The organism is Nocardia transvalensis NBRC 15921 (genome assembly GCF_000308875.1).
In the GTDB taxonomy this organism is placed as follows: domain Bacteria; phylum Actinomycetota; class Actinomycetes; order Mycobacteriales; family Mycobacteriaceae; genus Nocardia; species Nocardia transvalensis.
In genome coordinates this window covers 227,255-284,925 of the sequence record NZ_BAGL01000055.1, presented here as the reverse complement: position 1 = coordinate 284,925, position 57,671 = coordinate 227,255, and the positions used below count along the sequence as shown (strand labels likewise).

General features: G+C 70.3%; 51 protein-coding genes and 1 pseudogene (1 of these 52 cut by a window edge). 38 read left to right on the top strand and 14 right to left on the bottom strand.

The features are described 5' to 3' along the window. Positions 1–28: 28 nt before the first annotated feature. The gene (locus ON41_RS18095; protein WP_040748781.1) at positions 29–721 is read left to right on the top strand and encodes a DJ-1/PfpI family protein; all 693 of its coding nucleotides are present in this window, start codon (positions 29–31) and stop codon (positions 719–721) included. Positions 722–744: 23 nt separating this feature from the next. After that, on the top strand, positions 745–1,098 hold the full coding sequence (locus ON41_RS18090) for a hypothetical protein (protein WP_040748780.1): 354 nt from the start codon (positions 745–747) through the stop codon (positions 1,096–1,098). Here ON41_RS18090 and ON41_RS18085 read toward each other — a convergent pair. The 3 genes from ON41_RS18085 to ON41_RS18075 all read right to left on the bottom strand — a co-directional run bounded on the left by ON41_RS18085 (position 1,022) and on the right by ON41_RS18075 (position 3,851). Then, on the bottom strand, positions 1,022–2,440 hold the full coding sequence (locus ON41_RS18085; protein ID WP_040748779.1) for an MFS transporter: 1,419 nt from the start codon (positions 2,438–2,440) through the stop codon (positions 1,022–1,024). The two genes, ON41_RS18090 and ON41_RS18085, sit on opposite strands and share 77 nt — an antisense overlap. After that, positions 2,437–2,880: a MarR family transcriptional regulator gene (locus ON41_RS18080; RefSeq protein ID WP_040748778.1), complete on the bottom strand. Its 444-nt coding sequence runs from the start codon at positions 2,878–2,880 to the stop codon at positions 2,437–2,439. Before ON41_RS18080 ends, ON41_RS18085 begins: the two co-directional genes overlap by 4 nt. Before the next feature lie 83 nt (positions 2,881–2,963). After that, on the bottom strand, positions 2,964–3,851 hold the full coding sequence (locus ON41_RS18075; RefSeq protein ID WP_040748777.1) for an alpha/beta fold hydrolase: 888 nt from the start codon (positions 3,849–3,851) through the stop codon (positions 2,964–2,966). Positions 3,852–4,048: 197 nt separating this feature from the next. Here ON41_RS18075 and pyrR point away from each other — a divergent pair, with 197 nt between their 5' ends. The 14 genes and pseudogenes from pyrR (at position 4,049) to ON41_RS39145 (ending at position 20,255) form a co-directional block, all read left to right on the top strand. After that, positions 4,049–4,690 carry a bifunctional pyr operon transcriptional regulator/uracil phosphoribosyltransferase PyrR gene (gene pyrR / locus ON41_RS18070; protein WP_040748776.1) on the top strand — a complete coding sequence of 214 codons (642 nt, stop codon included), beginning with the start codon at positions 4,049–4,051 and terminating at the stop codon, positions 4,688–4,690. Beyond that, a complete protein-coding gene (locus tag ON41_RS18065) occupies positions 4,687–5,652 on the top strand; it encodes an aspartate carbamoyltransferase catalytic subunit (RefSeq protein ID WP_040748775.1) in 966 nt (321 codons plus the stop codon). Before pyrR ends, ON41_RS18065 begins: the two co-directional genes overlap by 4 nt. Positions 5,653–5,796: 144 nt before the next feature. Further along, positions 5,797–7,098 (top strand): dihydroorotase, encoded by a 1,302-nt coding sequence (locus ON41_RS18060; RefSeq protein ID WP_040748774.1) that lies wholly within the window; start codon positions 5,797–5,799, stop codon positions 7,096–7,098. Next, positions 7,098–7,607: a PH-like domain-containing protein gene (locus tag ON41_RS18055; protein WP_040748773.1), complete on the top strand. Its 510-nt coding sequence runs from the start codon at positions 7,098–7,100 to the stop codon at positions 7,605–7,607. Before ON41_RS18060 ends, ON41_RS18055 begins: the two co-directional genes overlap by 1 nt. A gap of 11 nt (positions 7,608–7,618) precedes the next feature. Further along, positions 7,619–8,716 carry a glutamine-hydrolyzing carbamoyl-phosphate synthase small subunit gene (carA, locus tag ON41_RS18050; RefSeq protein WP_040748892.1) on the top strand — a complete coding sequence of 366 codons (1,098 nt, stop codon included), beginning with the start codon at positions 7,619–7,621 and terminating at the stop codon, positions 8,714–8,716. Next, entirely contained in the window at positions 8,716–12,024 is a 3,309-nt protein-coding gene (gene carB, locus ON41_RS18045) for a carbamoyl-phosphate synthase large subunit (protein WP_040748772.1), read from the top strand. The genes carA and carB overlap by 1 nt, the downstream gene beginning before the upstream one ends. 67 nt (positions 12,025–12,091) lie before the next feature. Then, a complete protein-coding gene (locus tag ON41_RS18040) occupies positions 12,092–12,439 on the top strand; it encodes a hypothetical protein (RefSeq protein ID WP_157185518.1) in 348 nt (115 codons plus the stop codon). Continuing rightward, complete coding sequence (gene pyrF, locus ON41_RS18035; protein WP_040748770.1) at positions 12,436–13,260, top strand: orotidine-5'-phosphate decarboxylase; 825 nt, start codon at positions 12,436–12,438, stop codon at positions 13,258–13,260. Before ON41_RS18040 ends, pyrF begins: the two co-directional genes overlap by 4 nt. 533 nt (positions 13,261–13,793) lie before the next feature. Next, complete coding sequence (mihF, locus tag ON41_RS18030; RefSeq protein WP_040748769.1) at positions 13,794–14,111, top strand: integration host factor, actinobacterial type; 318 nt, start codon at positions 13,794–13,796, stop codon at positions 14,109–14,111. Positions 14,112–14,118: 7 nt separating this feature from the next. Continuing rightward, positions 14,119–14,700 carry a guanylate kinase gene (gene gmk / locus ON41_RS18025; RefSeq protein WP_040748768.1) on the top strand — a complete coding sequence of 194 codons (582 nt, stop codon included), beginning with the start codon at positions 14,119–14,121 and terminating at the stop codon, positions 14,698–14,700. 79 nt (positions 14,701–14,779) lie between these two features. Continuing rightward, a complete protein-coding gene (gene rpoZ / locus ON41_RS18020; protein WP_040708326.1) occupies positions 14,780–15,055 on the top strand; it encodes a DNA-directed RNA polymerase subunit omega in 276 nt (91 codons plus the stop codon). A 72-nt stretch (positions 15,056–15,127) separates the two neighbouring features. After that, positions 15,128–16,351, top strand: a pseudogene (gene coaBC / locus ON41_RS18015) (bifunctional phosphopantothenoylcysteine decarboxylase/phosphopantothenate--cysteine ligase CoaBC); the annotation flags it as partial. A gap of 270 nt (positions 16,352–16,621) precedes the next feature. After that, positions 16,622–17,836, top strand: coding sequence for a methionine adenosyltransferase (gene metK, locus ON41_RS18010; protein WP_040748766.1), 1,215 nt, complete (start codon positions 16,622–16,624; stop codon positions 17,834–17,836). A gap of 232 nt (positions 17,837–18,068) precedes the next feature. Continuing rightward, on the top strand, positions 18,069–20,255 hold the full coding sequence (locus ON41_RS39145; RefSeq protein ID WP_063709901.1) for a primosomal protein N': 2,187 nt from the start codon (positions 18,069–18,071) through the stop codon (positions 20,253–20,255). A gap of 20 nt (positions 20,256–20,275) precedes the next feature. Here the strand turns inward: ON41_RS39145 and ON41_RS39140 are convergent, their stop codons facing one another. Further along, complete coding sequence (locus ON41_RS39140) at positions 20,276–20,941, bottom strand: VC0807 family protein (RefSeq protein WP_051161779.1); 666 nt, start codon at positions 20,939–20,941, stop codon at positions 20,276–20,278. A 166-nt stretch (positions 20,942–21,107) separates the two neighbouring features. Between ON41_RS39140 and ON41_RS17990 the strand changes: the two genes are divergently transcribed. Together ON41_RS17990 and ON41_RS17985 are read left to right on the top strand one after the other, a co-directional pair. Continuing rightward, positions 21,108–22,340: a sensor histidine kinase gene (locus tag ON41_RS17990; RefSeq protein WP_051161778.1), complete on the top strand. Its 1,233-nt coding sequence runs from the start codon at positions 21,108–21,110 to the stop codon at positions 22,338–22,340. Continuing rightward, positions 22,337–23,017: a response regulator transcription factor gene (locus tag ON41_RS17985; protein WP_040748765.1), complete on the top strand. Its 681-nt coding sequence runs from the start codon at positions 22,337–22,339 to the stop codon at positions 23,015–23,017. Before ON41_RS17990 ends, ON41_RS17985 begins: the two co-directional genes overlap by 4 nt. 20 nt (positions 23,018–23,037) lie before the next feature. Here ON41_RS17985 and ON41_RS17980 read toward each other — a convergent pair whose 3' ends face one another. Then, positions 23,038–23,883 (bottom strand): NAD(P)H-binding protein, encoded by an 846-nt coding sequence (locus tag ON41_RS17980; protein WP_040748764.1) that lies wholly within the window; start codon positions 23,881–23,883, stop codon positions 23,038–23,040. Between the two features lie 77 nt (positions 23,884–23,960). Here ON41_RS17980 and ON41_RS17975 point away from each other — a divergent pair, with 77 nt between their 5' ends. After that, complete coding sequence (locus ON41_RS17975; protein ID WP_040748763.1) at positions 23,961–24,533, top strand: TetR/AcrR family transcriptional regulator; 573 nt, start codon at positions 23,961–23,963, stop codon at positions 24,531–24,533. A gap of 3 nt (positions 24,534–24,536) precedes the next feature. Here ON41_RS17975 and ON41_RS17970 read toward each other — a convergent pair whose 3' ends face one another. Further along, positions 24,537–25,223 carry a TetR/AcrR family transcriptional regulator gene (locus tag ON41_RS17970; protein WP_246829550.1) on the bottom strand — a complete coding sequence of 229 codons (687 nt, stop codon included), beginning with the start codon at positions 25,221–25,223 and terminating at the stop codon, positions 24,537–24,539. A gap of 70 nt (positions 25,224–25,293) precedes the next feature. On the opposite strand from ON41_RS17970, the gene ON41_RS17965 reads away from it, so the two are divergent. From ON41_RS17965 to ON41_RS17930, 8 genes are all read left to right on the top strand, one after another. After that, the gene (locus ON41_RS17965; RefSeq protein ID WP_040748887.1) at positions 25,294–26,724 is read left to right on the top strand and encodes a carotenoid oxygenase family protein; all 1,431 of its coding nucleotides are present in this window, start codon (positions 25,294–25,296) and stop codon (positions 26,722–26,724) included. A 120-nt stretch (positions 26,725–26,844) separates the two neighbouring features. Continuing rightward, entirely contained in the window at positions 26,845–27,510 is a 666-nt protein-coding gene (locus ON41_RS17960) for a PadR family transcriptional regulator (protein WP_051161776.1), read from the top strand. Positions 27,511–27,569: 59 nt separating this feature from the next. After that, on the top strand, positions 27,570–28,592 hold the full coding sequence (locus tag ON41_RS17955) for an esterase/lipase family protein (protein ID WP_083905432.1): 1,023 nt from the start codon (positions 27,570–27,572) through the stop codon (positions 28,590–28,592). A 78-nt stretch (positions 28,593–28,670) separates the two neighbouring features. Then, a complete protein-coding gene (gene def / locus ON41_RS17950) occupies positions 28,671–29,261 on the top strand; it encodes a peptide deformylase (protein ID WP_051161774.1) in 591 nt (196 codons plus the stop codon). Further along, the gene (gene fmt, locus ON41_RS17945) at positions 29,261–30,184 is read left to right on the top strand and encodes a methionyl-tRNA formyltransferase (protein WP_040748761.1); all 924 of its coding nucleotides are present in this window, start codon (positions 29,261–29,263) and stop codon (positions 30,182–30,184) included. Before def ends, fmt begins: the two co-directional genes overlap by 1 nt. Positions 30,185–30,462: 278 nt before the next feature. Continuing rightward, complete coding sequence (locus tag ON41_RS17940; RefSeq protein WP_083905431.1) at positions 30,463–31,773, top strand: RsmB/NOP family class I SAM-dependent RNA methyltransferase; 1,311 nt, start codon at positions 30,463–30,465, stop codon at positions 31,771–31,773. A gap of 300 nt (positions 31,774–32,073) precedes the next feature. After that, complete coding sequence (locus ON41_RS17935; RefSeq protein ID WP_040748760.1) at positions 32,074–35,982, top strand: Pls/PosA family non-ribosomal peptide synthetase; 3,909 nt, start codon at positions 32,074–32,076, stop codon at positions 35,980–35,982. Then, positions 35,982–37,328 carry a M1 family metallopeptidase gene (locus ON41_RS17930; RefSeq protein ID WP_083905430.1) on the top strand — a complete coding sequence of 449 codons (1,347 nt, stop codon included), beginning with the start codon at positions 35,982–35,984 and terminating at the stop codon, positions 37,326–37,328. The genes ON41_RS17935 and ON41_RS17930 overlap by 1 nt, the downstream gene beginning before the upstream one ends. Before the next feature lie 118 nt (positions 37,329–37,446). Here the strand turns inward: ON41_RS17930 and ON41_RS17925 are convergent, their stop codons facing one another. Genes ON41_RS17925 through ON41_RS17915 form a run of 3 tightly spaced genes read right to left on the bottom strand, consistent with a single transcriptional unit; the run spans position 37,447 to position 40,918 of the window. After that, on the bottom strand, positions 37,447–39,522 hold the full coding sequence (locus tag ON41_RS17925) for an NAD(+) synthase (protein ID WP_040748758.1): 2,076 nt from the start codon (positions 39,520–39,522) through the stop codon (positions 37,447–37,449). Continuing rightward, the gene (locus ON41_RS17920; protein ID WP_040748757.1) at positions 39,519–40,496 is read right to left on the bottom strand and encodes an RNA polymerase sigma factor SigF; all 978 of its coding nucleotides are present in this window, start codon (positions 40,494–40,496) and stop codon (positions 39,519–39,521) included. Before ON41_RS17920 ends, ON41_RS17925 begins: the two co-directional genes overlap by 4 nt. Continuing rightward, positions 40,496–40,918 carry an ATP-binding protein gene (locus ON41_RS17915; RefSeq protein ID WP_040748756.1) on the bottom strand — a complete coding sequence of 141 codons (423 nt, stop codon included), beginning with the start codon at positions 40,916–40,918 and terminating at the stop codon, positions 40,496–40,498. The genes ON41_RS17920 and ON41_RS17915 overlap by 1 nt, the downstream gene beginning before the upstream one ends. A gap of 120 nt (positions 40,919–41,038) precedes the next feature. Here ON41_RS17915 and rpe point away from each other — a divergent pair, with 120 nt between their 5' ends. Beyond that, on the top strand, positions 41,039–41,692 hold the full coding sequence (gene rpe, locus ON41_RS17910) for a ribulose-phosphate 3-epimerase (protein WP_040748882.1): 654 nt from the start codon (positions 41,039–41,041) through the stop codon (positions 41,690–41,692). 97 nt (positions 41,693–41,789) lie between these two features. On the opposite strand, the gene ON41_RS17905 is transcribed toward rpe, so the two are convergent. Continuing rightward, positions 41,790–42,260, bottom strand: coding sequence for a hypothetical protein (locus ON41_RS17905; RefSeq protein ID WP_040748755.1), 471 nt, complete (start codon positions 42,258–42,260; stop codon positions 41,790–41,792). Between the two features lie 437 nt (positions 42,261–42,697). On the opposite strand from ON41_RS17905, the gene ON41_RS17900 reads away from it, so the two are divergent. The 4 genes from ON41_RS17900 (at position 42,698) to ON41_RS17885 (ending at position 45,642) form a co-directional block, all read left to right on the top strand. Further along, positions 42,698–43,306 carry a riboflavin synthase gene (locus ON41_RS17900; RefSeq protein ID WP_040748754.1) on the top strand — a complete coding sequence of 203 codons (609 nt, stop codon included), beginning with the start codon at positions 42,698–42,700 and terminating at the stop codon, positions 43,304–43,306. 76 nt (positions 43,307–43,382) lie between these two features. Continuing rightward, the gene (locus tag ON41_RS17895; protein WP_040748753.1) at positions 43,383–44,633 is read left to right on the top strand and encodes a bifunctional 3,4-dihydroxy-2-butanone-4-phosphate synthase/GTP cyclohydrolase II; all 1,251 of its coding nucleotides are present in this window, start codon (positions 43,383–43,385) and stop codon (positions 44,631–44,633) included. A 23-nt stretch (positions 44,634–44,656) separates the two neighbouring features. Further along, a complete protein-coding gene (gene ribH, locus ON41_RS17890) occupies positions 44,657–45,136 on the top strand; it encodes a 6,7-dimethyl-8-ribityllumazine synthase (RefSeq protein WP_040748752.1) in 480 nt (159 codons plus the stop codon). Next, on the top strand, positions 45,136–45,642 hold the full coding sequence (locus ON41_RS17885) for a PH domain-containing protein (protein ID WP_083905429.1): 507 nt from the start codon (positions 45,136–45,138) through the stop codon (positions 45,640–45,642). The genes ribH and ON41_RS17885 overlap by 1 nt, the downstream gene beginning before the upstream one ends. Before the next feature lie 66 nt (positions 45,643–45,708). Here ON41_RS17885 and ggt read toward each other — a convergent pair whose 3' ends face one another. Beyond that, the gene (gene ggt, locus ON41_RS17880; RefSeq protein ID WP_040748751.1) at positions 45,709–47,643 is read right to left on the bottom strand and encodes a gamma-glutamyltransferase; all 1,935 of its coding nucleotides are present in this window, start codon (positions 47,641–47,643) and stop codon (positions 45,709–45,711) included. Positions 47,644–47,869: 226 nt separating this feature from the next. On the opposite strand from ggt, the gene ON41_RS17875 reads away from it, so the two are divergent. Beyond that, positions 47,870–49,348, top strand: coding sequence for an amino acid permease (locus ON41_RS17875; RefSeq protein ID WP_040748750.1), 1,479 nt, complete (start codon positions 47,870–47,872; stop codon positions 49,346–49,348). Positions 49,349–49,357: 9 nt separating this feature from the next. Here ON41_RS17875 and ON41_RS17870 read toward each other — a convergent pair whose 3' ends face one another. Further along, positions 49,358–50,161, bottom strand: a complete 804-nt coding sequence (locus ON41_RS17870; RefSeq protein WP_040748749.1) for an ABC transporter ATP-binding protein — start codon at positions 50,159–50,161, stop codon at positions 49,358–49,360. Positions 50,162–50,236: 75 nt separating this feature from the next. Between ON41_RS17870 and ON41_RS17865 the strand changes: the two genes are divergently transcribed. After that, a complete protein-coding gene (locus ON41_RS17865; RefSeq protein ID WP_040748748.1) occupies positions 50,237–50,923 on the top strand; it encodes an HAD family hydrolase in 687 nt (228 codons plus the stop codon). Between the two features lie 9 nt (positions 50,924–50,932). On the opposite strand, the gene ON41_RS17860 is transcribed toward ON41_RS17865, so the two are convergent. Beyond that, the gene (locus ON41_RS17860; protein ID WP_040748880.1) at positions 50,933–52,597 is read right to left on the bottom strand and encodes an FAD-binding dehydrogenase; all 1,665 of its coding nucleotides are present in this window, start codon (positions 52,595–52,597) and stop codon (positions 50,933–50,935) included. Between the two features lie 98 nt (positions 52,598–52,695). On the opposite strand from ON41_RS17860, the gene ON41_RS17855 reads away from it, so the two are divergent. From ON41_RS17855 to ON41_RS17845, 3 genes are all read left to right on the top strand, one after another. Next, positions 52,696–53,916: a winged helix-turn-helix domain-containing protein gene (locus tag ON41_RS17855; protein WP_040748747.1), complete on the top strand. Its 1,221-nt coding sequence runs from the start codon at positions 52,696–52,698 to the stop codon at positions 53,914–53,916. 124 nt (positions 53,917–54,040) lie between these two features. Continuing rightward, complete coding sequence (locus ON41_RS17850; RefSeq protein WP_040748879.1) at positions 54,041–55,936, top strand: CocE/NonD family hydrolase; 1,896 nt, start codon at positions 54,041–54,043, stop codon at positions 55,934–55,936. 118 nt (positions 55,937–56,054) lie between these two features. Continuing rightward, positions 56,055–56,501: a hypothetical protein gene (locus tag ON41_RS17845; protein ID WP_040748746.1), complete on the top strand. Its 447-nt coding sequence runs from the start codon at positions 56,055–56,057 to the stop codon at positions 56,499–56,501. Between the two features lie 7 nt (positions 56,502–56,508). Here ON41_RS17845 and ON41_RS17840 read toward each other — a convergent pair whose 3' ends face one another. Further along, the gene (locus tag ON41_RS17840; RefSeq protein ID WP_040748745.1) at positions 56,509–57,519 is read right to left on the bottom strand and encodes a bile acid:sodium symporter family protein; all 1,011 of its coding nucleotides are present in this window, start codon (positions 57,517–57,519) and stop codon (positions 56,509–56,511) included. A gap of 70 nt (positions 57,520–57,589) precedes the next feature. Here ON41_RS17840 and ON41_RS17835 point away from each other — a divergent pair, with 70 nt between their 5' ends. Then, positions 57,590–57,671: the 5' portion of a LysR family transcriptional regulator gene (locus ON41_RS17835; RefSeq protein ID WP_040748744.1), read on the top strand. Its footprint extends 776 nt past the window's final position; only the first 82 of its 858 coding nucleotides appear in the window; it begins with the start codon at positions 57,590–57,592; its stop codon lies off the right edge, out of view.

Here is a 57,671-nt window from a genome sequence, read left to right as displayed (position 1 = left end):
ATCGACCACGCCGTGGAGGAACGTCTCGATGCATGTTCAGATCGTCCTGTTCGATGGTTTCGACCCGCTCGACGCCATCGCTCCCTACGAGGTGCTGTACGCCGGTGGCACGGCCTCGGACGGAACGGTGAGTGTGGAGCTGGTCACCGCCGAGGGTCCGCGCGAAGTCGTCAGCGGCACAGGCGGTCTCGCGGTGCGCGCCACCGCCGCACTGGACCCCGGCCGCCCCGGCGTCGTTCTCGTGCCGGGCGCTTCCGGCCGGGTCGGGGATCCCGGCGACGTCCCCGATCGGGACGCCGGGACGAGCGGTGAATGGCAGCAGGACGAACCCATCCCGGTCCGCCTGGGCCGGACGCTGACCACCGCCCTGCCCGGCCTGCTCGCGACCGCGATGGCCGATTCCCGGGTGACGGTCGCGACCGTCTGCGGCGGTTCGCTGGTCCTGGCCATGGCCGGACTGCTGGAGGGCCGGCACGTCACCACCCACCACATGGGTATGGACCTGCTCGACGCCACGGGCGCACACGCCGTCGCCGCCCGCGTCGTCGACGACGGCGATCTCGTCACCGGCGCCGGTGTCACCTCCGGTCTCGACCTCGCGCTGTACCTGCTGGACCGAGAGGTCGGACCGCGCATCGCCCATGCGGTGGAGGACCTGTTCGCCCACGAGCGCCGCGGCACCGTCTGGCACGCCCGCGGCGCCGTCCCCGTCGCCTTCTGACCACCGACCGAAAGGATCCGCCCATGTCCGCCGAAGGAACCTGGGACCTGACCATCGCCACCCCGATCGGCAGGATCGCCGCCGTCGTGGACCTCCGCCGGGAAGGGGAAGCCTTGACCGGAATCGCCAGTGGCGCAGGGGAAGACGTCCCGCTGCGCGACCTCGCCATCGACGGCAACAACCTCACCTGGAACCAGTCCGTCACCAAGCCCATGCGCCTGAACCTGGCTTTCGCTGTCACCCTCGACGGCGACACCCTCACCGGCACATCGAAAGCGGGCCGCCTCCCGGCCTCCGAGGTCACCGGCCGCCGGCGGGCCGCCGATCGGGGGTATCCGAGCGGACGCGCCGCAGGGAGCGGTCGAGCAGCGACATGATCAGGAACAGGCCCGCCGCTACCACCATGAAGATCGCCAGGTGGTGTAGTCCGTCGGCCCCGGAACCGGGGGTGAGGAACGCCCCGCTTGCCGCCGCCGAGCCGATCGCGCCCAGGTACATGAAGGTGCGCAGCAACCCGGCCGAGGAGGCGATGCGGTCCGGGTCGGCCTGGTAGTAGACGGCGTTCTGGTTGGCGAGATTGTTCAGGCCCTGGGGAATGCCCATGACGAACGCGGCGGCCAGCAGCAGCCAGATCGCGACCGTGGCGTGCATCGTGAACAGCAGCGCTCCGACGACCAGCTGGCCGATGCCTCCGGCGATCAGCTTGCCGCGAATCTCCTTGCGGCGGCCCGTGATCGCCGACACCGCGATGGCGATCACCGGCATCGGCAGCAGGACGAGCCCGGCCGCGGCGGCGCTCAGGCCGCGATCCTCCTCCATCCACTGCGTGAACCCGTACAGGAAGCAGTACCCGACCAGCGCGGTCAGCAGCATTCGGAGGTACGTCGCCAGCAGCGCCGGATTACCGCCCAGCACACGCACATCCAGGAAGGGCTGGGCGACGCGCAGCTCCCGGAGGACCAGCGCCGTCGCGAGCGCGAGTCCGATCACCGGCAGATACCAGTGCGAGACTTGGGGATTCATCAGGAACAGCAGCAGCGACACCAGCATCCCGGAGAACAGGGCGATACCCGGCAGATCGATACCGGACAGCGTGCCGCCCGGCGCCGCGGCGGTCTTCGGCAGCCGCACCCAGCCGATGACGAGGCAGGTCAGCGCGAGCGGGATATTGACGGCGAAGGTGGCACGCCAGCCCCCGACGTGAATGAGCAGGCCGCCCAGCGTCGGCCCGACCACCGCGATGGTCTGCGCCGAGACGGCCAGCGCCGTCAGCACGCCCGACGGGCTGTCCTGCCCGGTGCGCTCGGATTCGCGGCGGATCAGATACATCGACGCGGGATAGCCTGCGCACGTGCCGAATCCGAGGATGACGCGGGCGACGACCAGCACCCAGAGCGCGGGCGCGACCATGCCCAGGATTCCGGCGATCAGCGTCAGCGCCGCGCCCGTGAGGAACAGCCGCCGGGGACCGTAGAGATCGACCAGCCGCCCCACGACGGGCTGCCCGATGGCGGTCGCGAGATACAGCGCCGAGACCAGCCAGGCCGTCTCGGCGGGCGGTGCGCCGAACGCGATCCCGATCGGCACGAGCGAGACCGCGATGATCGACGAATTGATCGGGTTCAGTACCGAGGACAGGATCATCGGCACCAGCAGGCGACGGTCGAATCCGTCGGATGCCGGGCGGTTGCGGGCGAACCGGGTGAGGACCGCCGTCACGCCTGACCCAGCCTGTCCAGCAGGGCCAGCGCGTCCAGGACGGTCTGCCGCTCGGCCTCGGTGTAGCGCTCCCGCAGCGCGGTGCTGAGCCATTCGTCCTTGGCCTTGGTGCGGCCCTCGAACAGGGCGCGGCCGTCCTCGCTCAGCGATACCAGCTGGCGGCGGCGGTCGTCGGGATCCGGGTGGCGTTCGATCAGCCCGCGCTCGTCCAGGCCGGCCAGCCAGGCGGCCGCGGCCTGCGGGCGCACGTGTTCGGCGGCGGCGATATCGCTGGCGGTCGTCGCACCCCGATGCAATCGACCGAGCACCGACAGCTGTGACGGCGTCAGCTCGTCGTCACCGGCGGCCTCCAGGAAGCGGCGGCGCAGGCGGCTGACCAGGACGCGCAGCTCACGCGCGGCGAGGGCCGACGAATCCGCGGCAGGGGTCGAATCGCTCATACCCCCACGGTAGATACACAACCCAGATTGTTCAATCCGAATTGCACAATCTGGCTTGTCTATCTGTTCACGGGTTCACGGGTTCACGGGGTCGCGGACAGGTGTGCCCGCACGAAGTCCACGACGGCATCGGAGAACTCGTCGTTGACGTCGCTGGCCGCGGTGTGTGCCGCGCCGCCGATCTCGACGTACTCGAGATGGGGGACCAGCCGCCGGAAGTCGGCCACGCCCTGCTCGCTGACCACGTCCGACAGCCGCCCGCGCACCAGCAGGATGGGCATCGTCAGCTTCTCGGCCGCCTCCTCGAGCTTCGCGCTGTGCAGTTCGATGTCCTCGCCGCGGCCGGACATCATCGCCGGATCCCAGTGCCAGTACCAGCGGCCGTCCTCGCGCTGGCGCAGATTGCGGCGCAGACCGTCGGTGGTCCGGGGGCGCGCGCGGTGCGGCAGATATTCGGCGACCGCGTCGGCGGCCTCGTCCAGGGTGGCGAAGCCGTCGGCGTGCCCGCCGAGGAAGTTCAGCACCCGCTCGACGCCCTTGTGCTCGGGGCGCGGCACCACGTCCACCAGCACCAGCCCGGCGATCAGCGCGCTGCCCGGGCGTGCGGTGGCGAGCAGGCTGGTCAGCCCACCCATGCTGGCGCCGACGAGAATCGCGGGCCGCCCCAGTTCGGCGAGGATGCCCAGCAGATCCGCGGTCATCGCCTCGCGGGTGTAGTCGCCGTCCGGCGCCCACTCGCTCTCGCCGTGCCCGCGCGCGTCCAGCAGGACGGCCCGCAGCCCGACCTTGGCCAGCGCGGCGCCCGAATCCTTCCAGGAGTGACGGGTCTGGCCGCCGCCGTGCAGGAAGACCGCCAGGGGGCCGTCGTCGGGTCCCCAGCTCTCCGCGGCGAGCCGGATTCCGCCGTGTCCGCGGAAGAAGAGCCGGCGCGGTTCGGTGAAGTCGGCATCGTTGCTCACGACACCGAGCATGACACAGGTTCCAATTCTGGTATACACCGTATGAACGATCGCCCTCTTGCCTGTCGCGTCATGCGTTCGCATTCGTGCAGGTGGCGGCGCTCACAGGGCACCCCCCGATGCCGGACGTTTGCGGTCGCGCTGCTAGGCTCCTTGCTCGAAAGACATCCTTTAACGGACCGTCCGGCGAGGCGGGGAAGGAGGTCGGCATGGCTGTGCCCGAAGACCGGGCAGCCAGGTCGAGCGCTGCCGAATATTCGCAGCGGCACGATCCGCAATGGATCCAGGCCGGGCGCGAGCTGCTGTCGGCCAAGGATGTCGGCAGGACCATCGCGCGCATGGCGCACCAGATCATCGAGAAGACGGCCGTCGATTCGGTCGATCCGGATGTCCCGCGGGTGGTGCTGATCGGAATCCCCACGCGCGGAACCACTCTCGCCGCGCGGCTCGCCGAACGCATCGAGGAGTTCGCGGGCGTGCGCCCGGCGCTGGGCTCGCTGGACATCACCCTCTACCGCGACGACCTGCGCAATCGGCCGCACCGGCCGCTGGAGCGCACCTCGGTGCCCGAGGGCGGTATCGAGGACGCGCTGGTGGTCCTGGTCGACGACGTCCTGTTCTCCGGGCGCAGCGTGCGCGCGGCGCTGGACGGCCTGCGCGATCTCGGCCGCCCCCGCGCGGTGCAGCTGGCGGTCCTCATCGACCGCGGTCATCGCGAACTGCCCATCCGCGCCGACTACGTCGGCAAGAACGTGCCCACTTCCCGCAGTGAGGACATCTCGGTGCTGCTGACCGAACACGACGGACACGACGGCGTGTACCTGCACCAGGGCGGGGGAGCCGAGGCGTGAGGCATCTGCTGTCGGTCACCGACCTGGACCGCGCGACGGCCACCGAACTGCTGGACGACGCCCAGCGCTTCGAGCAGGCGCTGCTCGGGCGCGAGGTGCGCAAGCTGCCGACCCTGCGCGGACGGACCGTGATGACGGTGTTCTTCGAGAACTCCACGCGCACCCGGGTGTCGTTCGAGGTCGCGGGGAAATGGATGAGCGCCGACGTGATCAACGTGAGCGCGTCGAGTTCCTCGGTGTCCAAGGGCGAATCGCTGCGCGACACCGCGCTGACCCTGCACGCCGCCGGCGCCGACGCGCTGATCGTCCGGCATCCGGCTTCCGGCGCCGCCCATCAGATCGCGCGCTGGTTCGGCGAGATGGACGCGGGCGCGGGCGGTTTCGCCGGGCCCGGCCCGGCCGTGATCAACGCCGGTGACGGCATGCACGAACACCCGACACAGGCGCTGCTCGACGCGCTGACGCTGCGTCAGCGGCTCGGTACGCTGGAGGGTAAGCGCGTGGTGATCGTGGGCGACATCCTGCACAGCCGGGTCGCTCGCTCGAATGCCTTCCTGCTGAACATCCTGGGCGCCGAGGTGGTGCTGGTCGCGCCCCGCACCCTGCTCCCGGTCGGTGTCGACGGGTGGCCGGTGCGGGTGTCGCACTCGCTGGACGCCGAACTGCCCGGCGCCGACGCGGTCATGATGCTGCGGGTGCAGGCCGAGCGGATGAACGGCGGATTCTTCCCGTCGGCCCGCGAGTACTCGATCGGCTACGGGCTCAACGAGCGGCGCATGGCGCTGCTCGACGAGCACGCCGTGGTGCTGCATCCGGGGCCGATGCTGCGCGGTATGGAGATCGCGCCGGCGGTCGCGGATTCGCCGAAGGCGGCCGTGCTGCAACAGGTGACAAACGGAGTGCATATGCGAATGGCGGTCCTGTTCCGCCTGCTGATCGGAACCGGGGAGGCAGTGGCATGAGCGGTCAGGCCCGTAGGCGGCAGCGGAGCGTAACCACGGAGGGCCCCGCTCGTGCCGGAGAGGACGCAGCATGAGCGGTCAGGCCCGTAGGCGGCAGCGGAGCGTAACCACGGAGGGCCCCGCTCGTGCCGGAGAGGACGCGGCGTGAGCGAGATCCTTATCAGAAACGTGCGTCTCTACGGCGTGGGCGATCCGGTCGACGTGCTGCTGGGCGACGGCGAGATCCGCGAGATCGGACAGGGGCTCGGCGCCGGCGACAGCACCGAGATCTTCGACGGCTCCGGGCAGCTCCTGCTGCCGGGCTTCGTCGACCTGCACACGCATCTGCGCGAACCCGGCCGCGAGGACACCGAGACCATCGAAACCGGTTCGGCCGCAGCGGCTCTCGGTGGATTCACCGCGGTCTTCGCGATGGCCAACACCGATCCGGTCGCCGATACCGCCGTGGTGACCGACCACGTGTGGCGGCGCGGGCAGGAGATCGGCCTGGTGGATGTCCACCCGGTCGGCGCGGTCACCGTCGGCCTGCGGGGTAAGCAGCTCGCCGAGATGGGGACCATGGCCGCCGGCGAGGCCGGGGTGCGGATGTTCTCCGACGACGGCCACTGCGTCGACGATCCGCTGATCATGCGCCGCGCGCTGGAGTACTCCCGGTCGCTCGGCGTCCTGATCGCCCAGCACGCCGAGGAGCCGCGGCTGACCGCGGGCGCGGTCGCGCACGAGGGCCCGAACGCCGCCCGGCTCGGCCTGGCCGGCTGGCCGCGCGCGGCCGAGGAGTCGATCGTGGCCCGCGACGCCCTGCTGGCCCGCGACGCCGGCGCCCGCGTGCACATCTGCCACGCCTCCACCACGGGCACCGTGGAACTGCTGAAATGGGCCAAGGGGCAAGGGATTTCGATCACCGCCGAGGTCACCCCGCACCACCTGCTGCTGGACGACACCCGCCTGGAGACCTACGACGCGGTGAATCGGGTGAACCCGCCGCTGCGCGAGGCGTCCGATGCCGAGGCGCTGCGCCGGGCGCTGGCCGACGGCGTGATCGACTGCGTGGCCACCGATCACGCGCCGCACGCCGAACAGGACAAGTGCTGCGAGTTCGCCGCGGCCCGCCCCGGCATGCTCGGTCTGGAGACCGCCCTGTCCGTCATCGCCGAGACGATGATCGGGCCGGGGCTGCTGGATTGGCGCGGCGTCGCCCGCGTGATGAGCGAGAACCCCGCGCGGATCGCGGGACTCGACGATCAGGGCCGGCCGCTCGCGGTCGGCGAACCGGCGAATCTGGTGCTGGTCGACCCGGACACCTCGTGGACGGTGCGGGCGAAGGAGCTCGCGAGCATCTCGAACAACACGCCGTACGAGGCGATGACCCTGCCCGCGCGGGTGACGGCGACGTTCCTGCGCGGGCGGATCACCGCCCGCGACGGCAAGGCTGTGGGGAGAACCTGATGGAGCGAACGCTGTGGGTGCTCGTGCTGCTCGCGCTGTTCGGGCTGCTGCTGTGGCTGATGTACCGGGCCTGGCAGAAGAAGGCGCGGCGGCAGGCGTCCGCGATCGGTGAGCTGCCGCCGGTGCCCGCCGACCTGGGCGCGCAGGTGCTGGAGCCGACCACGGGCATGTACCTCGGTAGCACCCTGGCCCCCAGCTGGATCCAGCGGATCACGGTGGGCGACCTGGGTTTCCGGTCCACGGCGGAGCTCACCCGGTTCGAGCGCGGCATCCTGCTCGAGCGCCACGGCGCGGAAGCGCTGTGGATTCCGCAGGAGACGATCTCGGCGGTGCGCGCCGAACGCGGGCATGCGGGCAAGGTGATGACGGAAGACGGCGTGCTGGTAATTCGCTGGACGCTGCCGACGGGAACCGAGGTCGATACCGGGTTCCGCGGCGACGACAAGACGGTGTATCCGGCCTGGACGCAGGATGCGACCGGCGCGAAGACGGGAGACGAGCAGACGTGAGTGACGCGGTGATGGTGCTGGAGGACGGCCGGGTGTTCCGCGGCGCGGCCTACGGCGCCGAGGGCGAGACGCTGGGTGAGGCGGTGTTCTGCACCGCGATGACGGGGTATCAGGAGACGCTGACCGATCCGAGTTACCACCGGCAGATCGTGGTGGCCACGGCCCCGCAGATCGGCAACACCGGCTGGAACGACGAGGACGACGAGTCGGGGCGGATCTGGGTGGCCGGATACGCGGTGCGCGACCCCGCGCGCCGGGCGTCGAACTGGCGCGCCACCACCACCCTGCCGGAGGAGCTGCGACGCCAGAACGTCGTCGGCATCTCGGGCATCGACACCCGCGCGCTGGTCCGCCACCTGCGCACCCGCGGCTCGATGAAGGCGGGCATCTTCTCCGGAAGCGCCGCCGCCGCGTCGGTCGACGACCTGCTGGCCCGGGTGACCGGGCAGCCGACGATGCTCGGCGCCGACCTGGCCGAGGAGGTGAGCACCGACGGCCTCTACACGATCGAGCCGACCGGCGAGCACCGGTTCACCGTGGTCGCGGTCGATCTCGGCATCAAGACCAACACCCCGCGGATGTTCGCCGAGCGCGGCATCCGGGTGCACGTGGTCCCGTCGAACGTCACGCTCGACCGGATCAAGGAGCTGAAGCCCGACGGGGTCTTCCTGTCCAACGGGCCCGGCGACCCCGCCACCCAGGACGGTGCGGTGGATCTCACCAAAGCCGTTCTGGGCGAGGGTATTCCGCTGTTCGGCATCTGCTTCGGCAACCAGATCCTCGGCCGCGCGCTGGGTCTGAAGACCTACAAGATGAAGTTCGGCCACCGGGGCATCAACGTGCCGGTCGTCGATCACGCCACCGGGCAGATCTCCATCACCGCGCAGAACCACGGCTTCGCCCTCGAGGGTGCGGCGGGGCAGCGGTTCGACACCCCGTTCGGCGCCGCCGAGGTCAGCCACACCTGCGCCAACGACGGCACGGTCGAGGGCGTGCGGCTGGTGGACGGCCGCGCCTTCTCCGTGCAGTACCACCCGGAGGCCGCCGCCGGGCCCCATGACGCCGCCTATCTCTTCGACCGTTTCGCCGGTCTCATGGAAGGAGCCTGATGCCTCGCCGCGAGGATCTCCGCCACATCCTGGTGATCGGCTCGGGCCCGATCGTGATCGGCCAGGCCTGCGAGTTCGACTACTCCGGTACGCAGGCGTGCCGGGTGCTGCGGTCCGAGGGACTGCGGGTGTCGCTGGTGAACTCCAACCCCGCGACCATCATGACCGATCCGGAGTTCGCCGACTCGACCTACGTCGAGCCCATCACCGCGGAGTTCGTCGAGAAGGTCATCGAGAAGGAGCGCCCCGACGCGATTCTCGCGACGCTGGGCGGCCAGACCGCGCTCAATACCGCGGTCGCGCTGCACGAGCGCGGCGTGCTGGAGAAGTTCGGCGTGGAGCTGATCGGCGCCGACTTCGAGGCCATCCAGCGCGGTGAGGACCGGCAGAAGTTCAAGGACATCGTCGCCAAGGTCGGCGGCGAATCCGCGCGCTCCAAGGTCTGCTACACCATGGACGAGGTCCGCGACACCGTGGCGGAGCTGGGCTTCCCGGTGGTCGTGCGGCCCTCGTTCACCATGGGCGGGCTGGGCTCGGGCATGGCCTACAACGACGCGGACCTCGACCGCATCGCCGGCGGCGGCCTCGCGGCCTCGCCGACGGCCAATGTGCTCATCGAGGAATCCATCCTGGGCTGGAAGGAATTCGAGCTCGAGCTGATGCGCGACGGCCGCGACAACGTCGTGGTGGTCTGCTCGATCGAGAACGTCGACCCGATGGGCGTGCATACCGGCGACTCGATGACCGTCGCCCCGGCCATGACCCTCACCGACCGCGAATACCAGAAGATGCGCGATCTGGGCATCGCCATCCTGCGCGAGGTCGGCGTCGACACCGGCGGCTGCAACATCCAGTTCGCGGTCGACCCGCGCGACGGCCGCCTGATCGTCATCGAGATGAATCCGCGCGTCTCGCGCTCCTCGGCGCTGGCGTCGAAGGCGACGGGCTTCCCGATCGCCAAGATCGCCGCCAAGCTCGCCATCGGCTACACCCTCGACGAGATCGTCAACGACATCACCAAGGAGACCCCGGCCTGCTTCGAGCCGACGCTCGACTACGTGGTGGTCAAGGCGCCGCGGTTCGCGTTCGAGAAGTTCCCGGGCGCCGACCCGACGCTGACCACCACGATGAAGTCGGTCGGCGAGGCGATGAGCCTGGGCCGCAACTTCGCCGAGGCGCTCGGCAAGGTGCTGCGCTCGCTGGAGACCAAGGCCACCGGCTTCTGGACGCAGCCGGACGGCGACTGGACCGATCCCGAGCCGATCCTCGAGGATCTGAAGACCCCGACCGAGGGCCGCATCTATCAGGTGGAGCGGGCCCTGCGGCTGGGTGCGAGCGTCGAGGACGTCGCGGCCGCCTCGGGTGTCGATCCGTGGTTCGTCGCCGAGATCGCGGGCCTGGTCGACCTGCGCATCGACGTGCTCGCCGCGCCGGTGCTCGACGAGCGGCTGCTGCGGCGGGCCAAGCACTACGGGCTGTCGGATCGCCAGATCGCCGCGCTGCGACCGGAACTCGCCGGTGAGGACGGCGTGCGCGAACTGCGCCACCGCCTCGGCATCCACCCGGTCTACAAGACCGTCGACACCTGCGCCGCCGAATTCGAGGCGAAGACGCCCTACCACTACTCCAGCTACGAGCTGGATCCCGGCGCGGAGTCGGAGGTGGCGCCGCAGCACGAGCGCGACAAGGTGATCATCCTCGGCTCGGGCCCCAACCGCATCGGCCAGGGCATCGAATTCGACTACTCGTGCGTGCACGCGGCCCAGACGCTGTCGGCCGCCGGGTACGAGACCGTGATGGTCAACTGCAACCCGGAGACCGTCTCCACCGACTACGACACCGCCGACCGTCTCTACTTCGAGCCGCTCACCTTCGAGGACGTGCTCGAGGTGTACCACGCCGAGCGCGAATCCGGCACGGTCGCGGGCGTGATCGTGCAGCTGGGCGGCCAGACCCCGCTGGGCCTGGCGCAGCGGCTGACCGAGGCTGGGGTGCCGGTGGTCGGGACCTCGGCCGCCGCCATCGACCTGGCCGAGGACCGCGGCGAATTCGGCGACGTGCTGGTCACCGCCGGGCTGCCCGCGCCGAAGTACGGCACCGCCACCACCTTCGAGCAGGCCAAGCGGATCGCCGCCGAGATCGGCTACCCGGTCCTGGTGCGGCCGTCCTACGTGCTCGGCGGGCGCGGCATGGAGATCGTCTACGACGAGCAGTCGCTGGAGGGCTACATCTCCCGCGCCACCGAACTGAGCCCCGCGCATCCGGTGCTGGTGGACCGGTTCCTGGAGGACGCCATCGAGATCGACGTCGACGCCCTGTGCGACGGTGACGAGGTCTACCTGGGCGGCGTCATGGAGCACATCGAGGAGGCCGGTATCCACTCCGGCGACTCGGCGTGCGCGCTGCCGCCGATCACCCTGGGCCGCAGCGATATCGAGGCCGTGCGCCGCTCCACCGCCGCATTGGCCAAGGGCATCGGCGTGCGCGGCCTGCTGAACGTGCAGTACGCGCTCAAGGACGACGTGCTCTACGTGCTCGAGGCCAACCCGCGCGCCAGCCGCACGGTGCCGTTCGTGTCGAAGGCCACCGCGGTGCCGCTGGCCAAGGCGGCGGCGCGAATCATGCTGGGCGCCACCATCTCCGAGCTGCGCAAGGAGGGCATGCTGCCCGCCGAGGGCGATGGCGGTCACGCGCCGCTGGACGCCCCGGTGGCGGTGAAGGAGGCGGTCCTGCCGTTCCACCGGTTCCGCCGGCCCGACGGCACCGGCATCGACTCGCTGCTGTCGCCGGAGATGAAATCCACCGGCGAGGTGATGGGCATCGACGCCGACTTCGGCACCGCCTTCGCCAAGAGTCAGACCGCGGCCTACGGGTCGCTGCCGGTGGCGGGTACCGTCTTCGTGTCGATCGCCAACCGCGACAAGCGGGCCATGGTGTTCCCGGTGAAACGGCTGCACGACCTGGGCTTCCGGATCCTGGCCACCGACGGCACCGCGGAGATGCTGCGCCGCAACGGAATTCCGTGCGAACGCGTGCGCAAGCACTCCGAGCCGGGTCCTTCGGAGGAGCCGACGATCGTCGGCCGGATCAAGGATGGTGAGATCGACATCGTGTTCAATACCCCTTACGGCAATTCCGGGCCGCGCGTGGACGGGTACGAGATCCGCAGCGCCGCCGTGGGGGCGAACATTCCGTGCATCACGACAGTGCAGGGTGCGGCCGCGGCCGTACAGGGTATCGAGGCAACGATCAACGGCGGTATCGGCGTGCGCTCCCTGCAGGAGCTGCACGCCGTACTTCGGGGCTGAAACGAAGGAGACAGCGGTGGCAACGTTCGGGTTTGGTGCGGGACCCCGGCCGGTAGGAGCGGGGCGAGTGAAACCGCGACGCCGGACGGGCGGCGCGGCCGAGTGGTCCGGACAGGGCGGCGGTGACGTCCGGCCCATGCGCAAGGTCGGCGGCTACAGCACCGTCGGCTTCCGGGCCAATCCGCCGATCGACCGCGATCCGGCGCCGGTATCGGATCCGGTGCCGAGCGAGCTGGAGCTGGCGGCGATCGACCAGGAGCTGGCGGCCATCGATCGGGAACTGGCCGCGGCCGACCGCGAACTCGCGGCCTCGGGCGCGCGTCCCGACGGGCGGCTGGCCGCGGTGCCCGAGGCCCGACTAGGTGCGGCGCCGGAGGCGCGCCCCGACCTGTTGGTCGCCGCCACGCCCCGATGACGTCGTTCGGCGCCCGGCTGCGGGAGGCGATGCGCCGGCACGGCCCGCTGTGCGTCGGTATCGACCCGCATCCGCAACTGCTGCGCGACTGGGAGCTGTCGGAGGACATCGACGGCCTGAAGCGGTTCGCCGATACCTGCGTGGACGCGTTCGCCGGACGTGTCGCGCTGGTCAAACCGCAGGTGGCGTTCTTCGAGGCCTACGGCTCCGGCGGATTCATGGTCCTCGAGGACACCATCGCCGCGCTGCGCGAGGCCGGCACCCTGGTGCTCGCCGACGCCAAACGCGGCGATATCGGGTCCACCATGGCCGCCTACGCCGCCGCCTGGCTCGGTGACGGGCCCTTGGGCAGCGATGCCGTCACGGTGTCGCCGTATCTCGGATTCGGTGCGCTCACACCGGCTCTGGAGCGTGCCCAGGCCGGCGGCCGCGGGGTGTTCGTCCTCGCCGCCACCTCCAATCCGGAGGCCGCCGGGCTGCAGCGCACGCTGACGGCCGACGGCCGCAGCGTCGCCCAGGGCATGGTCGACGACGCCGCCGTGCGCAATGTGGGCGCCACCTTCGGATCCGTCGGCGTCGTCATCGGCGCCACCCTGCCGGACGCCCCGGATCTGACCCTGCTCAACGGGCCGATCCTGATGCCGGGCGTCGGGGCGCAGGGCGGGGGAGCGGATTCCATTCGTGCTCTGGTGCCGGCCGGCACCAGGCGCGCGGTGCTGCCCAACGTCTCCCGGGAACTGTCGAACGCCGGGCCGGACATCGATGCGCTGCGCGATGCGCTGGGGCGGCTGCAGGACGATTTCGCGTTCCTGCAGGACTAATTCACCGATACGAACGAGACTGGTCCGTATGCCGGTTCGGGCCCGCTGACGGGTCCGAATCGGCGTGCCACCAGCGGAACTACATCCCTGTGTTTTTCACTGCCAGCGCGCCTCCAGGGGGCCGATTCGGGGCCTCCGGCGGCGTCTTCGTGCGATGTTCGCGACCGCAATCAGGTCGTCCCGTGCGCGACACGCGGGGGCTAAAACGTACGACACGCCGAAAAATCGAGAAAAGTCCTGGTCGCGGTATAACGGCCGGATTACGACCATCACGGTTGTGCTGGCCAACCGGTCATTTGCCTGATTCTTGATAGGAAAACCGCAGGCCACAGCGCTGCGGCGGGTTTCGGCGGTAGGATCGGCAGCACCGCCCGAAGCATGCGCGACGAGGCGCCCGCGCACTCGCCATGGCGCCCGAATCCCGCGCTGACCTGGGGGGTGGGTTCGCAATCGGCACGCCGCGTGGGTACGGTCGCACAGACCGCCGGGTTACCGGCGGGAGATTAAGCAATGAACGATGAGACGGAGGAACCGTGGCCCTTCCCCAGCTGACTGACGAGCAGCGCGCCGCTGCTTTGGAGAAGGCGGCTGCCGCTCGCCGCGCTCGGGCAGAGCTCAAGGAGCGCTTGAAGCGTGGCGGCACCGACCTGAAAACGGTCCTGAAGGATGCCGAGACCGATGAGGTTCTCGGCAAGATGAAGGTGTCGGCGCTGCTGGAGGCCCTGCCCAAGGTCGGCAAGGTCAAGGCGGCGGAGATCATGACCGAGCTGGAGATCGCGCCGACCCGCCGCCTGCGGGGTCTGGGCGACCGCCAGCGCAAGGCGTTGCTGGCGAAGTTCGACCAAGCCTGATCCGAGGGTGGTCGAGCACACGCAGAAGGGTCGGCTGGTAGTACTGGTCGGCCCCTCGGCCGTCGGGAAGTCCACAGTGGTCCGGTGCGTCCGCGAGCGGCTGCCCGGCCTGGTTTTCAGTGTGTCGGCCACCACCCGGGCACCGCGGCCCGGGGAGGTCGACGGACGCGACTACCGCTTCGTGACCAGGGCCGAGTTCGACGCCATGATCGAACAGGGGGAGTTACTCGAGTGGGCCGACATCCACGGCGGCCTGCAGCGGTCGGGCACACCGGCCGCACCCGTACGGAGGGCCGTGAAGGCCGGGCTACCCGTACTCGTGGAGGTGGATCTGGCGGGGGCGCGGCAGATCCGGAACACCATGCCGGAGGCCGCACTGGTCTTCCTGGCCCCGCCCAGCTGGGACGTCCTCGTCGCACGGCTGACCGGTCGCGGCACGGAATCGCCCGAGGTGATCGAGCGCCGGCTGCAGACCGCCAGGACCGAACTCGCGGCATGTGACGAGTTCGACACCGTGATCGTGAACGACGACCTGACCAGTGCCTGTGAGCAGTTGGTATCGTTGTTCGTTAGCACAAATTCGAGATGAGGGCGGCGGATTCGTCCCGTCGCCTCCGAACGTGCCGCAAGACCCGATTTTCCACCACGACCCCGCAGGAGCCTCCCTAGTGAGCGACACCAAGACCGTGCCCGCGTACGACACCCCGGTCGGCCTCACCAACCCGCCGATCGACGAGCTGCTCGAGCGCACGTCGTCCAAGTACGCGCTGGTCATCTACGCGGCCAAGCGGGCGCGCCAGATCAACGACTACTACAACCAGCTCGGCGACGGCATCCTCGAGTACGTCGGCCCGCTCGTCGAGCCGGGTCTGCAGGAGAAGCCGCTGTCGGTGGCGATGCGCGAGATCCACTCCGATCTGCTCGAGCACTCCGAAGGCGAGTAACCCCAGTACCCGCGACGCCCGCGGCGGGCGTCGCGACCGGGCACGGCCCACCTCCACCGGACGAAGAGGCTTAGACAGATGCGGATCGTTGTCGGCGTGGGCGGCGGGATCGCCGCCTACAAGGCGTGCTCACTCGTTCGCAAATTCACCGAGACCGGGCACGACGTCCGGGTGATTCCCACAGAGTCGGCGCTGCAGTTCGTCGGCCGGGCCACCTTCGAGGCCCTGTCGGGCAATCCCGTGCACACCGGCGTCTTCGCCGACGTGCCGGAGGTGCCGCACGTGCGCCTCGGCCAGGAGGCCGACCTCGTGGTGATCGCCCCGGCGACGGCGGACCTGATGGCGCGCTCGGCCATGGGCCGCGCCGACGACCTGCTGACCGCGACCTTGCTGACCGCCCGATGTCCGGTCCTGTTCGCCCCGGCCATGCACACCGAGATGTGGCTGCATCCGGCGACGGCCGCGAACGTCGCGACCCTGCGCGCGCACGGCGCCATCGTCATGGAGCCCGCCGCCGGCCGGCTGACCGGCGCCGACACCGGCGCGGGCCGGCTGCCCGAGCCGGAGGAGATCTTCGCCCTGGCCTCGCTGCTGCTCGAGCGCGACGACGCCATCCCGCGCGACCTCGAGGGACGCCGCGTCGTGGTGTCCGCGGGCGGGACGCGCGAGCCGCTGGATCCGGTGCGGTTCCTCGGCAATCGCAGTTCCGGCAAGCAGGGTTTCGCCCTGGCGCGGCTGGCCGCCCAGCGCGGCGCGCACGTCACGCTGATCGCCGGGAACACCATCGGTCTCGAACCCCCCGCCTCGGTGGAACTGGTCCACGTGACCACCGCCGAACAGCTGGGAGTCGCGGTCGACAAGCACGCGGCCGGCGCCGACGCGGTGATCATGGCGGCGGCGGTGGCCGACTTCCGGCCCACCCATGTCGCGGCGGCCAAGATCAAGAAGGGCGCCGACGAGCCCGACCGGATCGAGCTGACCAAGAACCGCGACATCCTGGCCGGGCTGGTGCAGGCGCGCCACGACGGTCAGCTGCCCGGCCTGGCGATCGTCGGCTTCGCCGCGGAGACCGGCGACGAGCACGGCGATGTGCTCACCCACGCGCGCGCCAAACTCAAGCGGAAGGGCTGCGACCTGCTGGTGGTCAACGCCGTCGGCGAGGGTAAGGCGTTCGAGGTGGACAACAACGATGGCTGGCTACTCGGCGCCGACGGTACCGAACAGGCACTCGACCACGGGTCGAAGCTGTTGCTCGCCAGTCGCGTGCTGGATGCGCTGGGACCCCTGTTGCGCTGAGGCGCAGACGGTTTCGGCCTAGCATGCAGGTAGGCGCGCAGTGCACAATGGCATTACGCGCTGAGTTGCACCGACTGCCAAAACGGAGCCCTGTGGAGGCGGTAGCGGGTAGTGACGGGCGGTTGTCGCAGGTAGCGACGCCGCCGACGATCACCGGGACCGCGCCGCGTCGGTGGTTTGGAATAGTCTGAGACAAAGGGTTGTGCTGTGGCGCGAGTTCGCTACTGTCGCAATCCGGTATGAAGACCCGTTGAGGGAGAGGGAAGAACTGTGCGTACGTCCGGCAGCCGGCTATTCACGAGTGAGTCCGTGACCGAGGGTCACCCGGACAAGATCTGTGATGCCATCAGCGATTCCGTTCTCGACGCTCTGCTCGCGCAGGACCCCCGCAGCCGAGTCGCGGTCGAGACCCTGGTGACCACCGGCCAGGTGCACGTCGCCGGTGAGGTCACCACCGAGGCTTACGCCGATATCCCGACCATCGTGCGCGAGAAGGTGCTCGAGATCGGATACGACTCGTCCGCAAAGGGATTCGACGGCGCGTCCTGCGGCGTCAACGTCGCGATCGGCTCGCAGTCGCCGGATATCGCCCAGGGCGTGGACACCTCGCACGAGGCCCGTGTCGGCGGCTCCGACGACGAGATCGAGCGGCAGGGCGCGGGCGACCAGGGCCTGATGTTCGGCTACGCCACCAGGGAGACTCCCGAGCTGATGCCGCTGCCGATCGCGCTGGCGCACCGGCTGTCGCGGAAGCTGACCGAGGTCCGCAAGTCCGGCGTGCTGCCGTACCTGCGTCCCGACGGCAAGACCCAGGTCACCATCGAGTACGACGGCACCAAGCCGGTCCGCTTGGACACGGTGGTCCTGTCCACCCAGCATGCCGCCGACATCGATCTGGACAACCTGCTCGCTCCCGATATCCGCGAGAAGGTCGTCGAGGCGGTGCTGGCCGATCTGGAACTGCCCGACCCGCTGGACACCTCCGACATCCGCCTGCTGGTCAACCCCACCGGCAAGTTCGTGCTCGGCGGCCCGATGGGTGACGCCGGCCTGACCGGCCGCAAGATCATCGTCGACACCTACGGCGGTATGGCCCGCCACGGCGGCGGCGCGTTCTCGGGCAAGGATCCGTCCAAGGTGGACCGCTCGGCCGCCTACGCCATGCGCTGGGTCGCCAAGAACGTCGTGGCGGCCGAGCTGGCGGAGCGGGTCGAGGTGCAGGTCGCGTACGCGATCGGCAAGTCGGCACCGGTCGGCTTGTTCGTCGAGACCTTCGGCACGGAGACGGTCGACCCGGCCAAGATCTCCGCCGCCATCGCGGAGGTGTTCGACCTGCGTCCGGGCGCGATCATCCGTGATCTCGACCTGCTGCGCCCGATCTACGCGCCGACCGCCGCCTACGGTCACTTCGGCCGCACCGATGTCGACCTGCCCTGGGAGAACACGGATCGCGCCGACAAACTCCGTGCCGCGGTAGGCCAGTGATTGCCCTGGGAGGCAGCATCGACGCGCGCCGACAAGCTGCGCGCCGCGGTAGGCCAGTGATCGCCCTGGGAAGCAGCATCGACGCGCGCCGACAAGCTCCGTGCCGCGGTAGGCCAGTGACCGCGCTGGGAGGCAGCATCGACGTCGTGCCGGCACGCTCCGTGCGGCCGTCGGGCAGTAATTGACCGAGGCCGGGGCATCGCCGGCGCGCCCGATCGCGCGCGTGCTGCCGATGCTCGAACCGGCACATCTGGACCGGGATTTCGACTACCTGGTCCCCGCGGAGATGGACGCGCTCGCCCAGCCGGGCGTGCGCGTCCGTGTTCGTTTCTCGGGCCGCCTGATCGACGGCTTCATCCTGGATCGCCTCGAGAAGTCCGACCACACCGGCACATTGATGAAGCTGGAACGGGTGGTCTCCGGCGAACAGGTGCTGACCCCCGAGATCCTGCGCCTCGTCACGGCCGTCGCCGCCCGCTACGCGGGGACGCGCGCGGACGTGTTGCGCCTGGCGATTCCGCCCCGGCATGCGAAGGTGGAGTCGGAAAAGCCTCGCGCGCACGAGGATTCGGAGAAGTCGGCCGGCGTCGGCGCTGAGGAGGTGGTCGGCGAGGGGGGCTCGGCGATCGAGCCGGGGGATGTCGTTGGCGGAGAACCGGATTCGGGTGCGGCGGTCGACGTGTCGCGGTATCCGGGCTGGGAGCGGTATCGGCACGGGGAGTCGTTTCTCGGGGCGCTGGCGGAGGGTAAGGGCCCGCGGGCGGGGTGGCAGGCGATTCCGGGGGAGGACTGGCCGCGGCGGCTGGCCGAGCTGGCGGCGGTGGTCGTGGACGGTGGCCGCAGTGCGGTCGTCATCGTTCCCGACCAGCGCGACCTGGACCGGGTCGCCGCGGCGTGCGCCGAGGTGATCGGGGACGGCGCGGTGGCGCTGGCCGCCGGGCTGGGTCCCTCGGCGCGGTACCGGCGATGGCTGTCGGTGCTGCGGGGGACCGCCCGGGTCGTGATCGGCACGCGCAGTGCGGTTTTCGCGCCCGCGCGGGATCTCGGACTGATCGTGATCTGGGACGACGGCGACGACACGTACGCCGAACCGCGCGCCCCGTATCCGCACGCGCGGGAGGTCGCGATGCTGCGCGCCCACGAAACGGGCGCTGCCTTCGTGGCCGGGGGGTTCGCGCGGACGGCCGAGGTGCAGGCGATCGTCGCCTCCGGTTGGGCCCACGACCTGGTGGCCGATCGGTCGGTGGTGCGGCAGTTCGCTCCGCGCATCAGCGCGCCCGGCGACAGCGACGTCGCCTTGGAACGCGATCCGGTGGCGCGGGCGGTGCGCATCCCCGCCGTGGCCTTCACCGCCGCGCGCAAGGCCCTCGCCGCGGGGGAGTCCGTGCTGGTTCAGGTTCCGCGCCGCGGCTACGTCCCGGCGCTGGCCTGCGCGAAATGCCGGACCCCGGCCCGCTGCCGGCACTGCAACGGACCGCTGGCACTGCCGGACGGTGGCTCAGCGGCGGGAGGAAGCGGACGGCAGCGTGCGGCCTCGGCGCAGAACTCCGTGTTGTCCGGCCCGAGACCTCGCGACGAGGCCGGAGCGGCGCGTCCGTCCGCTCGGGAGCTGGGAGTCGCGATGTCTCGCAGCGGGTCCGGCGAGGTCGCGCACAGCCCGGGTTGCCGCTGGTGCGGCAAGACCGAACCGGTGTTCCGCTGCTCGTCGTGCGGATCGCGGGCGCTGCGCGCGGTGGTGATCGGGGCGGCGCGGACGGCCGAGGAACTCGGCCGGGCGTTCCCCGGCGTGCCGATCCGCGGGTCCGGCGGTGCCGACGTGCTGGATTCGGTCCCCGACGAGGCCCAGGTGGTGGTCGCGACCATCGGCGCCGAACCGCCCGCGCCGGGCGGGTACGGCGTGGCGCTGCTGCTGGACGGCTGGGCGCTGCTCGGGCGTGCCGATCTGCGCGCGGCCGAGGACGCGTTGCGCCGCTGGATGGGGGCGGCGACGCTGGTCCGCTCGTCCGGGCAGGTGATCGTCATGGCCGACCCCGCCGTGCCGACCGTCCAGGCCCTGGTGCGCTGGGATCCGGTGGGTCACGCGATCTTCGAACTCGAGGCGCGGACGGAGGTGCGCTTCCCGCCCGCCGTCCGCTTCGCCGCCGTCGACGGCACCACGGACTCCATCGCCGAATTGCTGGGCGAGGCAAGGCTTCCCGGCGATGTGGAGGTCCTGGGCCCGGTCCCGCTGCCGCCCGGGGCACGGAAACCGTTCTCCTCCGGCGATTCTCCCCCGGAAGTGGAGCGCATGATCCTGCGCACCGACCGTCCCCACGGCGCGGGCCTGTCCCGCGCCCTCGCAGCCGCCCTGGCCGTCCGCAGTACGCACCGTTCCGACGATCCGCTGCGCGTGCAGATCGATCCCGTCGACATCGGCTGACGGCCGCCCTGCCCCGCGCATCAGGCGGCCGGAACCGGCTGCGGCAGCCGGGATTTGATGTCCAGGCGACGCCGGCTCCGCACGGTGTAGAACGCCAGCAGGCCGATGATCACCCACTGCACGGGATTCATGAGACCGACGGCGACCGAGACGGGCAGGGCCAGAATCAACGCCAGCCGCACGACCGCGTCCACCGCGAGCCCCGCACCCCACACGGCCGTCGACGTGCGGAATGCGCGCCGCACCTCGGAATCACGGTGCCACAGCGCATTCCACTGCTCCTCCGCGTCCGCTCCGTGCAGGCGCTGGGCCAGGCCGAACATGGCGGGACGCCCGACCACGCAACTGCCCAGCAGCAGCGCGCTGATCACCGCGGAGGTGACGGGGTCCTTGAGCAGCATCATCCGGTCGCCCCCGCCCAGCAGCGCCAGCACCAGGCCGAGGGCATTGAGGGAGAAGGCGAAGGCCGCGAGACCGTCGATCCGGCGCTGCCCGATCGCGACGCCGATCGCCCACACCCCGGAGACGACGGTCGAGCACACCAGGGCCGAGAAGTCGCTCTGCCCCAGCGCGACCAGGACGTAGTAGACGACGGGCGACAGCCCGATGGCGGCCGCCGGGACGAGCAGCCCGCGGAGCCGGCGGGCGGGATCGGATCGGGGTGACAGAACTGCGGTGTCGGTCATCGGAAGACTTTCTGTGGGTTCGGCGAGTGACGAGGAGAACGCTAATTTCGCCGGCCTCCGCACACCTCGGCGCGCGGGTGGAGAACGCGATCTCCACCCGGGGGTCCAGTCGCGGCCCGGCCCGGGCGTCCAGAATGCTGAGTACCGGCGGCGCGAGAGGAGGACGATGGAACGGCTGCGGCAGCTCGGCAGGTCGGTGAACGGCGAGGATCCCGAGGCGGGCCTCGTGATGCGCGTCGTGGGCGCCGGATTGCTGGCGGCGAACCTGCTGTTCAACCACCGCGGCCCGGTCCCCGCGTGGTTCTGGGCGGCGCTCGGGACGGCTTACGCGTGCTGGCTGGTGTACGACGTCACCTGTCGCCGGTACCCGCGAATCTCCCTGGGCGCGATGATGATCTGCGCGATGATCTCCGCCGCGGCGGCCGGGCCCGCGCCGGATTCCTCGGCGCTGATCATGCTGGGCGCGGCGGTGAGCATCCTCGCCCAGCACCTGGTGCCGCGCGTCGCGGTGATCCTGACCGCCTGCGCAATCCTCGCCGTGGTGCTCGTCGCGAGTGCCCTGCTCGCGGGCCGGACGGCGGCGACGCTGGCCGCGCAGACCGGAATCCTGCTGATCGTGCTCCTGCTCGGCCTCTACCGGCGGCAGTACCGGATGCGGGTCCGCGACACCGAACTGCTGCTCGAACAGACCCGGCGCGCCCAGCACGAACACGCCCGCGCCGCCGCCCTGGACGAACGCGCCCGTATCGCCCGCGAGATGCACGACGTGCTGGCGCACTCCCTGGGCGCGCTGAGCGTGCAGCTGGAGGTCGCCGAGGCGCTGCTGAGCGAGAAGGGCGATCTGCCCGGTGCGCTGTCCCGGGTGCGCCGGTCGCGCCGCCTCGCCGTCGACGGGCTGACCGAGGCGCGCGGCGCGGTGGCGGCCCTCCGCAGCGATATCCCGCCCCTCCCGGACGCCGTCGGCGAACTCGCCGACGCCTACCGCCGCGACCACCACCTCGACGTGACCTGCCGTATCGAGGGCACGCCCCGCCCCGCGGCCCCCGCCGTCACCGTCTCCCTCCTACGCGCCACCCGCGAGGCACTGACCAACGCCGGCAAACACGCACCGGGCCGACCCGTCACCGTCCTTCTCGAATTCACCCCCGACCACCTCCGCCTATCGGTTCGAAACCCGTTGTCCACCAGTGGATCCGACGGTGCGGTCGACGGGGCCGCGGACGACGGAAGCGGCACGGGAACCGGTGGCGGAGCCGCGACGTATGGGCTGGGCGGGACCGAGGGCGGCGGGGGGTATGGTCTGGCCGGAATGCGGGAGCGGATCGCGTTGGTGGGCGGGACGCTGTCGGCCGGTCCGGACGAGGGCGGGTGGGTGGTGACGGCGGAGGTTCCGGGATGAGCGGCCAGGCGACGGACGCGGCGGAGATCAGGGTGCTGGTGGTCGACGATCAGCAGGTGATGCGGGAGGGCCTGGTCGCATTGCTCGGGCTGGTCGCCGACATCACGGTCGTCGGCGCGGTGGGTGACGGCGCGCAGGCGCTGCGGGCGGTGGCCGACCTCGCGCCCGACGTGGTCCTGATGGATCTGCGGATGCCCGTGCTGGACGGGGTCGAGGCCACCCGCGGCATCGCCGAAAACCATCCCGCCACAGCGGTTCTCGTGCTCACGACCTACGCCGACGACGACTCCATCGCGAACGCCCTGCGCGCCGGGGCCCGCGGTTATCTGACCAAGGACGCCGGGCGCGTCGAGATCGCGGCGGCCATCCGGTCGGCCGCCGCGGGCCAGTCGACCTTCGACGCCACGGTCTCCCGGCGGCTGGTGGCCGCGCTCGCCCCGCCGGAGCCCGCGGACCCGCCGGCGCGACCGGCCCGGCCCGGCGGGCTGACCGGCCGCGAATCCGAGGTGATCGGCCTCATCGGCCGGGGCCTGAGCAATACCGAGATCGCCGCGACCCTGTTCGTCTCGGAGACCACGGTCAAGACCCACATCAACAACGCCTTCGCCAAGATCGGCGCCCGCAACCGCGCCGACGCCGTCCGCTACGCCTACCGCCACGGCCTCGCCGAACCGTAGGCCGCAGCGGCACGGCGGAATCAGCGGAAGGCCGCGATCGAGCGCTCGGCCCACTGCGCGTAGGACCCCGCCGGGCGGCCGAGCACCGCCTCGACATCCGGGCTGACCTCGAGTTCGGCGGGCACCGGCTCGCCGAGGATCGACAACGTATGGTCGGCAACGGAATCCGGCATGAACCGCAGCATGCCGGTGCGGGCCTCGTCGCGGGTGAGTTCGGTGAAACGCACCGGCTCCCCGAGGACGTCCGCCAAGGTGTGCGCCTGCGCGCGCGGGCTCACCGCTTCCGGCCCGGTCAGCGTGTAGGCACGGCCGTGGTGCTCGTCCGAGCGCAATACCGCCGCCGCGACGGCCGCGATATCCGCCGGATCGACGGCGGGCAGCGCGATATCACCGAACGGCGCGGCGACCGCGCGGTGCGCCCGGACGGAGTCCGCCCACGCGAAGGTATTGCTGAAGAATCCGCCCGGCCGCAGCACGGTCCACGACAGATCCGAACCCCGCAGCGCGGTCTCGAAGGCCAGCGTGCGCGCGTAACCGCCGCTGCCGGACCGGGTCACCGCACCCTGCGAGGACAGGAACACCACCTTCCGCACCCCGGCGGCCTCGACCGCCGCGAGCACCCGTTCCGGCTCGGGTCCCGTGATCAGCTGATCTCCCGTGATCAGCAGGAACAGCGCCGAGGCGCCGGCGACGGCCGCGGCGAGGGCATCCGGATCGGCGATATCGGCGCGCCGATGCGTAACCCCCTCCGGCATCCGAATGTCCTTGGCGCCCCGCGAGATCGCCACCACCTTCTCGCCGTCCTCGGCCAGCTCCCGGACGAGCGACTGTCCGACGTTTCCGGTAGCTCCGGTCACCGCGATCATGAGTTCTCCTGAGTGAGTTAGTTGACTGACTAACAAGACCGTAGAGCGTTCGCGCGGACTTGTCTATAGTTAGTTGTGTGACTAACTCAGTGGCGGGCGGCAAACGTGAGCGCCTGGTCGCGGCGGCGGCGCGGGTGTTCCACGAGCGGGGCGTGGAGAAGACGACCCTCGCCGATATCGCGACCGTCGCCGAGGTGCCGGTCGGCAACGTGTACTACTACTTCAAGACCAAGGATCACCTGGTGCGGGCGGCGATCGGCGCCCAGGACCGCCACCTGGACGACCTGATCGCGGAGCTGGAACGCCACGAGGAGCCGGCCGAACGGCTCAAGGCCCTGATTCGCGGCTGGGTCGATCAGCGCGACGTGGCCGCGCGATTCGGTTGTCCCTCCGGCACTCTCGCCACCGAGCTGGACAAGCGCGCCGACGGTCTCGACGCCGAACTGGCCGAGGTCATGCGGCGGCTCGTGGACTGGATACGGGCGCAGTTCGCGGCCCTGGGCCGCGCCGACGCCGACGAGCTGGCGGTGGCGCTCATGGCCTCATACCAGGGAATCTCCGTGCTCACCAATACGTTTCGCGATCCGGAGTTGATGGCGGTCGAGGGTCGCCGGTTGGCGCGCTGGATCGACGAGCTCGCCGCCGGATAGGGTTCACCGGCCGATCAGGTCCACCGCGCGCTGCATCGACGACTCGATCCCGGCTCGGTCGGCTCCCATGCCGACCAGCATGTCCACGGTCGCGGGCCCGAGAACCGTGGCGACACTGTCGCCTTCGGCGCCGAGGTAACCGCTCATCTCCAGGACGACCGCGCCGTGGATGAGGGCCCAGGTCCGCGCCGCCACCTCCCGCGCCGGATCCGGGCGCAGCTGCCCGGCGTCGATCATGCGTGTCACCGCCCCCACCAGCTGCTCGAACGTTTCCGCGCCGACGGCGTCGTCCACCGGGGCGGCCGTGAAATCGCAGACCGGGGGATTGCCGGTGTGCTGCGCCGTCAGGCCGAACATGAGCCGGTACCGCTGCGGGCTGGCGACCGCGTAGGCGCGGTAGGCGTAGCCCATGACGAGGAAGTCGGCCACCGGATCGTCGGTCGGCGGCGTAGACGCCAGCGCCGCGCCGAATCGCGTGAACGCCTCGGCCGCAATGGCTTCCAGCAGTCCGGTCATACCGCCGAAGTGGGTGTAGACCGTCATCGTCGAGGCCCCCGCGGCCGCCGCGACCCGCCGGGTCTGCAACGCCTCGGGCCCGCCTTCCTCCAGCAGGCGCAGACCTGCCTCCACCAATTCGTCGCGCATCGCCGATCCGCGTCGCCGGGTCGCGCCGGAAGAACGGGAACTCACCGTTGCCTCACCTCCATAACGAGGTTATTCTAGGCGGCATAACCGAGTTATGTTCAACAGGGAGCGCGATATGGCCAACAGCTACCTGGCGGGGGCCTTCGCCCCGGTCCAGCAGGAGTACACGCTGACCGACCTCCCGGTCACCGGTGTCGTACCCGGCTACCTGGACGGCCGGTACGTGCGCAACGGCCCCAATCCGGTGGGCGAGCTGGATCCCGCGCTGTACCACTGGTTTTCCGGCGACGGCATGGTGCACGGCATCCGCCTGCGCGACGGCCGGGCGGAGTGGTACCGCAACCGATGGGTCCGCGGCCCGGCCACCTCCGCGGCGCTCGGTGAGCCCGCGACGGTGCACGGGGTCTCGGGTGTCGGCGCGAATACCAACGTCATCGCGCACGCCGGGCGGACCCTCGCGCTGGTGGAGGCCGGTCTGGCCAACTACGAGCTGACCGACGACCTCGAGACCGCCGGCGTGTGCGATTTCGGGGGCACGCTCAGCGGCGGCTACACCGCGCACCCCAAGCGCGATCCCGATACCGGTGAGCTGCACGCGGTGTCGTACTCGTTCCGGGGCGGGAAGTACGTGCAGTACTCGGTGATCGGCGTGGACGGCCGGGCGCGGCGCACCGTGGATATCGAGGTCGGCGGCGCGCCGATGATGCACGATTTCTCGCTCACCGAGAAGTACGTGATCTTCTACGACCTGCCGGTCACCCTGGATCCGGGGCTGTCCGCGGAGATGGCGGTGCCGCGCGCGCTGCGGCTGCCGGCGCGGCTGCTGCTGTCGGCGGTGATCGGCCGGGTGCGGCTACCCAATCCGCCTGCGGCGCAACGGGCCCGGCCGTCGAAGGACCGCCGCCTGCCGTACGCGTGGAATCCCCGGTACCAGGCCCGGATCGGCGTGATGCCCCGCGAGGGCGGCAATGCCGACGTCCGCTGGTTCGATATCGAGCCCTGCTACGTCTTCCACCCGCTCAACGCCTACGACGACGGTGACACCGTCGTGCTGGACGTGATCCGGCACCCGAAGATGTTCGACACCAACCGTCTCGGTCCCAACGAGGGCACGCCCACACTGGATCGGTGGGAGGTGGATCTGCCGGCGGGCAAGGTGCGCCAGCACTGCTTCGACGATCGCGCCCAGGAGTTCCCGCGTGTCGACGAGCGGCGGGTCGGCAAGCGGCACCGCTACGGGTACGCCCCGGCCGTCCGCGACAGCGGCGACGGCGATTCGGTGCTGTACAAGCACGACCTGGTCTCCGGCGCCACCGCGGTCCATTCGTTCGGTCCGGGAAAGAGCCTGGGGGAGTTCATCTTCCATCCCTCGGCGCCCGATGCCGCCGAGGACGAGGGTGTCCTCATGGGCTTCGTCTACGACGCGCCGACCGATCGCAGCGAGCTCGCGATCCTCGATGCCGAGACGCTGGAACCGGTGGCGAGCGTGCAGCTGCCGCACCGGGTGCCCGCCGGATTCCACGGCAACTGGCTGCCCAGCGCGTAGGCCCGAACAGAGGAGTCCGGTCGGTTCGTGTCCCGCCTCACACTTGTCGAAGATGCATTGCCGATATATCGTCGATGTTGTCAACGTAAGAACAAGCCTGAGGAGGCAACCATGGGACCCATGGAGAACGACATGGACATGCGAGGCCGGGGACGCTGGCGCGGCCCGCGACCCGGCGGCGACCGCGAGCAGTTCCGCCGCCATCCGCGCGGCGGGCACGGCCCGCACGGTTTCGGACCCGGATTCGGCCCGTTCGGACCGGAATTCGGTCCCGGTTTCGGGCCCGGCGGCGGACCCTTCGGCCGTGGTCGCGGCCGGGGCGGCCGGGGCCGGCGCGGCGACGTCCGCGCGGCCATCCTGCTGTTGTTGCAGGAGCGGCCGATGCACGGCTACGAACTGATCCAGCAGATCCGCGAGCGCAGCCAGGACGTCTGGCGCCCCAGCCCGGGCTCGATCTACCCCGCGCTGTCGCAGCTCGAGGACGAGGGCCTGGTGCTCATCGAGAAGGTGGCCGGTCGCAAGACCGCGCAGCTGACCGACGCCGGTACCGAGTATGTGGAGTCGCATCGCGACGAACTCGGCGATCCGTGGCAGGAAGTCCGCGACGGGGTCGGTGACCAGGCGCTGGATCTGCGCGAACTGGTCGGCCAGCTGATGGGCGCGGTCGGGCAGGTGGCCCGGGCCGGGACTCCGGAGCAGGCGGCCAAGGCCGCCGAGGTGCTCACCGACGCGCGGCGTTCGCTCTACCGGATCCTCGCCGACGACGACGAGACACCCGCGAACTGACGGCACGAAACACCGTGTCCGAGGATTGATTCCCGCCGAAACGGGGGATGATTCGTGACATGGAACAACGGAGGGGCCGCAGATCTCGGGAGGTACCACAGTGGTGTCGTATCGCGGCGACGGGCGCGACGGCGGTGGCGCTGGCACTGAGTGCCGGTGCGACCGCCGGAGCGGATCCCGTGCCGCCCGGATACCGGCCGCCCGTGGTGCCCACCGAATCGGCCCCGCCGCAACGGGACCACCTGACGGCCTCCTGGTATCTCAAGGCCCATCCCGACGCGACCCCCGCAGGCACCAACGACTTCGCCTGCCGCCCGAGCGCCGCGCATCCGCGCCCGGTGGTCCTGGCGCACGGCACCGACGCCTCCGCGTATTCGGATTGGTCGGCCATCGGCCCGGCGCTGGCGCGGGCCGGATTCTGCGTCTTCGCCCTGAACTACGGCGGTAAGCCCGACGCGGTCCGCGGCTTCGGCACCGAGGACATGTGGCTGTCGGCCCGCCAGATCGGCGACTTCGTCGAGCGGGTGCTCGCGGCGACCGGTGCGGACCGCCTCGATCTCGTCGGATTCTCGCAGGGCGCCAACGTGACCCGCTACTACGTCAACAAACTCGGCGGCGCCGCGCGGGTGGGACAGTGGGTCGGCCTGGCCTCGCCCAGCTACGGCGGCGTCATGTTCGGGCTGGCGCCCCTCGCCGACGCGATACCGGGGCTGTGGCCGGCATTCGAGAAGGTCACCTCGCTGGCGGCCGTGCAGCAGGCCCAGGGGTCGCCGTTCATGCTCGACCTCAACGCCGGCGGCGACACCGTGCCGGGCGTGCGGTACACCACCATCGGCAGCCGCGTCGACGAGATGATCCAGCCCAATTCCAATATGGCGCTGCGCGGGCCGGGCGCGCGGAACGTGATGTTGCAGGACGTGTGCCCGATCGATCTGACCGGGCACTTCCACATGGTGTACGACCCGCTGGTGGGGCAGCTGCTGATCAACGTGCTGGATCCGGACTACGCGCGGGCGACGGACTGCGTCTTCGTGCCGCTCGGGACGGGTATTCCCGAGGTGATCCTGGGCGCGCACTCGTGATCGGACCGAACCCGCCGGGATCGGCGCCGACGGCTCCGTAAAATGAGACGACCGTTTCCTTCAGCTCGGGAGTGCCACGTGACCATCCAGCCCGTTCGCCTGTTCGGCGACCCCGTCCTGCGCGCCCGCGCGGACGAGGTCACCACCTTCGACAGGGAACTGCGCCAGCTGGTGACCGACCTGACCGACACCATGCGTAGTAGCGGTGGCGTCGGCATGGCGGCGCCGCAGATCGGTGTCGGCCTGCGGGTGTTCGTGTACGACACGAGCACCGCCGGGACCGACCGGCCGGGCACCCGCAGGTCCGGACATCTGGTGAATCCGGTGTACGAGGTGGTGGGCGCCGAGGAGCAGACCGGGACGGAGGGCTGCCTGTCGATCCCGGGCCTGCGCTACGACGTGACCCGCGCGCAGCGCGTGGTGGCCCGCGGCGTCGACGCCGACGGTGAGCCGGTCGAATTCGAGGCCGACGGGCTGCTGGCGCGGTGCGTGCAGCACGAGACCGACCACCTCGACGGCGTGCTGTATCTGGACCGCCTGGACCCGGCCACGCGCAAGCTGGCGATGCGGGAAGTCCGCGAATCGGACTGGTTCACCGCCGGTAAGACGGTGATGTCGGCGGCCGACGTGTCCGCCACCCGCAACGCGGCGGCCGGGCGGGTCCGCTGATGCGCCTGGTCTTCGCCGGTACCCCCGAGCCCGCGGTGCCCTCGCTGCGGCGGCTCATCGAGTCGCCCCACCACGAGGTCGTCGCCGTGGTGACCCGTCCCGATGCCGTGGCCGGGCGGGGTCGCAAGGTGACTCGCTCGCCGATCGGGCTGCTCGCCGACGAGTACGACATCCCCGTGCTGACGCCGGCCAAGCCGAAGGATCCCGATTTCGTCGAGCGGCTGACCGAGCTGGCGCCGGACTGCTGCCCGGTGGTCGCCTACGGCGCGCTGCTGCCGCGGCACGTCCTCGACATCCCGCGCCACGGCTGGGTGAACCTGCACTTCTCGCTGCTCCCGACCTGGCGCGGCGCGGCGCCCGTCCAGGCCGCGATCCTCTCCGGTGACGAGATCACCGGCGCGTCCACCTTCCAGATCGAGGAGGGCCTGGACACCGGCCCGGTATTCGGGGTGGTGACCGAGAAGATCGGGGTCACCGACACCGCGGGCACGCTGCTCGGCAGGCTCGCGGAAACCGGTGCGCGCCTGCTGGAATCGACCCTGGACGGCATCGAGGACGGCACCGTGCAGGCCGTCCCGCAGGCGACCGAGGGCGTGTCCTACGCGCCCAAGATCGACGCGGAGGCCGGTCACATCCGATGGGATCAGCCGGCGCTGGCCGTCGCCCGCCGCGTCCGCGCGGTCACCCCGGCACCCGGCGCCTGGACCGAGGTGGCCGGTAAGCGACTCAAACTCGGCCCGGTCGAACTGGTCGAGGAGGCACTGCCACCCCGCACCATCGACGTCCGCAAGACCGGCGTCTACATCGGCACCGCCACCACCGCCGTCCGCCTGAACGGGGTCCAGCCACCGGGCAAGCGCATGATGCCCGCCCTCGACTGGGCCCGCGGCGCTCGCCTGGAACCCGGCACGGTGGTCGAGTGACCCCCCGCGACCCGTCCGGCCGGAACGGAGACAACCGGCCGGCGCAGAGCGGTGCCGCCGGAACGAACCGGGGCGATGCGTCCGGCGGTAGCCGCGGCGGCGCGGCTGGGGGGAACGGGAGAGGTAAAGGCCAGGGCTCTGGGGAGCGGCGTGGTGATGCGCGTGGGGGCCGTGGTCGGGGGGACTCGCAGGGTCGCGGGCGTGCGTCCGGTGGTGATCGGGCGGGTGGTCAGCGGCAGGGGCGGCATTCGGGGCGGACGGGGGATGCGCCGCGGGAGGTGGCGCGGGATGTGCTGCGGGCGGTGCGGGAGCGGGACGCGTATGCGAATCTCGTTCTGCCGGTGTTGCTTCGGGAGCGGCGGCTGTCGGGTCGAGATGCGGCGTTCGCGACCGAGCTGGCGTACGGGGCGTGCCGGTCGCGCGGGACGCTCGACGCCGTGATCGCCGACTGCGCGGGCCGCGAGGTCGGGGATATCGACGGACCACTGCTGGATGTGCTGCGCCTGGGCGTCTACCAGTTGCTGCGCACCCGGGTCGAGCCTCATGCCGCCGTGGACACCTCGGTGGAGCTGGTGCGTGCCGAATTCGGCGGCGGCAGAGCCGGATTCGTCAACGCCGTCCTGCGCCGGGCGGGCGAGCGCACCGCCGACGAGTGGGTCGACCGGCTCGCGCCGCGAGATCCGCTGGGGCGCATGGCCTTCGAATACGCCCACCCGGTGTGGATCGCGCAGGCATTCGCCGACGCACTCGGCGCGCGGGCGGGCGAACTGCGCGAGGCGCTGGCCGCCGACGACGAGCGCCCGGCGGTCCACCTGGTGGCCCGGCCCGGCGATATCACCGCCGAGGAGCTGGCCCTGGTCACCGGCGGCGAGGAGGGCCGGTGGTCGCCGTACGCGGTCTACCTCGACGGCGGCGATCCCGGAAAGCTGGCACCGGTGCGCGAGGGTATGGCCGCGGTGCAGGACGAGGGCAGCCAGCTCGTGGCGCTGTCGCTGACCCGGGCGCCGCTGCTCGGGCCCGATACCGGCCGCTGGCTGGACCTGTGCGCCGGGCCCGGCGGTAAGACGGCGCTGCTCGGCGCGCTCGCCGATATCGACGGCTTCCGCGTGGACGCCGTCGAACCGGCCGAACACCGCGCCGACCTGGTCCGCAAGGCGACCCAGGGGCTCCCGGTGAGCGTGCACGTGACCGACGGCCGCGACAGCGGCCTGACCCCCGGCTACGACCGCGTCCTGGTCGACGCGCCCTGCACCGGCCTCGGCGCGCTGCGCCGCCGCCCGGAGGCCCGCTGGCGGCGCACGCCCGCCGACGTGCGCGACCTGACCGTCCTGCAACGCGAACTGCTCACCGCCGCATGGGATCTGCTGCGACCCGGCGGCGTCGTGGTCTACTCGACCTGCTCCCCGCATCTGCCCGAAACCGTCGCCGTGGTCGCCGACCTGGTGCGCCGGACGGGCGCCGAACAACTCGACACCCGCGACCTGTTCCCCGGCGTCACCGACCTCGGCGACGGCCCCGCCGCCCAGCTCTGGCCCCACCGCCACGGCACCGACGCCATGTTCGCCGCCACCCTCCGCAAGCCCACATGACACGTTCAGGGTTTGCGCACGGGCGTCGTTGTGATGTGGGCGATGGTCGGTAACGCCCCGTGAGGTCGGGGCCGAGATACTGATGCGCCTCTCGCGGGCGGGCTCCGGGGTGCGGCGGATTCGGCGAGAGGGCCGGAACCTGGAAGAATGGATCCGGCAAATCGGCCGCACACACGGCCGCGTGGTGTCCTGCCCGGCGAGGAGTCGGACACCGTATGTACAGCGTTTGCGCAACGGTAACCCTCGCGTGAGACAACGTACAGCGCAGGACCCGGGGGCGATCGGAAAGGTGGACAGGACGTGATGCTCCAGCCGGAGATCTCGGACATTCCAGCGGCCCCAGCTCGTTCCCCGCTCCTGCGGGCCGAGGATGCCGCGACACCCCGCACACTGGTCGACATCCTGGCGGCGACGGCACTGGCACATCCCGACGCACCCGCCATCGACGACGGCACCGACACCCTCAGCTACGCGGAACTGCTCGCCGAGATCGACGACACGGTGGACCGGCTGTGGGAGACGGGCGTGCGCGCCGGCGACCGGGTCGGCGTCCGCATCCCGTCCGGCACGAGCGAGCTGTACGTCACCATCCTGGCCATCCTGCAGGCCGGCGCGGCCTACGTGCCCGTCGACGCGGACGACCCGGACGAGCGCGCCCGCCTCGTCTTCGGCGAGGCCGGGGTCACCGCCGTCGCCACCGCGGCCGGAATCGCCCTGTACGGCGACACGCTCGCCGGCCGGCCGGGCTCCACGACACCCCCGGATCCGGAGGACGACGCCTGGATCATCTTCACCTCCGGCTCGACCGGCACCCCGAAGGGCGTCGCGGTGACCCACCGCAACGCCGCCGCCTTCGTCGACGCCGAGGCGCGCCTGTTCCTGCGGTCCGCCCCGCTCGGCCCGGGCGACCGCGTGCTGGCCGGGCTCTCGGTGGCCTTCGACGCCTCCTGCGAGGAGATGTGGCTGGCCTGGCGGCACGGCGCCTGCCTGGTCCCCGCCCCGCGCGCCCTGGTGCGCAGCGGAATGGACCTGGGGCCGTGGCTGGTGCGCCGCCGCATCAGCGTCGTCTCGACCGTCCCGACACTCGCGTCCATGTGGCCCGCCGAGGCCCTCGACGCCGTGCGGCTGCTGATCTTCGGCGGCGAGGCCGTCCCACCCGAACTGGCCGAACGCCTCGCCGGGGCGAACGGCCGCGAGGTGTGGAACACCTACGGCCCCACCGAAGCCACCGTCGTCGCCTGCGCCGCGCTCCTGACCGGCGAACCGCCCGTGCGCATCGGCCTGCCGCTGGACGGATGGGATCTGGCCGTCGTCGACGCCGCCGGTAATCCGGTGGGGGAGGGCGAATCCGGGGAACTCGTGATCGGCGGCGTCGGCCTGGCCCGCTACCTCGACCCGGCCAAGGACGCCGAGAAGTACGCTCCCATGGCCACTCTCGGCTGGGACCGCGCCTACCGCAGCGGCGATCTGGTCCGCAACGAGAGCGCGGGCCTGGTATTCCTGGGCCGCGCCGACGACCAGGTCAAGATCGGCGGCCGCCGCATCGAACTCGGCGAACTCGACAACGCCCTGCAGCATCTGCCCGGCGTCACCGCGGGCGCGGCCGCCGTGCGAACCACCAAGGCGGGCAACCGGATTCTGGTCGGCTATCTCGCCGCCGCCGATCCCGAGTTCGATGTCGTGAAGGCCCGGACGCTGCTCGCCGAACAGCTCCCCGCACCGCTCGTCCCGCGCCTCGCCGTCCTCCCCGAATTACCCACGCGGACTTCGGGAAAGGTGGACCGCGACGCGCTGCCCTGGCCGCTGCCCGGCACCGAATCCGAACCGAGTTCCGAACTGGGCGGCACCGCGTACTGGGTTGCCGAGCAGTGGAATTCGATCCTCGGGGCCGAGATCGGCGGCCGCGACGCCGACTTCTTCGACCTCGGCGGCGGCTCCCTGGCGGCGGCGCAGCTGGTGACCGCGCTGCGTGAGCGCTTCCCGCAGATCACCGTGGCCGATCTGTACGACCACCCGCGGCTCGGCGCGCTCGCCGACCTGCTGGACGCGGCCGCACCCGCCGCCGAGGTCGAAATCCGCACCGTCACACCGACACCCCGGCGCGCGCAGTGGACACAACTGCTGGCGCTGGTGCCGCTGACCACGCTGACCGGCCTGCAGTGGCTGACCTGGCTGGGCATCGTCACCAATATCGCGAGCTGGTCGGGCGCCATCCCGTGGATGCCCGGGCTGTCGTGGTGGTGGGCGCTGCTGGGATTCGTGCTGTTCATCTCGCCCCCGGGCCGGATGGCGATCTGCGTCGCCGGGGCCCGGCTGCTGCTGCACGGCGTGCGGCCCGGCAGCTATCCGCGCGGCGGGCCGGTGCACCTGCGGCTGTGGGCGGCGGTGCGGCTGTCGGAGGCCAGTGGCGCCGAGAACCTGTCCGGCGCACCGTGGATGGTGCCGTTCGCCCGCGCGCTGGGCGCCCGTGTCGGCAAGGGCGTGGACCTGCACACCCTGCCGCCGGTGACCGGCCTGCTCGAACTGGGCGACGGCTGCAGCGTCGAACCGGAGGTGGATCTCGCCGGGTACTGGATCGACGGGGATGTCGTGCACATCGGCGCCATCCGCATCGGCGCGGGTGCGGTGGTCGGCTCCCGTTCGACCCTGCTGCCGGGCGCGATGATCGGCAAGAACGCCGTCGTCGCACCGGGTTCCGCGGTGTTCGGCAAGGTGAAGGCGGGCCAGGAGTGGGCGGGATCGCCCGCGGTGAAGGTCGGCAAGGCCGATCATCCGTGGCCGTCCGCCACCCCGCCGCGCGCCGTCCACTGGGTCGTCCTCTTCGCGCTGAGTTCGATGGTGCTGGCCGCCATGCCGATCGCCGCGCTGGCCGCGGGCGGCGCCCTGATCGCGTGGTGGATCCGCGACGACCGGACGCTGCCGGGCGCGCTCGGCGACGCCTTCCTGATCCTGCCCGTCGCCACCCTGCTGAGCCTGGCGGTCTTCGCGGTCGCCACGGTCGTGCTGGTCCGGTTGCTGAGTATCGGGCTCACCGAGGGCTACCATCCGGTGCGCAGCCGCGTCGGCTGGCAGGCGTGGTCGACCGAGCGGCTGATGGATTCGGCGCGGACCTTCCTGTTCCCGCTGTACGCGAGCCTCCTGACACCGCTGTGGCTGCGCCTGCTGGGCGCGACCGTCGGCAAGGGCGTCGAGGCGTCGACCGTCCTGCTGCTGCCGAAATTCACCACCGTCGCCGACGGCGCATTTCTGGCCGACGACACCATGGTCGCCGGGTACGAACTCGGCGGCGGCTGGTTGCGGATCGGCGAGGCGAAGGTCGGCAAGCGCGCCTTCCTGGGCAACTCCGGAATGACCGCGCCCGGCCGCCGCGTCCCGAAGAACGGCCTGGTGGCGGTGCTGTCGGCCGCTCCGGAGAAGGCCAAGGCGGGATCGTCGTGGCTGGGCAGCCCGCCGGTCCGGTTGCGCCGCAAGGCCGGTGACTCCGATACCGCGCGGACCTTCGATCCGCCGCTGCGGCTCAAGGCGGCCCGCGGCCTCGTCGAGACCTGCCGGCTGATTCCGGTGATGGTGACCTTCGGCGTCGGCCTGGCCGTGCTGTTCGGGCTCGCCGCGCTGGCGCAGGGGCCCGGATACTGGTTCGCGGCACTGCTGTCCGGTCTCGTGCTGCTCGCCGCGGGCGCCTTCGCCGGTGCGTGCGCGGTGGCGGCGAAGTGGCTGGTGGTCGGCCGGATCGAGAAGGTCGAACATCCGCTGTGGAGTTCGTTCGTGTGGCGCAACGAGGTGTCCGACGCGTTCGTGGAGACCGTGGCCGCGCCGTGGTTCGCGCGCGCCGCCACCGGTACCGCGGTCATGAACGTCTGGCTGCGCGGTCTCGGCGCGCGGATCGGCCGCGGGGTGTGGTGCGAGTCGTACTGGCTGCCCGAGGCCGATCTGGTCACGCTGGGCGACGGGGCGACGGTGGAACGCGGATGTGTCGTGCAGACACATCTGTTCCATGATCGGATCATGTCCATGGACACCGTGACCCTGGAGGCGGGCGCCACCCTCGGCCCGCACTGCGTCGCCCTGCCCGCGGCGCGGATCGGCGCGGGCGCCACGGTCGGCCCCGCCTCGCTGGTGATGCGCGGAGATTCCGTACCCGCCTCGACCCGCTGGCAGGGCAACCCGATCGCACCCTGGCAGGAGCGGTCGAGGGAAGGCACGCCGTGATGTCGGGCAAGTTCTACGAGGTACCGATCGACGAATACCTGCCGCAGAACGGCAATCGCGGGTATCGGGTCTCGCGGTACGAGTTGGACCTGGTCTACAAGGTGGCGAGCAATCGGCTGTCGGGGCGGGCCGACATCACGGCGGTGGCCACCGCCGCGCGGCCCCGCTTCGCCCTGGACATGTCCCAATCGCTCAGTGTCAGCAAGGTTTTCGTCAACGGCGCGAAGGCCGCCAAGTACTCCCACCAGCGCGGGAAACTGACCGTCACACCGGCGCAGAAGATTCCCGCGGGCGGCATGCTCACTGTCGCCGTCCAGTACGCCGGGACGCCGCGCCCGGTGCGGGGCCCGTGGGGCGAGGTCGGCTGGGAGGAACTGAGCGACGGCGCGCTGGTGGCCAGCCAGCCCAACGGCGCGGCCTCCTGGTTCCCCTGCGACGACCACCCGAGTTCCAAGGCCAGCTACCGGATCTCGATCACCACCGACTCGCCGTACTACGCCGTCGCCAACGGGGTGCTGGCACGCAAGCAGACCAAGGCGAGCCAGACCACCTGGGTTTACGAGCAGTCCGAGCCGATGGCGAGCTATCTGGCGACCATCCAGATCGGCCTCTACCGCCGGTACCGCATCGGCTCCGCGCACGATGCGCAGGTGCCGATGCACGCACTGGTGCCGCCGCGCCTGCGGGCCGCGTTCGATCACGACTTCGCCCGGCAGCCCGCCATGATGGCGGAATTCCAGGAACGGTTCGGGCCCTACCCTTTTCCGGGCTACTCGGTGGTGGTGACCGACGACGACCTCGAGATTCCCATCGAGGCGCAGGGGATCTCGATCTTCGGCGCCAACCACTGCGACGGGCGGCGCGGATCGGAGCGGCTGATCGCGCACGAGCTGGCGCACCAGTGGTTCGGCAACAGCCTCACCGTCGGGCAGTGGCGCGACATCTGGCTACACGAGGGATTCGCCTGCTACGCCGAGTGGATCTGGGCGGAGGCGTCGGGCGGCCCGAGCGCCGATCAGATGGCCCGTGCGGCCCGGCACAATCTGTCCCGCTGCCCCCAGGACATCGTGGTCGGCGATCCCGGCCCGACCCTCATGTTCGACGACCGCGTCTACAAACGCGGCGCCCTCACCCTGCACACCCTCCGCCTCCACCTCGGCGACGCCAAATTCTTCGGCCTCCTGCACGAATGGACCGCCCGCTACCGCCACGGCACCGTCGACAGCGAGGAATTCGCCGACCTGGCCGGGCATTACAGCACGGCGTCGCTGCGCCCGCTGTGGGAATCCTGGCTCTACGACCGGGCATTGCCACACTTGCCCCCGCAAAGTGGGGCAGCGGGGTAGCACGCAACGCCACCCCTCCTCTTGTTTCCGGCATGCTTTTGGCCGGAAACCCCCGCGCACATTGCGGATTCCGGCCAAAAGCATGCCGGAAAAAGAGTTCACGCTAGGTGGGGTGATGTCACCGATCGGGGACGTTGCGTTCCAACTCGTCCAGCCAAGCTGTAGCGACCGCATCGCTGGGTGCCCGCCAATCTCCGCGTGGGGACAGCGAACCGCCCGAACCGACCTTCGGTGCGTTGGGGAGGGTGGAGCGCTTGAACTGGCTCGTCTGGACGAAGCGGCGGAGGAATTCCGCGAGCCAGTGCTTGATGGTGGGCAGGTCGTATTCGTGGCGATCGGCTTCGGGGACGAGTTCGGGCCAGCGGCCGGCGGTGCGGTCGGCCCAAGCGTGCCGGGCCAGATACGCGATGCGGCTCGGGAGGTAGCCGAAGCGCAGCAGGTAGTAGAGGTGGAAGTCCTGGAGTTCGTAGGGGCCGACCGTGGCCTCGGAACTCTGCCCCGGCTGGTCCGAATCCCCGTCCGCCGCACCGTCGTCCGACGGGATCAGCTCGGGGGAGATCTCGGTGGCCAGGATGGAGGTGAGTACGTCGTCGGCCTCCGCGCCCAGCCCGCTCGTATCGACCGACCAGGCGATCAGGTACTTGATCAGCGTCTTCGGCACCGAGGCGTTGACGCTGTAGTGCGCCATATGATCCCCGACGCCGAAGGTGCACCAGCCCAGCGCCAGCTCGCTGAGATCCCCGGTGCCGATGACGAGCGCGTGCTGCTGGTTGGCCAGCCGGAACAGATGCGAGGTCCGCTCGCCCGCCTGCACGTTCTCGTAGGTGACGTCGTACTGCGGAACCCCGTCCGCGGCAGGATGATTCAGATCGCGCAGCATCTGTGTCGCCGACGGCCGGATATCGATCTCGTGCGCCGACACCCCGAGCGCCGCCATCAGCCGATGCGCGTCCGACCGCGTCCGGGCGCCGGTCGCGAAGCCGGGCATGGTGTACGCCAGCACATTCGAGCGCGGCAGGCCCAGCCGGTCCATGGTCTTGACCGCCACGATCAGCGCCACCGTGGAGTCCAGCCCGCCCGACACCCCGATGACGACCTTCTCCGACCCGGTGGCCGCCAGCCGGGTGGCGAGCCCCGCCACCTGGATGTGGTGGACCTCGGCGCAGCGCTCGTTGCGGACCGCCGGATTCGCGGGAACGTAAGGGAAGCGCGGTATCTCGCGCCGCAGCGGGACCTCGCCGGCGGGTATCGGCAGCTCGATCTCGATCCGCCGCATCCGTGCCAGCCGCTCCCGGTGATCGTGCACGTTGTCGGCGAAGCTGGTCATCCGCAGCCGGTCGGCGGCGAGCCGGTGCAGATCGATATCGGCGGTCATCAGCTGGGCGTGATCGGCGAAACGGTCGCTCTCGGCGAGCACTTCACCGTTCTCGCACACCAGGGCCTGACCGTCCCAGGCCATATCGGTGGTCGACTCGCCGTGTCCCGCCGCGGAATACAGGTAGGCCGCGATGTACCGGGCGGAGTGCGAGGCGCACAGCTGCCGCCGGTAGTCCGCCTTACCGACCACGATATTGCTGGCGGACAGGTTGACCAGCACGGTCGCCCCCGCGAGCGCGGCGAAACCGCTGGGCGGCAAGGGAACCCACCCGTCCTCGCAGATCTCCGCGTGGAAGACGAACCCCTCGAGATTCGTCGCCGGGAACAGCAGATCGGCGCCGAACGGCGCCCGCTGGCCGGCGATGGTGATGTGGTCGTCGAGATTCTCCCGCGCAGCCGCGAACTGCCGCTTCTCGTAGAACTCGCGATAGTTCGGCAGATAACTCTTGGGCACCGCGCCCAGCACCCGCCCGTGCCGGATCACGATGGCGCAGTTGAACAACCGGCCCTGCGTCCGCACCGGCGCACCGATGACCAGCACCGAGTCGATATTGGCGCTCTCCTCGACGATACGGGCGACCGCCTGCTCGACGGCCAGGGCCAGCGCGTCCTGATGGAACAGGTCGTCGGCGGTATAGCTGGACAGGCCCAGCTCCGGGAAGACGGTCAGCACCGCGCCCTCGGCGGCGCCCTGCCGCGCGAGGGCCAGGGTCTGCTCGGCGTTGTAGGCCGGATCGGCCACGCGCACGGCCGGTACGGCGACCGCGACCCGGGCGAACCCGTGGCGGTAGAGCGAATCGAACGGTAGCCGCGTCATTCCCGCGCCGACTGCTCCCGCAGGCGGGCAAGGGTTTTGGCGAGTATGCGCGAGACGTGCATCTGCGAGATGCCCATGCGCTGGGCGATCTGGGTCTGGGTCATGGATTCGAAGAACCGCATGGTCAGGATCCGCCGCTCGCGCTCGGGCAGCCCGGCCAGCAACGGCCGGATCGCCACGTACTCCTCGACCCGGTCGAACTGGGACTCCTCCTCGCCGAGGGTGTCGAGCAGCGACGCCTCCGTATCGCGGCCGACCGAGACCGCGTCGATGGAGCTGGGCTGATAGGCGTTGCCCGCGATGACCGCCTGCGTCACCTCGTCCGGGTTGATCTCGAGCTCGCCCGCGATCTCCTTGACGGTGGGGGAGCGGCCCAGCGACTGCGACAGCGTATCGATCGCGGCGCCGATACGCAGGTGAGTCTCCTTGACGCGGCGCGGAACCCGCATCGCCCAGGTGTTGTCGCGGAAGTAGCGCCGCACCTCGCCCATGATCGTGGGCACCGCGAAGGACAGGAAGTTCGATCCGCGCGTGATGTCGAACCGGTCCACCGCGTGCACCAGGCCCACCCGCGCGACCTGGGTCAGGTCGTCGAAGGGTTCGCCGCGCCCGCTGAACTTGCGAGCGATGTGGTCCGCCAGCGGGATGCAGCGGCTGATCAGCCGTTCCCGTAACTCGGCGCGCCGGGCGGAGTCCTCCGCGGTCCGCGACAGCTCCTCGAAAAGCGTTGTGACGTCGTCGTATCCGGTGACCGACTGGGTGACTTCCTCGACCTCGTCGGCGTCGTCCGTGTTCTCCTCGTCGGCGTCGGTGTCACCGGAACTCGCCGCCGCCGCATCGCCGTCGCGGCCGTCGCCCGCCGTGCCGTCGCCGCGAGTGTCGCCCGCCGTGCCGTCGGCCGTGTTTCCCCTGGTCTCTGCGTCTTTGGGGTCGACGGTGTCGCCCGACTCGAACACGGTGTCCTCGTCAGCCACTACGCCTTCCCCCGGGCCCGCCGGAACTCCACGATGGTCGGGAATCCGGGCGCCGCCCGATCGAAGGGCTCCTGGGTCGTGGTCACCTCGTCGGTGAGCGTGCGCAGCACGTGCCAGCCGAAGCTGCGCTGATCGGGCAGACCCTCGACGCCGGCGATGCCGGTGACGCGGACCAGCAGATCGTCGTCGCCGACGGTGAACCGGCAGCGCAGGGTGGTGCCGGGCGCGGCGACGGCGATGAGCGTCGAGCAGGCCTCGTCGACCGCCAGCCGGATATCGGCCACCTCGTCCAGGGTGAAATCGCTGAGCAGGACCAGCGTTTCGGCAAGCCCACGCACGATCGGCAACTGTGACACGGTTGCGGCGACGCCGATCTCCACGGGGGTGCTGCGCAGGCCCTGTTCCGCCGAAATATTGATCACCCTGCAAAGGCTACCCAAGTCTTTCGCGGGTAATCCGCCCTGTGCCTGGATCGAGACACCGCCGCGGTTACACTTCGCGCTGTGGCCACCTCGAACCAGCCCTTCCACCGGCCGTCGCCGATGATCGCACCCTCCATCCTGTCCGCGGATTTCGCGCATCTGGCGGAGGAGGCGCGGGCCGTCGCGAGCGCGGACTGGTTGCACGTCGACGTCATGGACAACCACTTCGTGCCGAACCTGACCCTCGGCCTGCCGGTGGTGCAGAGCCTGCTGAAGACCACCGACATCCCGGTGGACTGCCACCTGATGATCGAGGATCCGGGCCGCTGGGCGCCGCCGTACGCGGAGGCGGGCGCCTACAACGTCACCTTCCACGCCGAGGCCACCGACGATCCGGTCGCCGTGGCCCGCGACATCCGGGCGGCCGGCGCCAAGGCCGGGCTGTCGGTGAAGCCGAACACCCCTATCGAGCCCTACCTGGAGATCCTGCGCCACTTCGACACCCTGCTGGTGATGAGCGTCGAGCCCGGTTTCGGCGGGCAGTCCTTCATCTCGCACGTGCTGGACAAGGCGCGCACCGTGCGGCGGCTGGTCGACTCCGGCGAGCTGCGCCTGGTCGTCGAGATCGATGGCGGCATCAACATGGACACCATCGAGCAGGCCGCCGAGGCGGGTATCGACTGCTTCGTCGCGGGTTCGGCGGTCTACGGCACCGAGGATCCGGGCGCTACTGTCGAGAAGCTTCGCCAGAAGGTGATCGAGGTCGAGAGCTAGGTCCCGGCCAAAAGCGTGCCGGGATCCCGGGAGGAAGTCCTCGCGCGCGGGGGAAGTCCTCGCACTCGTGTTTCCGGCACGCTTTTGGCCGGAAACCTCAGCGCGCCACTACTTTTCGCCTGTGCACCGCCCGCGTGGCATCGATGACGGCCTCCAGCGGGGGAACCGCGTCGGCGGTTTCCGGCGCCTGCACCCAGGTCCGATATCCGGTGCGCTCGTCGTCCGCCGACGGCAGGACCACGTGACTGCCGGTGCAGGCGACGGTGGCGTAGAGCCGGAACAGATCGGCGGAGACCGACGTGGTGAGGCAGCCCGGATGCGCGGGGCCGGTGATGAAGGTCCACCGCCGCGCGCGGGGGTGGTGGACGACCGGACCGTCGATATCGTCGCGCGCCAGCTGTGATTGGACGCGCTCGCCGAGATCCGCCGGCATGGTGATGGCGCCGTAGCGCTTGCCGATTTCGAGCAGGATGTGACGTGAGCTGGGATCTATCGAAGCCGGCAGATGAAATTCGCACCGGTACTGGACGCAACGAATTTCGAGTGTCGAATCGAGAAGCGTGGTCACGCCGCACCCCCATCTGTGGTGTCGTTGTCCATGCCTGTCGCAAGTTGAACACCGGGGATCAACTGCATAACAATATTGCTTCCGATTTCGTTGGAACGCAAGCTCCCGGTGTAAGTGCGTCGCCGACTGGGTACCAATCCGAGTTGGGTAGGTGACAAGCCTGAAATATCGGGCGACGCGCCGCGAAAATTATTCGGCTCGCCGGAATTCGCGGAATTACAGGAACGTATTTCCGAATTCGCCCGTCTTTTCGGTCGGACCGTTCGTCGATGTCCGAATTTTCCGGACGGAAGTCTTCGTACCGCCGCGGGAGACGGCCGGGTGCCGCCTACGACCGGCCGTCGTTACGCTGGGGGCGCGGCAGCGCGCCCGCGGGAATAGCCCCGGCGGTCCGGGCTGTTGGCGCAAGCGGGTACCGGGCGACAGGAGTACAGGGCATGTTCACAGGCATCGTCGAGGAACTGGGCGAGATCGTCGGGGCCGAGCGGCTCGCCGACTCGGCCCGGCTGACCATTCGCGGCAAGCTGGTGACCTCCGATGCCGGCCACGGCGATTCGATCGCGGTGAACGGGGTCTGCCTGACCGTCGTGGACATCATCGATGGCGATTCGTTCACCACCGATGTCATGGGGGAGACGCTCTCCCGATCCAGCCTCGACGGCCTCGGCGTGGGATCGCGGGTCAACTTGGAACGCGCCGCCGCCGTCGACAGCCGCCTGGGCGGTCACATCGTGCAGGGCCATGTCGACGGCACCGGCGCCATCCTGTCGCGCGACCCGCAGACCGACTGGGAGGTCGTGCGCATCTCGCTGCCCGGCGAACTGGCCCGGTACGTCGTGCACAAGGGCTCGATCACCGTCGACGGCATCTCCCTCACGGTGTCGTCGCTCGGCGGGGACGCCGCCACCGGCGACTGGTTCGAGGTATCCCTCATCCCCACCACTCGCGAACTCACCACCCTCGGCACCGCACCGGTGGGCGCCACCGTCAACCTCGAGGTCGACATCATCGCCAAGTACGTGGAACGGCTGCAGCAGCGCGGTTAGGTGACTGCCGCAACAGACCGGCGGCAATGCAACGCAGTATTGTTAGTGACACCTAACGAGATGGAGCGCAGCACACGTGACCAGGTTCGACACCATCGAGCGCGCAGTCGCCGACATCGCCGCCGGTAAGGCGGTCGTTGTCATCGACGACGAGGGCCGCGAGAACGAGGGCGACCTCATCTTCGCCGCGGAGAAGGCCACCCCCGAGCTGGTCGCCTTCATGATCCGCTACACCTCCGGCTACATCTGTGTGCCGCTGACCGGTGACGACTGCGACCGGCTGGGCCTGCCGCCGATGTACGCGGTCAACCAGGACAAGCACGGCACCGCCTACACCGTCTCCGTCGACGCCCGCGAGGGCGTCAGCACCGGCATCTCCGCCTCCGACCGCGCCACCACCATGCGCATGCTCGCCGACCGGTTCGCCAAGCCCGAGGACTTCACCCGGCCCGGGCACGTGGTCCCGTTGCGCGCCAAGGAAGGCGGCGTGCTGCGCCGCCCCGGGCACACCGAGGCCGCGGTGGATCTGTCCCGCATGGCCGGGCTGGCCCCGGCGGGCGTGATCTGCGAGATCGTCAGCCAGAAGAACGAGGGCGATATGGCCCGCACCGAGGAGCTCCGGGTCTTCGCCGACGAACACGAACTGGCGCTGATCTCCATCGCCGACATGATCGCCTGGCGGCGCAAGCACGAGAAGCAGGTCGAGCGGATCGCCGAGGCGCGCATCCCGACCCGCTTCGGCGAGTTCCGGGCCGTCGGCTACAAGAGCATCTACGACGAGGTCGAGCACGTCGCGCTGGTCCGCGGCGATCTGGCCGTCGACGACGGCCAGGACGTCCTGGTCCGCGTGCACTCGGAATGCCTGACCGGCGACGTGTTCGGCTCGCTGCGCTGCGACTGCGGCCCGCAGCTGGAGGCGGCCATGGAGATGGTGGCGGCCGAGGGCCGGGGCGTGGTGCTCTACATGCGCGGGCACGAGGGCCGCGGCATCGGGCTGATGCACAAGCTGCAGGCCTACCAGCTACAGGACAACGGGCATGACACCGTCGACGCCAATATCGAACTCGGCCTGCCCGCCGACGCCCGCGACTACGGCACCGGCGCGCAGATCCTGGTCGACCTGGGCATCACGTCGATGCGGCTGCTGACCAACAACCCGGCCAAGCGGGTGGGTCTGGACGGCTACGGGCTGAGCATCACCGAGCGGGTGCCGATGCCGGTGCGCGCCACCGCCGAGAATCTCCACTACCTGCGGACCAAGCGGGACCGCATGGGGCACGATCTGGTCGGTCTGGACGATCTGGATCTGGGCGAGACCGCCCAGTAGCACAGGAAGGCGGAACCTTTCGCATGAGCGGCACCGGCGTACCGGAGTTCGCGCTCGAGGATGCCAAGACCCTCCGGGTCGGCATCGTCGCCTCGCGGTGGCACACCAAGATCTGCGACACGCTGGTCGCGAACGCCGAGCGGGTCGCGCGGGCGAGCGGGGTCGAGGAGATCACCGTGGTGCGCTGCGCGGGCGCGATGGAACTACCGGTGGTGGCCCAGGCGCTGGCCCGCAACCACGATGCCGTTGTCGCCCTCGGTGTCGTGATCCGCGGGGAGACACCGCATTTCGAGTACGTCTGCGATGCCGTGACCGCCGGGTTGACCCGGGTCTCGCTGGACGAGAGCACGCCGGTCACCAACGGCGTACTGACCGTGAACACCGAGCACCAGGCCCTCGACCGCGCCGGCCTGCCCGATTCGGCGGAGGACAAGGGTGAGCAGGCCTGCGCCGCGGCACTGGACGCGGCGCTGACCCTGCGGGCTCTGCGCCAGACCGTCTGATGCCGGTCGTCCGTATCTGGAAGCGCGGTCCGCAGCCCCCCGAGGCCGGATCCGAAGGGGGACAGTGGGATCTGGAGGTGCGGCCGCGGCGTGCGGCGCGGACCTCGCGGATCGTCGCGGCCGTGATCGCGATCCTGTTCACCGTCGCCGGTATCGCGTCGTCGCACAGCGCCACGGGCGTGAATTTCCGCGGCGCCGACCAGGTGGCGATCATCGTGTTCGGATGGCTGATCGCGGGTGCGGTCCTGCTCCTCACCCGCCCCCGCGTCCGGGTGGGCCCGCACGGCGTCTCGGTCCGGAACATCCTGGGCGACACCGACTTCGCCTGGAAGGACATCCGCGGCGTCTCGATCCCCGACAAGAAGTCCTGGGCCCGCCTGGAACTCGTCGGCGACGAATACGTCCCCATGATGGCCATCCGCGTCAACGACAAGGCCTACGCCGCCGACGCCATGGATCGCTTCCGCGAGCTCGGGGCGAAATACACTGCCGACCAAGGGAAGTAGGTTCTCTCTTTCCCGGCCGAAAGCGTGCCGGGAAAGAGGGAAGGTGATCTACGGGGGAGAGTCGTTCTACTTGACGTCGCCCATTACCGCACCCTCGCGGCGCGGGTCCGCACCGCCGATCCAGCCGTCGCCTTCGCGTCGCAGCGCCGACAGGCCGCTGGTCTGCGGGTCCACCGAGACCTGGTGGCCCATCGAACGGAGTTTCTGGACGAGGGGGTCGTGGTCGCCCTTGTCGGTGGCGTTGATCGCCGGATGCTCGCCGCCGACGCCGGTGACCGGGGTGTTGGCCGCGCCGAAGGCGACACCGGAGACCGCCTGCTGCGGGTCGAGCTTCCAATCCAGCATGCCGACCAGGGTTTTCACGACGAACTGGATGATCACCGAACCGCCGGGCGAGCCAGTCACGTAAGAGAGCTGCCCGCGCGAGCCGTCGGCGCCGCGATCGAACACCAGGGTCGGGCTCATCGAGCTGCGGGGGCGCTTACCCGGCTGCAGCCGGTTCGCCATCGGCGTCCCGTCGGCCGCGGTCGGGGTGGCGTTGAAATCGGTGAGCTGGTTGTTGAGCACGAACCCGTCGACGACGTGGAACGATCCGAAGGCCGATTCCACCGTGGTGGTGAGCGCCGCGGCATTGCCGTACTTGTCCACCACCGAGACGTGGCTGGTGCCGTGCTCGGGCGGCTGCGGGCCGGTGCCCAGCGGAACCGGGCCGAAGTCGCCGGGCTGCGCGGTCCCCATCGCGTGGTCCGGCTTGATCAGCGCCGCACGCTGTTTCAGGTAGTCCCGGTTGAGCAGCGTGTCCGGGGAATTGCCGGGCAGCGGCACGAAGTCGGAGTCGGCGACGTACTTGTCCCGATCGGCGTAGGCCAGCCGCTCGGCCTCCGAGATCAGGTGTACCGCTTGCGCATTCGGCTTACCGCCGTTCTTGTCGACGTTCTCCGGCGGCAGCGCCCCCAGATCGAAGTTCTCCAGGATGCCCAGCGTGGACGCCACGGTGATACCGCCCGACGACGGGTTGGGCATACTGCAGATCTCGTGGTCGCGGTACGGGCTGCACAGCGCGGTGCGCTTCTTGGCCTGGTAGCCGGCCAGATCGGCGAGGCTGATCTGCCCGGGAGTGCGCCCGCCCGAGGTGGTGGCCGTCGCGTCGACGATGTCCTGGGCGACGGCGCCGGTGTAGAACGCGGCGGGACCGTCGGTGGCGATGGCGCCGAGCGTCTTCGCCATGGCCGGGTTGGTGAGCGTGGTCCCGGCCGGCTTGGGGGCGCCGTCGGGCTGCAGGAAATACGCCTTCGCGTTCTCGTCGCGCGCGAGATCCGTTGCGGATTCCTTGATCTGGCCCGCGAGCCGGGGACTGATCGCGAATCCCCGGTCGGCCAGATCGATGGCCGGGGTGAACAGGTCGCGCCAGGGCTGCTTGCCGTGTTCGTTGTGCGCCATCTCGAGCAGCCGCAGCGCACCGGGCACGCCGATGGACCGGCCGCTGGCGCGCGTATTCGGCTGCGGCGTCGACTGATCGGTATCGCTGACCCAGCGCAGATAGTTCTCGGTGGCGGAGGCGGGGGCCACCTCGCGGCCGTCGTAGGAATCGACGGTCTTCTTCTGCGCGTCGTAGTACATCAGGAACGAACCGCCCCCGATGCCCGACGCCTGCGGTTCCACCAGGCCCAGCACCATCTGGGCCGCCACCAGTGCGTCGGCCGCGGTGCCGCCGTCGGCCAGCACGCGGCAAGCCGCTTGCGTCGCAATGGGATTGGCGGCGGACACGGCGTAGGTGCCGGTGCGCACGGGCGTCATATCGCTGCGGTAGCCCGAGGCGATCTCGGGGTTGGTCGCCAGGTCGGTGCCGGCGGCGGTGGGGCCGGCCGTGATGGCGGTGCCGTTGGTGGTGTCGGCGCACGATTGTGTCGTGCTGTCGGATCCGGACGAGCAGCCGGTGATCACCCCGGCGGTGAGCAGTGCGGCGGTGGCCCCTGCCCAGATGTGTCGCGAGCGCGTCATGGTCGGACTGTAACTCTGGTTTCAGAGCTGGGAAGGGGGTTTCGAGACCTGCCCGCGAAGGAAGCCCCGGGCGTACTCTCGGCTACTTCCATCGGGGCAGGTGAGACGGCGATTACCGGTCGATTCGGGCACCTCGCAACGACGTGGGCGCGGTCGATTCGGGGTTCGGCTATCGACCAGGTAACGTCGGGGCCTCACCGACCGACTGCGAAGGATCAACCGGCAGATGACGGAAGTGCGGGGAAAAACATTCCTCGGGGCGGAAGACAGCGGCTACCACAAGAGCCTGAAACCGCGCCAACTGCAAATGATCGCCATCGGCGGCGCGATCGGCACCGGGTTGTTCCTCGGCGCCGGCGGCCGCCTCGCGAGCGCCGGACCGGGTCTGTTCCTGGTCTACGCGATCTGTGGCGTCTTCGTATTCTTCATCCTGCGGGCGCTGGGGGAGCTGGTGCTGCACCGGCCGTCCTCCGGATCGTTCGTCTCCTACGCGCGCGAGTTCTTCGGGGAGAAGGCCGCTTATGTCGCCGGATGGATGTACTTCCTGAACTGGTCCATGACCGGCATCGTGGACACCACGGCGATCGCCACCTACCTGCACTACTGGGGCCCGTTCCAGCCGATCGCGCAGTGGCTGCTGGCGCTGGTGGCCCTGGTGATCGTGCTGAGCGTCAACCTGATCTCGGTGAAGTGGTTCGGCGAGCTGGAGTTCTGGGCGGCGCTGATCAAGGTCGTCGCGCTGGTGTCGTTCCTGGGCATCGGCACCGTCTTCCTGGCCGGGCGGTTCACCATCGACGGCGCGCCGACCGGGTTCGGGATGGTCGCCGACGCCGGGAACTGGTTCCCGACCGGGGTGCTGCCGCTGGTCACCGTGACCTCGGGCGTGGTGTTCGCGTACGCGGCCGTGGAGATGGTCGGCACCGCCGCCGGTGAGACGGAGAATCCGCAGAAGATCATGCCGCGGGCGATCAACTCGGTGATCTTCCGGATCGCCGTGTTCTATGTCGGCTCGCTGGTGCTGCTGGCCCTGCTGCTGCCCTACACCGCGTACTCGGCCTCGGAGAGCCCGTTCGTCACCTTCTTCTCGAAACTCGGTGTGCCGAACGCCGGTTCGGTGATGAACTTCGTGGTTCTCACCGCGGCGTTCTCCAGCCTCAACGCCGGGCTCTATTCAACCGGGCGCATTCTGCGATCCATGTCGATGAACGGCAGCGCGCCGAAGTTCACCAGCCGCATGAACAAGCGCGGCGTGCCGTTCGGCGGCATCATGCTGACCGCGATCATCGCGCTGTGCGGTATCGGGCTCAACTACGTGGTGCCGTCGCGCGCGTTCGAGATCGTGCTCAATATCGCCTCGATGGGCATCCTGTCGTCGTGGGCGACCATCGTGCTGTGCCAGTTGCAGCTGTGGCGCCGGTGGCGGGCCGGTGCCGCCGACCGCCCGGCGTTCCGGATGTTCGGCGCGCCCTACACCGGTATCGCGACGCTGGTGTTCCTGGCGGTCGTGCTCGTGCTGATGGCCTTCGACTATCCGGTCGGCACCTGGACCGTCGCCAGCCTGGTGATCCTGATCCCGGCGCTGATCATCGGCTGGTTCGTCGTCCGCGACCGGGTGCTGGCCGTCGCGCGCGAGCGGGAGGGCTACACCGGCGAGTACCCGGTGGTCGCCAACATTCCGATCGACGGCGAGACCGACACCAAGTGAGAGCGCGGGTCACCCCGCGTGGACGGTGTGGTCGGTGCGGACCTGCCAGCGGCCGTCGGTGCGGGTCAGCCGGACCGGGTGGTCGAAGCAGGTGCTGATGTTCTCGCTGGTGAGCACCTGGTCCACCGGGCCGGAGGCCACCTGGCGGCCGTCGCGCAGCAGCATGACGTGCGTGGTGCCCGGCGGCAGCTCCTCGAGGTGATGGGTCACCAGCACCGACGACAGCTCCGGATGCGCGCGCTGCAGCCGATCGATGCGATCGATGAGCTGTTCGCGGCCGGCCATGTCCAAGCCCGTGGTGGGCTCGTCGAGCAGGAGCAGCCGCGGGTTCGGCATGAGCGCCCGGGCGATCAGGGCCCGGCCGCGCTCGCCCTGGGACATCGTGGGCCAGCGGGCATCCCGGCGATGCGCGAGCCCGAGCAGTTCGATCAGGCGGTCGGCCTCGCCGATCTCGGCGGCCGTCGGATTCCAGCGCTGCTTCAGGTCGGCGGTATTGGTCAGGCCCGTCAGCACCACCTCGTGCGCGGTGAGCGGATACGGCGGGGCGTGGCGGGGGTCGACGTGGCCGATGGCGGTGCGCAGTTCCCGCATATCCACCCGGCCGAGGCGATGGCCGAGCACCTCGACGGTGCCGCGGGTGGGATGTTCGAACGCGCCCAGCATCTTGAGCAGTGTGGTCTTCCCGGCGCCGTTGGGACCCAGCAGCGCCCAGTGCTCGCCCGCGCGGACCGTCAGCGATGCCTCGGCGAGGATCGTGGTGCCGCCGCGCACGACGTCGACGGCGGAGACCTGCAGGATGGGGGAGTCGACCATGACCCAACGGTAGCAACTCCTCAGACAAGCTGACGGGTGATCCCTGTCATGGGACGATTTGTGTACGCTGGCCGCGTGACGATCCAGGCGGCGCTGTTCGATTTCTCCGGAACCCTCTTCCGGCTCGAGGACGACGAATCCTGGGCCGCCGACCTGCGGGGGCCGGACGGGCGGCCGATGACGGCCGACGAGGCGGCCGAGGTGCTGTGGCGGCTGACCACGCCGGACCAGCGGGTCGCGGATTTCGACGAGCGCGGGCTGTACGCGTGGGAGCACCGCGACCTCAGCGCGGACCTGCACCGCGAGGCGTACATGGAGGTGCTGCGGCAGGCCGGGGTGGTGGCGCCGCAGGCCGACGAGGTCTACGCGCGCATGATCGACCCGCTGGAGTGGACGCCGTACCCCGATACCGGCACGGTGCTGAAATCCCTGGATACCCAAGGGATTCCGGTCGCCGTCGTCAGCAATATCGCCTTCGACATCCGGCCGTCGTTCGCCGCGCACGGCTGGGAGGACGACGTCGCGCTCTACGCGCTGTCCTACGAGATCGGCGCGATGAAGCCCGATCCGCGGATCTTCGAGTGGACCCTCGAGCGCCTCGGGGTCGCCCCGGAGAACGCGCTCATGGTAGGCGACAGCCGCGAGAACGACGGCGGCGCAACGGCACTCGGCTGCGCCTTCGCCTGGGTGGACCCCCAGCCGACCGCCCAGCGCCCCGACGGGCTGCGGACGGCGTTGCGCGCCCACGGCATCGACACCTGAGACCCCCGGTCAGCGGGGCGTGCGGGCCAGGGCCCGGCCGGCGGCGCGGCCGGAGAAGATGCATCCGCCGAGGAAGGTGCCCTCCAGGGCGTTGTAGCCGTGGACTCCGCCGCCGCCGAAGCCCGCTACCTCGCCCGCGGCGTAGAGGCCGGGGAACGGTGTGCCGTCGGCGCGGATCACCTGGGAGTCGAGGTCGGTCTGCAAGCCGCCCAGCGTCTTTCGGGTGAGGATGTTGAGCCGGACGGCGATGAGCGGGCCGTGGGCGGGGTCGAGGACGCGGTGCGGGGCGGCGACCCGGCCCAGCTTGTCGCCGAGTGAGCGGCGCGCGTTCGCGACGGCCATGAGCTGGGCGTCCTTACCGTACTTGTTGGTCAGCTCCTGATCGCGCGCGACGATCTGGCGTTCGAGGTCCGCGAGGTCCAGTTCCGGTCCGCGGGTGATCTTGTTCATGCCGTCGACCAGTTCGGCCAGGGTGTCGGCGACCACGAAGTCGACGCCGTGCTCCTTGAACGCCTCGACCGGGCCGGGTGCGCCCTTGGCGAGGCGGCTGCGCAGGGTCAGTTTCAGATCCTTGCCGGTGATATCCGGATTCTGCTCGGAGCCCGACAGCGCGAACTCCTTCTCGATGATCGACTGCGTCAGCACGAACCACGAGTAGTCGTAGCCGGTGTCGAGGATCGCCTTCATGGTGGCGTTGGTGTCGAAGCCCGGGAAACACGGTGCGGGCAAACGCTTCCCGTTCGCGTCGAACCACAGCGACGACGGGCCGGGGATGATGCGGATGGCGTGATCGGGCCAGACCGGATCCCAGTTGTTGATGCCCTCGGTGTAGTGCCACATGCGATCCCGGTTCACGATGCGCCCGCCGGCGGCCTCGGTGATCCCGAGCATGCGGCCGTCGACGTGGGCGGGAACTCCGGAGATCATCGTTCGCGGGCAGGGGCCCAAGCGCTCGGTGGGCCAGTTCTCGCGGATCAGGTCGTGATTGTGGCCGATGCCGCCGGAGGTGACCAGTACCGCCGGGGCGCGTAAGTCGAACTCGCCCACCACGTCCCGCGACGACGCCCGGCCGCGCTCGAGATCGGTGGGTTCCAGGACGCTGCCCCGGACGCCCGCGACGGCATCGCCCTCGACGATCAGCTCGTCCACCCGGTGCCGGAAGGCGAACTCCACCAGACCGCGCTTCTCGGCCTCCAGCACAGGCTCCAGGAACACTCGCAGCACCTCCGGCCCGGTGCCCCAGGTGAGGTGGAAGCGCGGGACCGAATTGCCGTGCCCGTCGGCGGTCGTGCCGCCGCGTTCGGCCCAGCCCACCAGGGGCGTCACCCGCAGGCCGAGATCGTGCAGGTACTGCCGCTTCTCGGTGGCCGCGAACTCGACGTAGGCGCGCGCCCACCGCCGGGCCCAGTGGTCCTCGTCGTCGCGGTCGAAGCCGGCCGAACCCTGCCAGTCCTGCCAGGCCAGCTCGAACGAATCCTTGACGCCCAGCCGCCGCTGCTCGGGCGAGTCGACGAAGAACAGCCCGCCCAGCGACCAGAACGCCTGACCGCCCAGATTGTTGCGATTCTCCTGGTCGAGCACCAGGACGCGGCGACCCGCCCGGGTCAGCTCGTAGGTGGCCACCAGGCCGGCCAGCCCGGCTCCGACGACGATGACATCCGGTGAATCGCTCATGCCTACCTCGGGGTCGTGGTGCTCGGGCGCGTTTGGATACACCAGTGTATCCGAAGGACCGGGCGATTCCTGTCGGTGCCTCATGGCATGGTGCGAAGGTGCGTACGATGACCGCCGCCGCGGCCCGCCGGACGGCGCTGGCCGCCCAGGGCTTCGCCTCCGACCGCCCCAGTACCCCGGCCGGCCGCCGCGCCGTCTTGCGCGCCCTGGAGAGAACGCAACTGCTGCAACTGGATTCGGTCTCGGCGGTGGTGCGGGCGCACTACGCGCCGATCTTCGCCCGCATCGGCCCGTACGACCGCACGGCACTGGACGAGCTGGCGTGGAGTCACCGCGCGCGGCGGCCGCGGCGGCTGGTGGAGTACTGGGCGCACGAGGCGGCCCTGATCCCCGTCGAGGACTGGCCGCTGCTGCGCTGGCGGATGGCCCGCTTCCGCAACGGGCGGTGGGGCGGCGCGGCGCGCGTGGTCGAGCGCAATCCCCGGCTGCCCAAGGATGTGCTCGAGGTGATCCGGGAGTTCGGTCCCAGTACGGCGGGCGAGGTGGAGAAGCACCTCGAGCTGGACCGGGCGCGCTCGAAGGACCACTGGGGCTGGAACTACAGCGATACCAAGGTCGTGTGCGAGCTGCTGTTCGCGACCGGCGAGCTGTCGGTGGACAAGCGCGTCGGATTCCAGCGGTACTACGACCTCACCGAGCGGGTGCTCCCGCCCGACGTCCTCGCCCGGGAGATCGAGGAGCCGGAGGCGGTGCGCGAGTTGGTGCGGCGATCGGCCACCGCGCTCGGCATCGGCACCGAGCCCGACCTGCGCGACTACTACCGGCTGCACCGCCGCCAGACCGAGCCCGCCCTCGCCGATCTGGTGGCCGCGGGCGAATTGGAACAGGTCCAGGTCACCGGCTGGGATCGGCCCGCCTACCTGCGCACCGGGACCCGAATCCCGCGCAAGGTATCGGGCGCGGCGCTGCTGTGCCCGTTCGATCCGCTCATCTTCTTCCGCCCGCGTACCGAGCGCATCTTCGATTTCCACTACCGTATCGAGATCTACACGCCGGAGCCCAAGCGGGTGCACGGCTACTACGTCTTCCCGTTCCTGCTCGACGGCGAGCTGGTCGCCCGGGTCGACCTGCGCGCCGAGCGGTCCACCGGCCGCCTGCTCGTCCCGGGCGCCTTCGCCGAATCCGGCTGGGACACCGCCCATGTCGTGACCGAGCTGGCGCGCTCGCTGCGGGAGATGGCCGACTGGCTCGAGCTGGACACCGTCGAGGTGGGGGAGCGAGGCGATCTGGCGGATTCGCTGCGGGCGCTCACCCGCTGATCCGTCCGGCATCGCGCGGGCAATCGGTGCGGCGGCCGCGGCGAACTCGATCACGCGGGCGGTCGCGCGGTGTTACCTTCTGCTGATGTCGGCGAACCGTATGCGGCGCAGTCGAATCGTCCGGATGGGCGCGGTCGTGGCGGCCGTCGTCCTGGCCGCCGCCTGCGGTGGATCCGACGGTGGCGGGAACGGCCCGGCACCGTCCCCGAGTGCGTGGCCGCCCACCGACGGCCGCGGCGACTGCGCGGTCGACAAGCAGGAGAACGTCCCCGCCGCCATGCGCGACGGCGTCGTGCTGAAGGCCGACGTCTACCGCCCGCGAACCGCCGATCCGGCGCCCGTGATCCTCATGCGCACCCAGTACGGCAAGGCCGCGGCGCAGATCCAGCCGTACCGGTACCGGACGCCGGACTGGTTCGCCTCACACTGCTATCTCGTTGTCGTGCAGGATATTCGGGGGCAGGGCGCGTCGGGCGGCACGTTCACCGAATTCGGCAACGATATGGACGACGGATACGACTCGGTGGAGTGGGCGGCCGGTCTGCCGGGGTCCAACGGCAAGGTCGGCATGTACGGGTCGTCCTATGTGGGCGCCACCCAGTGGCTGGCCGCGGTGCGCACGCCGCCGCATCTGGCGACGATCGTCCCCGCCAATACGTCCTCCGACTACTACGACGGCTGGACCTACGACGGCGGGGCGTTCCGGCTGGCCTTCGTCGAACCGTGGGCGATGGGGACGATCGGCCGGACCGCGGCGGAGAATCGCGGCGACACCGGCACGGCCAAGCAACTGCTGGCCGACGAATCCGAGTACACCCGCTGGCTGGGATATCGCCCGTACCAGCAGTTTCCACCACTGCACCCCGGTGATCCGGTCGTGGCGCCGTGGTTCTACGACTGGATCCGCCACTCCGCCCGCGACGACTACTGGACGCGGTGGAGCATCCGCGACCGATATCAGGACGTGCGGGTGCCCGTACTCGATATCGAGGGCTGGTACGACGCCTTCCTCACCGGCGGCATCGAGAATTTCACGGGGATGGTGAACCGTGGCGGCGGCGACGAGGCCCGCCGCAACCAGCGCCTGGTGATCGGGCCGTGGGACCATGTCGGCTGGGGCCGTCCGGGCAGCGGCGTCACCACGCCGAAACTGGCTGCCGCGGGACCCGCCGGGAACAGCCCGGTCAACGAGTTGATGCTGACCTGGTTCGACCGGTTCCTGAAGGGGGCGGACAACACCGTGTCCGGGCAGCCCGCGGTCGACTACTTCGTCATGGGCGCCAATCGCTGGAAGACGGCGTCGGCCTGGCCGCTGCCGAATACGCGCTGGACCACCTACTACCTGTCCGGTCCCGGCGGCCTCGGGATGACCGGCCGCACAGGCGCTCTGGCCACCGCGCCGCCGAAGGATCCGCAGCCACCGGACCGGTACTACTACGACCCCGCGAACCCGGTGCCCAGCGCGGGCGGCCACTCCTGCTGCGGCGCGTCGACCGGACCGCAGGGACCCGTCGATCAGGGCGTGGTCGAGCAGCGCACCGACGTACTGACCTACACCACCGACCCGATGCCGTCCGATACCGAGATCACCGGACCGACCGAGGTGAAACTGTGGGCGGCCTCGACCGCGCCCGACACCGACTTCACCGCGAAACTCGTGGCCGTCGCCCCGGACGGATCCACCACGAACCTCAACAACGGCATCATCCGCGCGGCGTTCCGCGACTCCCTGGAACGGCCGTCTCCCATCGTTCCCGGACAGCCGTACCAGTACACGATCAAGATCTGGCCGACCAGCTATCAGGTGCCCGCCGGATCCCGTATCCGGGTGGAGATCTCCAGCAGCGACTACCCGCAGTACGCGCCGAACCCCAATACCGGCGAACCGTTCGGGAGTAGCGCCGCGGTACAGGGCGCCACGCAGACGATCCTGCACGACGCCGACCATCCGTCCGCCGTCGTGCTGCCGATCATTCCGGCGGGTGACAGCGGCACGTCCGAATTCCCGCTCACCCGCTGACGCGCCCGGCCGCCCACCGGTACGCCGGAAGCGGAACCGGCTGCGCGACAGCGTCTCCGGGGCGCGCCGCGCCGTGACGAGGTTGCCGACCGTTCATCACACGTTTACGGTGGCGTCCATGTCGCGCATCGATATCGAGGACCTGCCCGCCGATACCGCCGCCGTGCTGCGCCGCCGCGCCGCCTATGCCGACCTGCCCGTGGAGGAGTACGTACACCACGAGCTGACGGCGCTGAGTTCCCGGCGCGTGCCGATCGACTCCGTCGTCGAATTCCTGGAAGCCGAGCGGCCGGACCATCCCGCGCCCGCGGTCGACGAGGGCGCCATGTCGCTGATCGAGACCTACCGGCTGCCCGCCGACACCTGGAGCGTGCTCGGCCGCCGCGCCGCCGCCTCGGGCATGCCGCTGGGCGACTACGTGCGCCAGGAGCTGATCTCGATGGCCCGGCGCAGCAGCCTCGACGAGTCGATGCAGGAATTCCGCGAGGCGCTGAAGCAGGACCCGAGCCTCGATATCGATCTGAGCGCGGTCGAGGAGACGCTGCGGTACGTGCGCGGAATGTGAACGGCCCCTAGCTCGCCGCCGCGGCGCCGGCCGAAACGGGTTGCGCGGCAGCGGCATCCGCCGCCCGGCCCCAGCGCCCCGCCAGCGCGGCGCAGACGAACAGCTGGATCTGGTGGAAGATCATCAGCGGCAGCACGATCAGCCCGACCGGATGCCCGGCGAACAGCACCGTCGCCATGGGCAGCCCGGTCGCCAGGCTCTTCTTCGATCCGCAGAAGATCATGACGATCCGGTCGGCCCGCTCGAATCCGAGCGCCTTGCTCGCGGCGGACGTGATGCCCAGCACGACCCCCAGCAGGGCCGCGCACACCGCGACCACGGCGAGTAATGCCCAGGGGGACAGGCCATTCCAGATGTGCTCCACCATGCCCGCGCTGAACGCGGCGTAGACCACCAGATACACCGAGCCCCGATCGGCGACGCGCGTGACCGCCGTATGCCGCAGCAGCGGCCGCAGCCACGGGCGCAGCAGCTGACCGGCCAGGAACGGCAGCAGCAGCTGCACGACGATCGCCAGGATGGCGGTCGGGGAGACGCTCGCGCCACCCGTCGTGTGCATGAGCAGCATGACCAGCAGCGGCGTGGCGAAGACGCCCGCGAGATTGGACAGCGACGCGCTCACCACCGCGCCGGCCACATTCCCGCGCGCGATCGAGGTGAACGCGATCGAGGACTGCACCGTCGAGGGCAGCAGGCACAGATACAGCACGCCGGTGTACAGCTCCTCGGTCAGCACCGAGGGCACCAGCAGCCGTAACGCGAGGCCGAGCAGCGGGAACACCAGGTACGTCACCGCGAGGACGCTCGCGTGCAGCCGCCAGTGCCGCAGCCCGGCCAGCGCCTCGCGTGGCTCCAGCCGGGCGCCGTAGAGCAGGAACAGCAGGCCGATGGCGATCTTGGTCGCCCAGTCCAGGACGTCGGCGGCGGTCCCGCGCGCCGGGAGCACGACGGCCACCAGCACGCTGGCCAGGATGCCGAGCATGAAGGCGTCGATCCGGAGCTTCGCGAGAAACGTCACCTCTGCACGGTAGATCCGGCCGACTGATCACGGAAGTCGGTGTAAACGATATTTCGGAACGCGTATCGTGATGAATATGTTCGATCCCGACCTGCTGCGCACCTTTCTCGCCGTCGAGCGCGCCGGTGGCTTCACCGCGGCGGGCCGCATCC

Bases quoted from the DNA above. Each gene is read 5' to 3' on its own strand.
- ON41_RS18095 (WP_040748781.1), top strand. From the start codon at position 29: ATGCATGTTCAGATCGTCCTGTTCGATGGTTTCGACCCGCTCGACGCC.
- ON41_RS18090 (WP_040748780.1), top strand. From the start codon at position 745: ATGTCCGCCGAAGGAACCTGGGACCTGACCATCGCCACCCCGATCGGC.
- ON41_RS18080 (WP_040748778.1), bottom strand. From the start codon at position 2,880: ATGAGCGATTCGACCCCTGCCGCGGATTCGTCGGCCCTCGCCGCGCGT.
- ON41_RS18075 (WP_040748777.1), bottom strand. From the start codon at position 3,851: ATGCTCGGTGTCGTGAGCAACGATGCCGACTTCACCGAACCGCGCCGG.
- pyrR (WP_040748776.1), top strand. From the start codon at position 4,049: ATGGCTGTGCCCGAAGACCGGGCAGCCAGGTCGAGCGCTGCCGAATAT.
- ON41_RS18055 (WP_040748773.1), top strand. From the start codon at position 7,098: ATGGAGCGAACGCTGTGGGTGCTCGTGCTGCTCGCGCTGTTCGGGCTG.
- carA (WP_040748892.1), top strand. From the start codon at position 7,619: ATGGTGCTGGAGGACGGCCGGGTGTTCCGCGGCGCGGCCTACGGCGCC.
- carB (WP_040748772.1), top strand. From the start codon at position 8,716: ATGCCTCGCCGCGAGGATCTCCGCCACATCCTGGTGATCGGCTCGGGC.
- pyrF (WP_040748770.1), top strand. From the start codon at position 12,436: ATGACGTCGTTCGGCGCCCGGCTGCGGGAGGCGATGCGCCGGCACGGC.
- ON41_RS39145 (WP_063709901.1), top strand. From the start codon at position 18,069: ATGCTCGAACCGGCACATCTGGACCGGGATTTCGACTACCTGGTCCCC.
- ON41_RS39140 (WP_051161779.1), bottom strand. From the start codon at position 20,941: ATGACCGACACCGCAGTTCTGTCACCCCGATCCGATCCCGCCCGCCGG.
- ON41_RS17990 (WP_051161778.1), top strand. From the start codon at position 21,108: ATGGAACGGCTGCGGCAGCTCGGCAGGTCGGTGAACGGCGAGGATCCC.
- ON41_RS17985 (WP_040748765.1), top strand. From the start codon at position 22,337: ATGAGCGGCCAGGCGACGGACGCGGCGGAGATCAGGGTGCTGGTGGTC.
- ON41_RS17980 (WP_040748764.1), bottom strand. From the start codon at position 23,883: ATGATCGCGGTGACCGGAGCTACCGGAAACGTCGGACAGTCGCTCGTC.
- ON41_RS17965 (WP_040748887.1), top strand. From the start codon at position 25,294: ATGGCCAACAGCTACCTGGCGGGGGCCTTCGCCCCGGTCCAGCAGGAG.
- ON41_RS17960 (WP_051161776.1), top strand. From the start codon at position 26,845: ATGGAGAACGACATGGACATGCGAGGCCGGGGACGCTGGCGCGGCCCG.
- ON41_RS17955 (WP_083905432.1), top strand. From the start codon at position 27,570: ATGGAACAACGGAGGGGCCGCAGATCTCGGGAGGTACCACAGTGGTGT.
- fmt (WP_040748761.1), top strand. From the start codon at position 29,261: ATGCGCCTGGTCTTCGCCGGTACCCCCGAGCCCGCGGTGCCCTCGCTG.
- ON41_RS17930 (WP_083905430.1), top strand. From the start codon at position 35,982: ATGTCGGGCAAGTTCTACGAGGTACCGATCGACGAATACCTGCCGCAG.
- ON41_RS17925 (WP_040748758.1), bottom strand. From the start codon at position 39,522: ATGACGCGGCTACCGTTCGATTCGCTCTACCGCCACGGGTTCGCCCGG.
- rpe (WP_040748882.1), top strand. From the start codon at position 41,039: ATGATCGCACCCTCCATCCTGTCCGCGGATTTCGCGCATCTGGCGGAG.
- ON41_RS17900 (WP_040748754.1), top strand. From the start codon at position 42,698: ATGTTCACAGGCATCGTCGAGGAACTGGGCGAGATCGTCGGGGCCGAG.
- ribH (WP_040748752.1), top strand. From the start codon at position 44,657: ATGAGCGGCACCGGCGTACCGGAGTTCGCGCTCGAGGATGCCAAGACC.
- ON41_RS17885 (WP_083905429.1), top strand. From the start codon at position 45,136: ATGCCGGTCGTCCGTATCTGGAAGCGCGGTCCGCAGCCCCCCGAGGCC.
- ggt (WP_040748751.1), bottom strand. From the start codon at position 47,643: ATGACGCGCTCGCGACACATCTGGGCAGGGGCCACCGCCGCACTGCTC.
- ON41_RS17875 (WP_040748750.1), top strand. From the start codon at position 47,870: ATGACGGAAGTGCGGGGAAAAACATTCCTCGGGGCGGAAGACAGCGGC.
- ON41_RS17870 (WP_040748749.1), bottom strand. From the start codon at position 50,161: ATGGTCGACTCCCCCATCCTGCAGGTCTCCGCCGTCGACGTCGTGCGC.
- ON41_RS17860 (WP_040748880.1), bottom strand. From the start codon at position 52,597: ATGAGCGATTCACCGGATGTCATCGTCGTCGGAGCCGGGCTGGCCGGC.
- ON41_RS17850 (WP_040748879.1), top strand. From the start codon at position 54,041: ATGGGCGCGGTCGTGGCGGCCGTCGTCCTGGCCGCCGCCTGCGGTGGA.
- ON41_RS17845 (WP_040748746.1), top strand. From the start codon at position 56,055: ATGTCGCGCATCGATATCGAGGACCTGCCCGCCGATACCGCCGCCGTG.